Annotated in this window: 51 protein-coding genes and 1 pseudogene; 22 read left to right on the top strand and 30 right to left on the bottom strand. The window is 62.7% G+C overall.

The features are described from left to right. Positions 1 to 81: 81 nt before the first annotated feature. On the bottom strand, positions 82 to 528 hold the full coding sequence (locus HY836_RS02465; RefSeq protein ID WP_290673230.1) for a hypothetical protein: 447 nt from the start codon (positions 526 to 528) through the stop codon (positions 82 to 84). Positions 529 to 748: 220 nt separating this feature from the next. Between HY836_RS02465 and HY836_RS02460 the strand changes: the two are divergent. From HY836_RS02460 to HY836_RS02450, 3 genes and pseudogenes are all read left to right on the top strand, one after another. Further along, positions 749 to 1,198, top strand: a pseudogene (locus HY836_RS02460) (winged helix-turn-helix transcriptional regulator); the annotation flags it as partial. 232 nt (positions 1,199 to 1,430) lie between these two features. Further along, positions 1,431 to 3,728, top strand: coding sequence for a molybdopterin oxidoreductase family protein (locus HY836_RS02455; RefSeq protein ID WP_290673229.1), 2,298 nt, complete (start codon positions 1,431 to 1,433; stop codon positions 3,726 to 3,728). An 89-nt stretch (positions 3,729 to 3,817) separates the two neighbouring features. Continuing rightward, a complete protein-coding gene (locus HY836_RS02450; protein ID WP_290673228.1) occupies positions 3,818 to 4,627 on the top strand; it encodes an N-acetylmuramidase domain-containing protein in 810 nt (269 codons plus the stop codon). A 3-nt stretch (positions 4,628 to 4,630) separates the two neighbouring features. On the opposite strand, the gene HY836_RS02445 is transcribed toward HY836_RS02450, so the two are convergent. Continuing rightward, on the bottom strand, positions 4,631 to 5,311 hold the full coding sequence (locus HY836_RS02445) for a PEP-CTERM sorting domain-containing protein (RefSeq protein WP_290673226.1): 681 nt from the start codon (positions 5,309 to 5,311) through the stop codon (positions 4,631 to 4,633). Positions 5,312 to 5,560: 249 nt separating this feature from the next. Here HY836_RS02445 and cysT point away from each other — a divergent pair, with 249 nt between their 5' ends. Genes cysT through HY836_RS02430 form a run of 3 tightly spaced genes read left to right on the top strand, consistent with a single transcriptional unit; the run spans position 5,561 to position 8,406 of the window. Continuing rightward, the gene (cysT, locus tag HY836_RS02440) at positions 5,561 to 6,403 is read left to right on the top strand and encodes a sulfate ABC transporter permease subunit CysT (RefSeq protein ID WP_290673224.1); all 843 of its coding nucleotides are present in this window, start codon (positions 5,561 to 5,563) and stop codon (positions 6,401 to 6,403) included. 21 nt (positions 6,404 to 6,424) lie between these two features. Then, the gene (cysW, locus tag HY836_RS02435) at positions 6,425 to 7,324 is read left to right on the top strand and encodes a sulfate ABC transporter permease subunit CysW (protein ID WP_290673222.1); all 900 of its coding nucleotides are present in this window, start codon (positions 6,425 to 6,427) and stop codon (positions 7,322 to 7,324) included. Continuing rightward, positions 7,321 to 8,406, top strand: a complete 1,086-nt coding sequence (locus HY836_RS02430; protein WP_290673221.1) for a sulfate/molybdate ABC transporter ATP-binding protein — start codon at positions 7,321 to 7,323, stop codon at positions 8,404 to 8,406. Before cysW ends, HY836_RS02430 begins: the two co-directional genes overlap by 4 nt. A 44-nt stretch (positions 8,407 to 8,450) precedes the next feature. Here HY836_RS02430 and HY836_RS02425 read toward each other — a convergent pair whose 3' ends face one another. Further along, complete coding sequence (locus tag HY836_RS02425) at positions 8,451 to 9,038, bottom strand: superoxide dismutase family protein (RefSeq protein WP_290673220.1); 588 nt, start codon at positions 9,036 to 9,038, stop codon at positions 8,451 to 8,453. A 298-nt stretch (positions 9,039 to 9,336) separates the two neighbouring features. On the opposite strand from HY836_RS02425, the gene HY836_RS02420 reads away from it, so the two are divergent. After that, on the top strand, positions 9,337 to 11,346 hold the full coding sequence (locus HY836_RS02420; protein ID WP_290673219.1) for a S8 family serine peptidase: 2,010 nt from the start codon (positions 9,337 to 9,339) through the stop codon (positions 11,344 to 11,346). Here the strand turns inward: HY836_RS02420 and fliL are convergent. From fliL to flgB, 15 genes are all read right to left on the bottom strand, one after another. After that, positions 11,336 to 11,791, bottom strand: coding sequence for a flagellar basal body-associated protein FliL (gene fliL, locus HY836_RS02415; protein WP_290673218.1), 456 nt, complete (start codon positions 11,789 to 11,791; stop codon positions 11,336 to 11,338). The two genes, HY836_RS02420 and fliL, sit on opposite strands and share 11 nt — an antisense overlap. Positions 11,792 to 11,935: 144 nt before the next feature. After that, positions 11,936 to 12,967 (bottom strand): serine/threonine protein kinase, encoded by a 1,032-nt coding sequence (locus HY836_RS02410; RefSeq protein ID WP_290673216.1) that lies wholly within the window; start codon positions 12,965 to 12,967, stop codon positions 11,936 to 11,938. 15 nt (positions 12,968 to 12,982) lie between these two features. Beyond that, on the bottom strand, positions 12,983 to 13,312 hold the full coding sequence (locus HY836_RS02405) for a hypothetical protein (protein WP_290673214.1): 330 nt from the start codon (positions 13,310 to 13,312) through the stop codon (positions 12,983 to 12,985). A gap of 129 nt (positions 13,313 to 13,441) precedes the next feature. Next, entirely contained in the window at positions 13,442 to 14,647 is a 1,206-nt protein-coding gene (locus HY836_RS02400; protein ID WP_290673213.1) for an EAL and HDOD domain-containing protein, read from the bottom strand. Positions 14,648 to 14,674: 27 nt separating this feature from the next. Next, positions 14,675 to 15,916, bottom strand: a complete 1,242-nt coding sequence (gene flgL / locus HY836_RS02395) for a flagellar hook-associated protein FlgL (RefSeq protein ID WP_290673210.1) — start codon at positions 15,914 to 15,916, stop codon at positions 14,675 to 14,677. Positions 15,917 to 15,927: 11 nt separating this feature from the next. Beyond that, positions 15,928 to 17,703 carry a flagellar hook-associated protein FlgK gene (flgK, locus tag HY836_RS02390; RefSeq protein ID WP_290673208.1) on the bottom strand — a complete coding sequence of 592 codons (1,776 nt, stop codon included), beginning with the start codon at positions 17,701 to 17,703 and terminating at the stop codon, positions 15,928 to 15,930. 20 nt (positions 17,704 to 17,723) lie between these two features. Continuing rightward, complete coding sequence (gene flgJ / locus HY836_RS02385) at positions 17,724 to 18,659, bottom strand: flagellar assembly peptidoglycan hydrolase FlgJ (protein ID WP_290673206.1); 936 nt, start codon at positions 18,657 to 18,659, stop codon at positions 17,724 to 17,726. Beyond that, the gene (locus HY836_RS02380; RefSeq protein ID WP_290673204.1) at positions 18,659 to 19,789 is read right to left on the bottom strand and encodes a flagellar basal body P-ring protein FlgI; all 1,131 of its coding nucleotides are present in this window, start codon (positions 19,787 to 19,789) and stop codon (positions 18,659 to 18,661) included. Before HY836_RS02380 ends, flgJ begins: the two co-directional genes overlap by 1 nt. A 43-nt stretch (positions 19,790 to 19,832) precedes the next feature. Next, complete coding sequence (locus HY836_RS02375) at positions 19,833 to 20,501, bottom strand: flagellar basal body L-ring protein FlgH (RefSeq protein ID WP_290673202.1); 669 nt, start codon at positions 20,499 to 20,501, stop codon at positions 19,833 to 19,835. 17 nt (positions 20,502 to 20,518) lie between these two features. After that, entirely contained in the window at positions 20,519 to 21,301 is a 783-nt protein-coding gene (gene flgG, locus HY836_RS02370; protein WP_290673200.1) for a flagellar basal-body rod protein FlgG, read from the bottom strand. 46 nt (positions 21,302 to 21,347) lie between these two features. Next, entirely contained in the window at positions 21,348 to 22,076 is a 729-nt protein-coding gene (flgF, locus tag HY836_RS02365; protein ID WP_290673197.1) for a flagellar basal-body rod protein FlgF, read from the bottom strand. 35 nt (positions 22,077 to 22,111) lie between these two features. Then, on the bottom strand, positions 22,112 to 23,440 hold the full coding sequence (flgE, locus tag HY836_RS02360; protein ID WP_290673195.1) for a flagellar hook protein FlgE: 1,329 nt from the start codon (positions 23,438 to 23,440) through the stop codon (positions 22,112 to 22,114). A 65-nt stretch (positions 23,441 to 23,505) separates the two neighbouring features. Then, positions 23,506 to 24,165, bottom strand: a complete 660-nt coding sequence (locus HY836_RS02355; RefSeq protein ID WP_290673193.1) for a flagellar hook capping FlgD N-terminal domain-containing protein — start codon at positions 24,163 to 24,165, stop codon at positions 23,506 to 23,508. 39 nt (positions 24,166 to 24,204) lie between these two features. Continuing rightward, entirely contained in the window at positions 24,205 to 24,615 is a 411-nt protein-coding gene (gene flgC, locus HY836_RS02350; RefSeq protein ID WP_290673191.1) for a flagellar basal body rod protein FlgC, read from the bottom strand. Positions 24,616 to 24,659: 44 nt separating this feature from the next. Continuing rightward, positions 24,660 to 25,097 carry a flagellar basal body rod protein FlgB gene (gene flgB / locus HY836_RS02345; protein ID WP_290673189.1) on the bottom strand — a complete coding sequence of 146 codons (438 nt, stop codon included), beginning with the start codon at positions 25,095 to 25,097 and terminating at the stop codon, positions 24,660 to 24,662. A 192-nt stretch (positions 25,098 to 25,289) separates the two neighbouring features. On the opposite strand from flgB, the gene flgA reads away from it, so the two are divergent. The 3 genes from flgA (at position 25,290) to HY836_RS02330 (ending at position 26,921) form a co-directional block, all read left to right on the top strand. Continuing rightward, positions 25,290 to 26,096, top strand: coding sequence for a flagellar basal body P-ring formation chaperone FlgA (gene flgA / locus HY836_RS02340; protein WP_290673187.1), 807 nt, complete (start codon positions 25,290 to 25,292; stop codon positions 26,094 to 26,096). 127 nt (positions 26,097 to 26,223) lie between these two features. Further along, entirely contained in the window at positions 26,224 to 26,517 is a 294-nt protein-coding gene (gene flgM / locus HY836_RS02335; protein ID WP_290673185.1) for a flagellar biosynthesis anti-sigma factor FlgM, read from the top strand. 8 nt (positions 26,518 to 26,525) lie between these two features. Further along, positions 26,526 to 26,921 (top strand): hypothetical protein, encoded by a 396-nt coding sequence (locus tag HY836_RS02330; RefSeq protein ID WP_290673183.1) that lies wholly within the window; start codon positions 26,526 to 26,528, stop codon positions 26,919 to 26,921. A 36-nt stretch (positions 26,922 to 26,957) separates the two neighbouring features. Here HY836_RS02330 and recJ read toward each other — a convergent pair whose 3' ends face one another. After that, positions 26,958 to 28,682 (bottom strand): single-stranded-DNA-specific exonuclease RecJ, encoded by a 1,725-nt coding sequence (gene recJ / locus HY836_RS02325; RefSeq protein ID WP_290673182.1) that lies wholly within the window; start codon positions 28,680 to 28,682, stop codon positions 26,958 to 26,960. 6 nt (positions 28,683 to 28,688) lie between these two features. Further along, the gene (locus HY836_RS02320; RefSeq protein ID WP_290673180.1) at positions 28,689 to 29,651 is read right to left on the bottom strand and encodes a hypothetical protein; all 963 of its coding nucleotides are present in this window, start codon (positions 29,649 to 29,651) and stop codon (positions 28,689 to 28,691) included. Positions 29,652 to 29,740: 89 nt separating this feature from the next. On the opposite strand from HY836_RS02320, the gene HY836_RS02315 reads away from it, so the two are divergent. The 6 genes from HY836_RS02315 to HY836_RS02290 all read left to right on the top strand — a co-directional run bounded on the left by HY836_RS02315 (position 29,741) and on the right by HY836_RS02290 (position 36,129). Further along, on the top strand, positions 29,741 to 30,994 hold the full coding sequence (locus HY836_RS02315) for a lipoprotein-releasing ABC transporter permease subunit (protein ID WP_290673178.1): 1,254 nt from the start codon (positions 29,741 to 29,743) through the stop codon (positions 30,992 to 30,994). Further along, on the top strand, positions 30,987 to 31,772 hold the full coding sequence (locus HY836_RS02310) for a DUF2189 domain-containing protein (protein ID WP_290673176.1): 786 nt from the start codon (positions 30,987 to 30,989) through the stop codon (positions 31,770 to 31,772). Before HY836_RS02315 ends, HY836_RS02310 begins: the two co-directional genes overlap by 8 nt. A gap of 1 nt (position 31,773) precedes the next feature. Continuing rightward, positions 31,774 to 31,983 carry a DUF2788 domain-containing protein gene (locus tag HY836_RS02305; RefSeq protein ID WP_290673174.1) on the top strand — a complete coding sequence of 70 codons (210 nt, stop codon included), beginning with the start codon at positions 31,774 to 31,776 and terminating at the stop codon, positions 31,981 to 31,983. Between the two features lie 5 nt (positions 31,984 to 31,988). Continuing rightward, positions 31,989 to 32,669: a lipoprotein-releasing ABC transporter ATP-binding protein LolD gene (lolD, locus tag HY836_RS02300; RefSeq protein ID WP_290673172.1), complete on the top strand. Its 681-nt coding sequence runs from the start codon at positions 31,989 to 31,991 to the stop codon at positions 32,667 to 32,669. A 21-nt stretch (positions 32,670 to 32,690) separates the two neighbouring features. Further along, on the top strand, positions 32,691 to 33,536 hold the full coding sequence (locus HY836_RS02295; RefSeq protein WP_290673170.1) for a TatD family hydrolase: 846 nt from the start codon (positions 32,691 to 32,693) through the stop codon (positions 33,534 to 33,536). Between the two features lie 193 nt (positions 33,537 to 33,729). After that, the gene (locus HY836_RS02290; RefSeq protein ID WP_290673168.1) at positions 33,730 to 36,129 is read left to right on the top strand and encodes an MASE3 domain-containing protein; all 2,400 of its coding nucleotides are present in this window, start codon (positions 33,730 to 33,732) and stop codon (positions 36,127 to 36,129) included. On the opposite strand, the gene HY836_RS02285 is transcribed toward HY836_RS02290, so the two are convergent. From HY836_RS02285 to HY836_RS02255, 7 genes are all read right to left on the bottom strand, one after another. After that, positions 36,107 to 36,499 carry a diacylglycerol kinase gene (locus HY836_RS02285; protein WP_290673167.1) on the bottom strand — a complete coding sequence of 131 codons (393 nt, stop codon included), beginning with the start codon at positions 36,497 to 36,499 and terminating at the stop codon, positions 36,107 to 36,109. The genes HY836_RS02290 and HY836_RS02285 overlap by 23 nt on opposite strands. Continuing rightward, on the bottom strand, positions 36,496 to 37,179 hold the full coding sequence (locus tag HY836_RS02280) for a phosphatase PAP2 family protein (protein ID WP_290673166.1): 684 nt from the start codon (positions 37,177 to 37,179) through the stop codon (positions 36,496 to 36,498). The genes HY836_RS02285 and HY836_RS02280 overlap by 4 nt, the downstream gene beginning before the upstream one ends. Before the next feature lie 28 nt (positions 37,180 to 37,207). Further along, on the bottom strand, positions 37,208 to 38,773 hold the full coding sequence (locus HY836_RS02275; RefSeq protein ID WP_290673165.1) for an FGGY-family carbohydrate kinase: 1,566 nt from the start codon (positions 38,771 to 38,773) through the stop codon (positions 37,208 to 37,210). Positions 38,774 to 38,776: 3 nt separating this feature from the next. Next, positions 38,777 to 40,270, bottom strand: coding sequence for a glycerol-3-phosphate dehydrogenase/oxidase (locus HY836_RS02270; RefSeq protein WP_290673164.1), 1,494 nt, complete (start codon positions 40,268 to 40,270; stop codon positions 38,777 to 38,779). Next, positions 40,263 to 41,861 carry an FAD-binding oxidoreductase gene (locus tag HY836_RS02265; RefSeq protein WP_290673163.1) on the bottom strand — a complete coding sequence of 533 codons (1,599 nt, stop codon included), beginning with the start codon at positions 41,859 to 41,861 and terminating at the stop codon, positions 40,263 to 40,265. The genes HY836_RS02270 and HY836_RS02265 overlap by 8 nt, the downstream gene beginning before the upstream one ends. Positions 41,862 to 42,129: 268 nt before the next feature. Beyond that, complete coding sequence (locus HY836_RS02260; RefSeq protein ID WP_290673162.1) at positions 42,130 to 42,651, bottom strand: DNA-deoxyinosine glycosylase; 522 nt, start codon at positions 42,649 to 42,651, stop codon at positions 42,130 to 42,132. Between the two features lie 51 nt (positions 42,652 to 42,702). Next, on the bottom strand, positions 42,703 to 44,298 hold the full coding sequence (locus HY836_RS02255; RefSeq protein ID WP_290673161.1) for a carboxylesterase family protein: 1,596 nt from the start codon (positions 44,296 to 44,298) through the stop codon (positions 42,703 to 42,705). 145 nt (positions 44,299 to 44,443) lie between these two features. Between HY836_RS02255 and HY836_RS02250 the strand changes: the two genes are divergently transcribed. Together HY836_RS02250 and HY836_RS02245 are read left to right on the top strand one after the other, a co-directional pair. Further along, a complete protein-coding gene (locus HY836_RS02250; RefSeq protein WP_290673160.1) occupies positions 44,444 to 45,223 on the top strand; it encodes a spermidine synthase in 780 nt (259 codons plus the stop codon). Positions 45,224 to 45,330: 107 nt separating this feature from the next. Then, positions 45,331 to 47,058, top strand: a complete 1,728-nt coding sequence (locus HY836_RS02245; protein WP_290673335.1) for a GspE/PulE family protein — start codon at positions 45,331 to 45,333, stop codon at positions 47,056 to 47,058. On the opposite strand, the gene HY836_RS02240 is transcribed toward HY836_RS02245, so the two are convergent. Both HY836_RS02240 and HY836_RS02235 read right to left on the bottom strand, forming a co-directional pair. Continuing rightward, positions 47,043 to 49,394 carry an ATP-binding protein gene (locus HY836_RS02240; RefSeq protein WP_290673158.1) on the bottom strand — a complete coding sequence of 784 codons (2,352 nt, stop codon included), beginning with the start codon at positions 49,392 to 49,394 and terminating at the stop codon, positions 47,043 to 47,045. The genes HY836_RS02245 and HY836_RS02240 overlap by 16 nt on opposite strands. A gap of 44 nt (positions 49,395 to 49,438) precedes the next feature. After that, a complete protein-coding gene (locus HY836_RS02235; protein ID WP_290673155.1) occupies positions 49,439 to 50,164 on the bottom strand; it encodes a response regulator transcription factor in 726 nt (241 codons plus the stop codon). Positions 50,165 to 50,360: 196 nt separating this feature from the next. Here HY836_RS02235 and surE point away from each other — a divergent pair, with 196 nt between their 5' ends. Genes surE through rlmD form a run of 4 tightly spaced genes read left to right on the top strand, consistent with a single transcriptional unit; the run spans position 50,361 to position 54,484 of the window. Next, positions 50,361 to 51,110, top strand: coding sequence for a 5'/3'-nucleotidase SurE (gene surE / locus HY836_RS02230; RefSeq protein WP_290673153.1), 750 nt, complete (start codon positions 50,361 to 50,363; stop codon positions 51,108 to 51,110). Then, positions 51,107 to 51,997, top strand: coding sequence for a protein-L-isoaspartate O-methyltransferase (gene pcm, locus HY836_RS02225; RefSeq protein ID WP_290673151.1), 891 nt, complete (start codon positions 51,107 to 51,109; stop codon positions 51,995 to 51,997). The genes surE and pcm overlap by 4 nt, the downstream gene beginning before the upstream one ends. A gap of 51 nt (positions 51,998 to 52,048) precedes the next feature. Beyond that, a complete protein-coding gene (locus tag HY836_RS02220; RefSeq protein ID WP_290673149.1) occupies positions 52,049 to 52,999 on the top strand; it encodes a peptidoglycan DD-metalloendopeptidase family protein in 951 nt (316 codons plus the stop codon). A gap of 27 nt (positions 53,000 to 53,026) precedes the next feature. Next, positions 53,027 to 54,484, top strand: a complete 1,458-nt coding sequence (rlmD, locus tag HY836_RS02215) for a 23S rRNA (uracil(1939)-C(5))-methyltransferase RlmD (RefSeq protein ID WP_290673147.1) — start codon at positions 53,027 to 53,029, stop codon at positions 54,482 to 54,484. On the opposite strand, the gene HY836_RS02210 is transcribed toward rlmD, so the two are convergent. Then, entirely contained in the window at positions 54,413 to 55,798 is a 1,386-nt protein-coding gene (locus HY836_RS02210; protein ID WP_290673145.1) for a diguanylate cyclase, read from the bottom strand. The two genes, rlmD and HY836_RS02210, sit on opposite strands and share 72 nt — an antisense overlap. Positions 55,799 to 56,107: the final 309 nt, after the last annotated feature.

Raw genomic sequence — 56,107 nt, 5'->3', positions numbered from 1 at the left:
GCCACAGCTCAGCTCATGCCTCGGGTGGATTGGCAAAGCTGGGAGGAGCTCGGCGAACACCTGCCTGTGCGCAACAGGGCCTCAACGCCCGCCACCGCCCATGATGAGGTTGAACACTTCGCGGACCAGACCCAACTCTACCGGCGCGCTGCCTCGGAGCTCGCTGATGGGTTTGAACACAGCTTCATGAGCGGCCAGGGCCGATGCGGGCGCTTCGAAGGTAGTGAAGCGCAGCAGATGAACCCGCACGGGACCATCCTCGGTCTGCACCCACTGGTTGAAGTCGTCCACGTAGACCAGTTCATCCGGATTCAAGCCGTATTGGGCGATAGCAGCCTGTTTGACCAGATCGGCGCCATACGCTGGGTCAGCCTGCTCCAACGCTGCCATGCTGTGTGCGTCGGCAGGAAGCGGCCCAGGCAACAGCAAACTTCTGTCTGGCCAGCGCGCAAACACCAGGGCCGTGCTGTAGCTGTCGAAGTGGCAAAGAATGACTTTGTTCTTGGCGAAGGGAGTCTCTGAGGTCATCGGCGGCCCGATCAAGGTGTGGATGAGTTGGCGAAGGGCGCCGACACTGATACACGCCATCAGTCCAGCCTGTCCATGCTACGGCGCCATGCCTGTGCCGTCCTGCGCCCCACAAGTGCCCGACTGAATCGCATGAGTTACCTCCACCGCTTGACTGGCGCAGCGGACAGTGCGACCGGTACACTTGTTTCATGCCCAACTGGAATCTGATCAACTAGCCATGAAATGGAATGACGTCAGCGATATGCCGTGCTCGGTGGCGCGCACCTTGTCCGTCATCGGTGACCGCTGGACGATGCTCATCCTGCGCAATGCCTTCATGCGCATGCGCCGCTTTGATGATTTCCAGTCCAGCCTGGGCATGACAAGGCACCTGCTGGCCAGCCGGCTCAAGCGCCTGGTGGAAGAGGGCATCTTTGAGCGCATGCCTTATCAGCAGGCCCCTGTGCGGCATGAATACGTGCTCACGGACAAGGGCAAGGCCCTGCATCCGGTGCTGATGGCGCTGGCCAACTGGGGTGATGACTGGATGGACAAGGGCATGGGCCCACCTCTGCTGTACCAACACCGTACATGCGGCCATGTCATGCGCCCGGTGATGGTGTGTTCCGAATGTCACGAGCCCTTGACGGCCAACCAGGTCACGCCGCTGCCGGGCCCCGGGCTGACGGCCACGATCGGCGACTTGGCCAGCGACAACACCCGAACGCCTGCCAAGCCCCTGCGCAAGAAGACGAGCGCTGCAGCCGAGTCGCCCAAGGCGGCCAAACCTCGACAGCGCACGCGCACGGTCTGAGCCCCAGGTGAGCCGGGCTGCCTTGTCCTGCCTTGATACACATTAGTTCCTTTTTGGAACCTATAATGCCGCCGAGTAACGCTGGGCATCACCGAAGGGGCGCGCCATGACAGACACGAACACCGAGTGGAAGAAAACCGCCTGCATCCTGTGCAGCATCAACTGCGGGCTGGAAGTGCAAGCCGGCGGCGAGGGCGGCCGGCACATCATCAAGATCCGGGGCGATGATGATCACCCGGTCTCGCGGGGTTATATCTGCGAGAAGTCGCAGCGCATGGACTTCTATCAGAACGGCGCGGACCGCCTGACCTCGCCCATGCGCCGCAAGCCTGATGGCAGCTATGAGGCCATCAACTGGGACACAGCCATCAGCGAGATCGCCCGCAAGTTCAAGGACATCAAGACCAGGCACGGCGGCGAGAGCATCCTCTACTACGGTGGTGGCGGCCAGGGCAATCACCTCGGCGGTGCCTATGCCGACAGCTTCCTGAAGGCCGTGGGCAACCAGTACCGTTCCAACGCGCTGGCGCAGGAAAAGACGGGCGAGTTCTGGGTGCAGGGCAAGATGCTGGGCACGGGCGTGCATGGTGACTTCGAGCACTGCGAGGTGGCGGTCTTCATCGGCAAAAACCCCTGGCATTCGCACGGCTTCGCGCGGGCCCGCGTGGTGCTCAAGGAGATCCAGAAGGATCCGAACCGCAAGATGATCGTGATCGACCCACGGCGCAGCGAAACCGCTGCGATGGCCGATTACCACGTGGCCATCAAGCCTGGCACCGATGCCTGGTGCCTGGCGGCCTTGCTGGGCATCATCGCGCAGGAGGGCCTGTGGGCGAAGGACTGGGTCGCGCAGCACACGGGTGGGCTGGATGCCGTCTTGCCTGGTTTGATGGCCATCGACGTGGCGCAGCACGCCAAGGTCTGTGGGGTGGACGAGGTGCTTCTGCGAGACGTGGCGCGCTGCATCGCCAAGGCAAAGAGCGTGTCGATCCTGGAAGACCTCGGCCTGCAGATGAACGTGCACTCCACCCTGGGGAGCTACTTGCAACGCCTGATCTGGGTGCTCACGGGCCACTATGGCCGCGCAGGTACCAGCAATGCCCCGGTGCCTTTGCTGTCCTTGTCGAAGGCGAGCAAGGGTGAGTCATCGGTGGGGGCGAATTCGGCCAAGCGCGTGGAGCGGCGCAGCCCAGTGGCCAATGCCAAGATCATCATCGGCCTGATCCCCTGCAATGTGATCCCCGAAGAGATACTGACCGATCACCCCAAGCGTTACCGCGCCATGCTGATTCAGAGCGGCAACCCGGTGCACTCGCTGGCAGACAGCCAACGCATGCGTGAAGCCTTGCGTGCCTTGGAGGTGTCCGTTGTGGTAGACGTTGCCATGACGGAAACGGCGCGCCAGGCGGATTACGTGTTGCCTGCCAGCAGCCAGTTCGAAAAGGCCGAGGCCACGTTCTTCAACCTGGAGTTCCCGCGCAACGTCTTTCACCTTCGCCAGCCTTTGTTCGAGCCCCTGCCTGGCACCTTGCCCGAGGCCGAGATCTATGCGCGCCTGGTTGAGGCCATGGGTGAGCTGGGTGAGAAGGATTACGCCCCCTTGCGCCGTGCCTTGAAGCTGGGCCGCACCGCCTTTGCCTTGACCTTCCTGGCGCAAAGCCTGCGCAAGCCCAAGGTGATGAAGTACGCCGCGGTGATCTTGTACCGCTCCTTGGGCGAGCAACTGCCCAAAGGCATGGCTTCGGCTGCCGCCTTGTGGGGCGTGGCGCAGTTGTACATCCAGGGCAACCGCAAGGTGGCGGCCAAGGCGGGCTTTGGCGGTTTCCCGATCTTTGCGGCAGAGCGCTTGTTCCAGGCCTTGCTCAAGGGCCGATCAGGCGTGGTCTACGCGGAGGCCGATCATGAAGACAGCTGGCTGGCTGTGGGGCACCCCGGGCATCGCATCAACCTGCATATCCCTGAGTTGCTGCCGGAGTTGGACAAGCTCAAGCACGAGCAGCCGAAACAGGATCCGGATTACCCCTTCATCCTGGCCGCAGGCGAGCGCCGGGCCGAGACCAGCAACACCGCCGTGCGTGATACCGCCTGGCACAAGCGCGGCTCGTACGGCACCTTGCGCATCAACCCGCAGGATGCGCAAACCATTGGCTGCCACGATGGCGATGTGGTGCGCCTGAGCACACGCCGCGCGACGGTCGAGGTGCCTGTCGAGCTCACCGACATGATGCAGCCTGGCAACATCTCCTTGCCCAACGGCCTGGGCCTGGACTACCAGCAACGTGATGGCCAGGTGGTTCGCAAGGGCGTGGCCCCCAACGAGTTGACCGACTGTACGCAACGCGACTTCCTGGCGGGCACGCCGTGGCACAAGTACGTGCCAGCGAGGGTGTCACTGCTTGTTTGATTGCGCGGCGTCATCCCGCCTGTCATCAAAGGTTCTAGACTGGTCGGAGATCATTCAATGACCAGACTGGTTCGCATGGAGGATGACGTATGCAATTTGCTGCCAAGGGCATTCCACTGAGTCGCCAGGGGCTCGCCGCCGCGCTGGATGTGCTGCATCTCGGCGCTGGTGAGGCCGCCGCCTTGTGGTGTGTGTTCGAGGTTGAGACGTCCGGCGTGACGCAGGGGTTCGGCTTTCGGCCGGATCGGCGCCCGGAGATCCTGTTCGAGCGCCACAAGTTTCGCGAGTTCACGGCCGGGCGCTTCAACAAGTCTCATCCCGATCTGTCGGGCAGCCAGGGCGGCTATGGCACGCTGGCCAGTCAGTACGACAAGCTGGAGCGTGCCCTCAAGCTGAGCCAGGATGCGGGCCTGGGCGAAGAGCCCGCCCTCAAGTCTGCGTCTTGGGGCATTGGTCAGGTCATGGGCTTCAATCACCAGGCCGCAGGTTATGCCTCTGCCCGGCAGATGGTGGAGGCCATGGTGCAGGATGAAGATGCACAGGTCATGGCCGTTGCACGCTTCATGGTGAGCAGAGGGCTCGACAAGGCTTTGCGCAACAAGGACTGGGCGCGCTTTGCCCGGCTTTACAACGGCGCGACGTTTGCGAAGAACCAATACGACATCAAGCTGCAGGTACAGTACGCGCGCTTTGCGGGTGGTTCGTTGCCCGATCTGGAAATGCGTGCAGCGCAGGCGGCCCTGCTGTTGCTGGGCCACGCGCCAGGCAAGATCGATGGCATCCTGGGCCGGAGAACCCGTGATGCCCTGCGTGCGTTCCAGTTGAGCGCAGGTTTGCCCGCCTCCGGCGAACTCAACAGCGACACTTACGCGGCGCTGTGGCGCAAAGCGTTTGGCTGATGATCAGCCTTGACGGCGGCGGCGCAGCAGCGTGGCCGTCATCAACAAGCCCCCCAGCGTCAAGGCCAGGCTCTCGGGCTCCGGCACGGCCGTGGTCTGCCCGAAGGTCACGTTGTCCAGGGCAAAGGCGAAGCCGCGGGTGTCTTTCGTGTTGCCAATCGTCACGCTGTCAATGGCCGAGCCCGAGAAGCCGAAGAAGCGCATCTCCGTGGTTGAGGTCATGAACGTCTGTGTGGTGTGATCGGTGAAGCTCAGTGTCACTTGCTGGCTGCCACCCAGGTAGTTGGTGTCAAAGCCAAATGAATTCACGGGCTGATCGAACTTCACGGTCAGTTGGCGGCCAGCATAGGTGCCGTAGAACCCGTCCAGAAAGCCACCAGAGAAGCCACCACCTGTGTCAATGTTCAGGAAATAGCTGTCACCAACAGGAGTGGAGTAGGTGGCACCGGCTTGGATGTCGCCAGCGTGAATCGGCTCGCCATAGGCGGGCACCAGTTCCGTGGTGCTGTTGAGCACGCCCGTTGAAATCGGGAAGCTGTAACCATCGCCGAAGGTTTCGACCGTGAAGGGGCCAACCAGCGCAGCCTCGAATGCGGCGCGATCATGGGTCAGCGTGGCATTGCCTGCATGAACATTGGTTGTGCCGAGTGCGACGAGCGCAGAAACAAGAGGCAAAAGTTTCATGATGAGATCCACCTTTTTTAATAATTGAGGGGCGGAGTCTCGTTCATTCAACTGGTCCGGTCATTCCCCTGATTGAGCGGAGAATGTTCCGTTTGACGGTATTCATATGCCGTAGTTGACGCACTCAGGCAACTATGCCGGAGCACGACAGCATCTGCGTTTTCCGCATAAGCAGTTGCAGAAAGCGTCGTTCGCCTTTCTGGCCCGCGTCATTAGCATCGGAGGTCTTGAAGTTGATGGCCTCCACGTATGCTCTTTTCATCCTTGTTGTTACGTCGACGCTCGGTGCTGCCGGGCTTCGATCTGGCCATGGGGCTGACGTTGACCTACCTGTGTCTGATCGTCTTGATCCCCTTGAGCGCCGCCTTTTTGCGTACCACGGAACTGACATGGGCCGAGTTCGTGGAGGTTGTGACGTCCCCGCGGGTGGTGGCTTCCTACAAGCTGACCTTTGGTGCATCGTTCCTGGCGGCCATCATCAACGGTGTTTTCGGCCTGCTGGTGGCCTGGGTGCTGGTGCGCTATGACTTCTTCGGGCGTCGCATTGTTGATGCGTTGGTTGATTTGCCGTTTGCGTTGCCCACTGCTGTGGCCGGCATCACCTTGACCGGGCTGTACGCCGGCAATGGCTGGATCGGCCAGTATCTGGAGCCTCTGGGCATCAAGGTGGCCTTCACGCCGGTGGGTGTGTTCGTGGCCATGACTTTCATCGGCTTGCCATTTGTGGTGCGCACGGTGCAGCCCATTCTGGAAGACATGGCCTCCGAGTTGGAAGAGGCCGCAGCGACCCTGGGTGCCAGCCGTCTGCAGACCTTCTACAAGGTCATCCTGCCCATTCTCACTCCGGCTTTGCTGACCGGCTTTGCGCTGGCCTTCGCCCGAGCGCTGGGTGAGTACGGCTCCATCATCTTCATCGCGGGCAACATGCCCATGATCTCCGAGATCACGCCGCTGCTGATCATCACCAAGCTGGAACAGTACGACTACGCCGGTGCCACGGCCATTGCTGTCGTGATGCTGGTGATGTCCTTTGTGCTGCTGCTGGCCATCAATGCATTGCAGGCCTGGGCGCGCAAGCGTCAGGGCAAGTGATCGGGAAAGCAGGTTTCAACCATGAGTGCCACTGTGATTTCAAATGCCCACACCATCGCGCCGCCCAATGTGGTTGGCGCCACCAAGGAGCCGGTGTGGGTACGCTGGGTGCTGATCAGCATCGCCCTGGTGTTCCTGACGATCTTCCTGTTTGTACCGCTGGTATCGGTGTTCTTTGAAGCGTTCAAAAAGGGGGCAGACGTCTATCTGGCCGCCGTGACCGAGCCGGACGCCGTGTCAGCCATCAAGCTGACCCTGATTGGGGCGGTCATCTCCGTGCCCTTGAATCTGGTGTTCGGTGTCTCGGCAGCTTGGGCCATTGCCAAGTTTGATTTCCGTGGCAAGAGTGTGCTGCTCACGCTGATTGACCTGCCGTTCTCGGTGTCGCCCGTCATTGCCGGCCTGATCTACGTGCTGGTGTTTGGTTTGCAGGGCTGGTTCGGTGAATGGTTGCGTGACCACGATCTGAAGGTGATCTTCGCCGTGCCAGGCATCGTGCTGGCCACCATCTTCGTGACCTTTCCCTTTGTGGCCCGTGAGTTGATTCCCCTGATGCAGGCCCAGGGCCAGGAGCAGGAAGAAGCCGCACGCGTGCTGGGTGCATCGGGCTTCCAGACCTTCTGGAAGGTCACGTTGCCCAACGTGAAATGGGCGCTGCTGTACGGGGTGATCCTGTGCAACGCCCGCGCCATGGGGGAGTTTGGTGCCGTGTCCGTGGTGTCTGGCCACGTGCGTGGGCAGACCAACACCTTGCCCCTGCACATTGAAATCCTTTACAACGAGTACCAGTTTGCCGCGTCCTTTGCCGTGGCATCCTTGCTGGCCAGTCTGGCACTGGTCACCCTGGTCCTGAAATACATTGTCGAACGTCAGGTGCAGCGCGAGCTGGCCCAGGCCAAGGATGTCGGAGTTGCCGCATGAGCATTGAAGTCAAGAACCTCGTCAAGCGTTTCGGTTCGGTCACCGTGTGTGACCAGCTGAACCTCAATATCCCTTCCGGTGAACTGGTGGCCTTGCTGGGCCCTTCGGGCTCGGGCAAGACCTCGCTGCTGCGCATCATCGCGGGCCTGGAAACGCCTGACAGCGGCTCCGTGTTGTTCAACGGTGAAGATGCCACCCATGTGGCCGTACGTGAGCGTCAGGTGGGCTTCGTGTTCCAGCACTACGCCTTGTTCGGCCACATGACGATTTTTGAGAACGTGGCATTCGGCCTGCGTGTGCGCCCCAAGGACACGCGCCCGTCCGATGCCCAGATCAAGGCCAAGGTGACCGAGCTGCTCAAGCTGGTTCAGCTGGACTGGATTGCCGACCGCTACCCGCATCAGCTGTCCGGTGGCCAACGTCAGCGCATCGCCTTGGCGCGTGCACTGGCCGTGGAGCCCAAGGTGCTGCTGCTGGACGAGCCTTTCGGTGCGCTGGATGCCAAGGTTCGCAAGGAGCTGCGCCGTTGGTTGCGCCGCTTGCACGACGAGATGCACATCACCAGCGTGTTCGTGACCCACGATCAGGAAGAAGCCATGGAAGTGGCCGACCGCATCGTGGTGATGAACCAGGGGCGCATCGAGCAGGAAGGCACGCCTGACGAGGTCTACGACCATCCGGCCACGCCTTTTGTGTTGCAGTTCCTGGGTGACGTGAACCTGTTCCACGGCCGTGACCATGCGCCTGGCGCTGTGGTGTCTTCGGCCGGTGCGGCAGCCGATGCCGTGAGCTATGTGCGTCCGCATGAGATCCAGGTGCTGGCCCGTGCGGAAGAGGGCAGCTTGCCTGTGAGCCTCGTGCACACCTTGACGGTGGGCCCCAATACGCGCCTGGAGTTCAAGCGCGCCGATGGTGTGGGTGAGATCGATGTCGAGCTGCCCCGTTCCGAGTACGCCGCCTTGCGCGACTCCGGCATCTTGCAGCCCGGCGCCGTGGCGTACCTCAAGCCGCGTCGTATTCGGCGCTTCAGTGCCGAAGGTTGGGGCACAGCACCGCCTGCGGATCCGGCTTCATCCATATGAGCCGTGCTGGTAGTGGGTGCGATGCTGCGCGAGATGCGTGTTGATCAGGGGTGAACGGCAATCACGCCACAGGCAATGCGAGGGCCGGAGTTGCCCGTTGGCTGCGTCTTGTAGTCGTCGGCATTGGCATGCAGGATCACGCTGTGGCCATCGATGGCATTGGCACCTTGCTTGATCGTCACGCCATGCAGCATGAACTTCTGATCGATGACGCCGTTGGCATCGGCTTTCAGTGAGGGCATGTCGCCTGCATGGTGTTCGGCATCCTGAGGGCCGTGCGCGGTCTTACCTGGGTTGAAGTGTCCGCCTGCACTGGTGCCGTCGGCACTGGCGCAGTTGCCCACATCATGCAGGTGGAAGCCATGTTCCGTGTTGGGGGACAGGCCCGTGAAGTGGGCGTGCACCATCACGTGCTCATTCATTTCATGGAAGACCACCATGCCTCGAACGGTGTTGCCCTGCGTGGGCGTGACAGTGGCCACCGCCATGTTGCGCATCATGTGCCCCATCTTCATGCCTTGCCCGTCGCCCTGAGTTCCCCCGGCGCTGTGGTGGCCGTGACCAGTTGGTGCGGCGCACCCGCCCAGCAGCGCGGCCAGCAAGCTCAATGTCGTCAGCGAAATACGTTTCATGGGTTCTCCTGCGTTTTCAATGATGAAGTTTGGTAACCGCAGGACTGTAGCGCCGTGTCCGGAAGTTTTCCGCATTACCCTTGCAAGGAGCCGAGGCAAGGGCTGATTCGAGGGGCAGGTGCACGCACTTATCCCCGTATCCTGTGGATAACCTTGTTGGCAAACTTGGGGGAACCCGGGTTCCCCCTGGGGTCGAGGCTGGTATGCCTCGAAATGAGGCAGTTTTGTGACGCTGATCTCGGTTTGTCCGAAAAATGCCGCTGCAGCGGTTGAAAACAATGGGTGAAGGATGAGGTCGATGGGGCTGTTCATTACAAGGCTTGGCTGGCGCCAATGGTTTGCTGGTTCGCTGGCATGCGTGACAGTCCTGGCCCATGCCGGTGATGCCGAGTTCGCGCGCGTGATCGTCAAGCTCAAGCCCGATGCCAGTGTGCTGAGAGGCTCTCTGGTATTGGCCCAATCAACAACGAGTTCGGGGCAGGTCATGAATCCCATGGGGCGCCTGGGGGCGCGTCGGGGGCTGACTGTGCAGGACGGGCGGGGCATTGGCAACCACATGCATGTGGCCACCGCCAGAGGTGTCAGTTCGGAGGCGCTGGCTGCATCGCTGTCCAAAGACAGTGATGTGCTGTTTGCCGTTCCAGATCGCATGAGAAAGCCGATGGCGTTTAATCAGGCGCCAACGGATCCGCTGTTTGGCAATGTTGGCAATGCGGTAGTCGCTCAAGGGCAGTGGTACCTGCGTGCTTACGCCAGCGCTTCTGATTCGGCCATCAACGCCCAGCCTGCCTGGAGCAGCGCGACGGGTGATGGCGTGACGGTGGCCGTGCTGGATACGGGTGTGCGATTTGATCATCCCGACCTGCAAGCCAAGCTGCTGCAGTCGGGCTACAACATGATTCAGTTGGCCCCGATCTCTGGCGTCAGTGGAGGCCGCAACAATGATGCGTCCGATCTGGGTGATTGGGTCACCCAAACCGATGCTGATCTGATCAATGCCGCTAACCCCAGCGACTCCCCATGCACGGTTGACGTTGGGGAAAATGACTTCAGCAGTTGGCACGGCACACAGGTCTCCGGGATCATCGCCGCTCAAACGAACAATGGCATCGGTATGGCGTCTGTGGCGCCCGATGCCATGCTGTTGCCCGTGCGTGTGCTGGGCAAATGCGGCGGATGGGACTCCGACATCCTGGCAGGTATGCGATGGGCAGCTGGTTTGCACGTTGACGGCATCCCCGACAACACGGCCCATCGTGCCAAGGTGTTGAACATGAGCCTGGGTGCCCCGGGCGCCTGTCCGGCGAGCTACAAGGCTGTATTGGCTGAGTTGTCTGGCGAGGGCGTGGTCGTGGTGGCAGCGGCGGGCAATAACGAAGGGCTGGCCGCGATGTCGCCCGCCAATTGCGCCGGGGTCATTGGCGTGACCGGGGTGCGTCACATCGGTACGAAGGTCAAATACGCGGATGTTGGCCCAGAAGTCAGCGTGGCTGCACCAGGGGGCAATTGTGTCAACTTGAATGGCGCTTGCCTCTATCCCATCCTGACAACGAGCAATACAGGCGAAACCAGTCCAGATGTACCGGGGGCGACCTATTCCGGCTCCACATATGTACCGGGCAGTGTTCAGCGGCACTCGGTTGGCACCAGCTTTGCCGCACCACAGGTCAGCGGCGCCGTCGCGTTGCTGCTGGAGACACGGCCAAGTCTGACGCCAGCTGCCGTCAGGTCCTTGTTGATGAGCACAGCGAGAAGTTTTCCTGCCCCGAGTGGCACGGCAAGATGCCACGTGAGCAATGGTGTGAGACAGGATGAGTGTTATTGCACCACGCTGACTTGTGGCGCTGGCATGCTGGATGTGCAAGCCGCCGTACAAGCGGCTGCTTCGTCAGCCGTCGCGGTGATCACGGTGATGACTGACACGCCCCAGGCGGGCCATGCGATTCAACTCAGCGCGGCGCAGTCGTTGGCGGCAAGCGATGGGGGCCAGATCAACAGCTACCAGTGGACCTTGCTGGATGGCGGCGGCATCGTCAGCAGCACGGGATGGAATGCGACCAGCCCTGAGCTTGTTGTGACACCTTCTGCGGCTGGGTATTTCCACATTCGCCTGACGGTGGATGATGGCCAGGGGCCTTCGCACGTAGATCAATGGATCGTGGTGGCGCAGCCCGGGGCAACCGCGGTGTCGACATCTTCATCAGGCGGTGGTGGGGGGGGCAGCGTGACTTCAACCGAACTGCTGGCCCTTGGGCTGCTTCTGTTGGGCCTGAACCTGTCTCGCACTCGACGCACCATCAAGGCATGAGCATCATTTCTTCGAATGCGACGGTCTTGATGCGCTCCGGCATGTCTTGCTCTTCCAGATACTCGTTGAGCGAGCCGCGTATTGACTGGCCAAAGCGCGCCACGCCACCTTGTTGCTGCAGGTCCTCGTGGGTGGTTGAAACGCCGGCGGCCTGGATCAGCGCCGTGAAGGCCGGCATATGGGGTTCCAGCGCGGCGGCATCGCCTTGTTTGCTCAACTGAAGGTTGAGCTTGATGTCGACCATGCGACCGTCGGACATCTGGGCCATGACTTTGGGTACGGCAAGCCAGGCGGGCTTGGGTCTGTCCTGCAGGGGGCTTTTGTTGCTGAGGTGGCTATAGGCCCAGACACTGCCGCCCAGCACGATGACGACCACGCCAATTGCCAGTTCGAGCAGCCAGTCGCTCAGGCCAGATGATGGGGATTCGGTCTTTGCCACAGCCATCCAAAGTGCTCCGTGTGTACGACCGCTGAACCTTACTATGGGGCCTTGCTTCTCTGCTGGCAGGCCTGCTGCAAGCCGAGACAAACTCACGGTGTTGTCGCTCTCAAACCCGAGGCGCAGTCCGGGATTGATCAATGGCGCCAGTCAATCCAGCATCCAGGCGGGTTGATCGTCCGGGGTTTGCATCACGTCAATTTGCTGGCGCAGCAAGTCAATCTGCTGTTGCCAGTAGGTGCCTGATTCAAACCAGGGGAAGGCGGCAGGAAAGGCCGGGTCATGCCAGCGGCGCGCCAGCCAGGCGCTGTGGTGGATGATGCGCAAGGTGCGCAATGGTTCGATCAACTTGAGCTCGCGCCAGTCAAACTCGGCAAACGATTCATAGCCTTCGAGCAAGGCATGGAGCTGAGTCTGGCGATCTCTTGGATCCCCGCTGAGCAGCATCCAGAGGTCCTGTACGGCCGGGCCCATGCAGGCATCGTCCAGGTCCACGAAATGGGGGCCGTCCGGTGTCCACAGAATGTTGCCAGGATGGCAGTCGCCATGCAGGCGGTGCAGGCGCAAGCCATCGACGCGATCGAACGCCTGCTGGCACAGGTCCAGCGCCTGGTCGGTTACCGCCAGCCAGTTGCTGCGCTGTTCAATGGGCAGACTGTGCTCGCTGTCGGCCAGCCATTGACGAGCTTGCCGACCGGTTTGCGCCACCCCCATGGTCGGGCGATGTGCGAAGGGCTTCTGGCCACCCACCACGTGCAGCCGCGCCAGAAAGCGCCCGAGCCAGGTCAGCACCTCGGGATCTTCCAGTTCAGGGGAGCGTCCGCCTCGCCGAGGGCTGACTGCTACGCGATGACCTTTGAAATGCCCCAATGTAGGCGGGGTGCCGACCACGGTGGCATCTGGCCCATTTGCCTGCAGCGTCATCGGCGGGACGGCTGGCACTTCAGCCTCAACGAGTTCCTGGCTGAAAGTGTGTTCTTCCAGGATCTGGGCATCGCTCCAGCGACCTGGCCGGTAGAACTTGGCGACCACGAACTGACCGCTGTCCAGGCCAATCTGGAAGACGCGGTTTTCGTAGGAGTTCAGCTGCAGCAGCCGGCCATCCACCTGTTGGCCAAGTGCCTCCAGGGCATCCAGAACAAGATCGGGCGTGAGGTCAGCGTAAGGGGTGTCGGCGTGCATGCGCCATCTTACAGATCAGCGCTGCGTTTGCTGGCGGCCCCACAGCACAAGCTGATCGTTGATGAGGTGCATGATCAAGCCGCTGCCAGCCAGTTGAATGGCCAGTTGTCCTGCAGACAGCGAAATGTTCACGCCATTGTCGGAAGGGACGAGCGTCAAGGCCAGGATCGCGCCCGCAAAAGGCAGGCAAGCGGCCAATGAGCCCGCTGTCAGTGCACGCCAGCTCAGGTTGTGTCGACGACCGAATGCGCGCAAGACCCCCAGGCGCCATGCAGCCACGAAGAAGTTCGTGACCAGCACAAAGGACAGGACCATGACACCGATGAGGGGGGCAAATGCATTCATAGTGGAGCCAGAGGATACTGACTTCACTTGCTGTCGCCAAGGGTTAACCCGCAAGCAGGGGGGAGGCGCGTGTGAACAAGTTCACGCTATGCAACCCCCTTGCTGAATGCGCGATGTAGGGCGCTGACCTCAGTCCAGTTGCGAGGCGTTGGCCATGGCCTTGATGACAGCGGAATTGATGTCGCCAAAGCTCATCATCAGGGCCTCTGCGGCGTCCTTGATGTCGTAGACGCTGCTGCCTTCGATGGCTTGCACCAGGCGGAAATACGGCTCGTAGGGGCCGGTGTTGTCGGCCAGGGCCTGATAAACCCGCTCGGGTACCGGGATGGTCTTGAGCAGTTCGTTGAAGGGCAGCTGGAACATGCGATCCAGCAGTGAGAACACGCCGCAGATGAACAACTCGTTGCGCATCTCGTCGTCGCCGCTGATGCGAGCGAGCTCTTCCATCAGCAGGCCACGGCGCACGGCGGCGTACATGACCGGCTTCATGTTGGGATCCTTGCTGGCGGTGGCCAAAAGGAGGGCGAGCCAGCGCTTGAGACGCTGGTACCCCAGGATCATGATCGCGTGCCGGAACGAGCTGATCTCAACCGACAGGCCAAATGCAGGCGAGTTGATGTAGCGCATCAGCTTGTAGGCCAGTGGCGGATCGCGCTTGAGCGTGGCTTCCAGGTCCTCGATGTCGTCCTGCTTGTGGACTTGATCGATGAGCATCACGATGACCTGCAAGGCAGGCTGATCGGCAGGCTTGTTGCCAGCCTTGATGACGTCGTCGATGGGCCAGCCCAGGACGGCCGAGGCACCCCGGCGGAAACTGGTTTCCATGTCGGGCACGTTGCTGACGCCCGCTTGTACGTGACCGATGTGGCGCGGGATGCCCTCAGGTGCCACGCCAGCACCCCCGGTGGCCTGGTCAATGCGACGGTCTTCTTCGAAGTCCACGATCGCATACTTGAAGCAAGCCAGGACTTCACGCGGCAACTCCTGCAAGGGGCGGCCCTTGAGCAGCATCATGCTGCCATTGGCATGCAGCGTGCACAGCGGCTCCGCGTTGGTGGTGTCGCAGGCCATGAAGGCAGGCACTTCCACCACGATGTGGGTGCCGGGCTGGGCCACGATCAGGTCGCGCAGCAAGGACTCATTGGCCACATTGAGCCACAACTGCGGTCCGCCCGTTGGCCAGGCTTCGGCTAGCGCATCCAGCAGCGATCGTGGATCGAGCTGCGCGTTGGGATTGAGCGGAAAAACCGACAGGCGGGTGGCGATGACGCTGCGATTGCGATCGATGACCGGGCAGTAGGCCAACGCGGTCTGACTGAGAATGGGGTGATCCATGAGATGGGCCTGCCTTTACCCTTGGCGTTATCCGTTGATGTACTGGAACAATGACAGTTTCTGCACCGAGGCATAGCTCTGAAGTGCAGCCTGATAGCCTGTTTGTTGGTTCTGGAAGCCGGAGATGGCCGCGACCATGTCCAGATCTTCCGCGTTCGACTTCTCGGTTTGTGCGGCCAGCTTCAGATCTGCGATGCGCGTTTCGATGCCATCCATCCGGTTGAGCTGTTCGCCAACGGCGCTTTGTGCGCCCTGAATGCTGCGCATGGCCGCATCGATTTGCGTCATGCCGGAGTTGACCGCCTGCATCACCGCACCGGCTGGCTGATTGGTCGATTTCAGCGCGGCAATCGTGCTGTCCAGGCTGTTGAAGATGTTCAGGTTGTTCTGCGCTTCGGTGATGGCAAACGAATCGCCGTCAGCCGGCGCACCGGTGATCGCCACGGACATGCCCTTGCCCGGGATGCCGATTTCCTTGCCGGTGTTGTAGGTTTGGCCGGAGGAGATGGGGTTGCCATCTTCCAGGATGTCGTAGGTGGTGGTGGCGCCTGTCACGTGGAAGGCCACCGTGTAGGTGGGGCCGGGCTGCGTGGCGGCCGGGTAAGGTACCTGGGTGGGCGAGGCCACCGAACCGGATGTGATCCAGGCGGTACCTGTGTTGGGGGTACTGGTGATGGTGTTGCCGGCGGGCGCGGTATTGAACACACCATTGCCGGTTTTGCCTTTCAGCCAGATCTGGTCGCCATCGACGCTGAGGTTGAGGTGTTCATCGGTAGAGGCCAGCGTTTCACCGCCTTGACCTTGGTAGACCACACCACCGGCGCCATCGACGAAGGGCGGGGACGACGACCCTTGCCCGCCAAAGACATAGCCGCCACCGCCATCCGACCTATTGGCCACGGACAGCAGTTGATTGCGGATATCGCTGAGCTTCATCGCCAGCGCCTTGCGTTCACCATCGGAATAGCTGCCGTTGCCCGCAGCCACCAGGGTTTCACGGGCTGTCTGCAAAAGATCGGTGGCATTGCCCAGGGCGCCGCTGGCGATGTTCATCACATTGCGGCTGGCGTCCAGGGTGCGCTGGTTGGCTTCGTGGCGGGCCATGGATGCCAGGGCGCGCTCGGCTCGTGCAGCGGCCGTGGGGTCGTCGCTGGCAACGTTGACGCGTTTGCCGGAAGTCAGTTGTTGCTGAGAGATGCTCAGCTTCTGCTGGCGTTCCTGCAGATTGGCGATGGCCGTGTCATAGGTGTGGGCGGTAGCAATGCGCATGATCAAAATCCTCAGCCGGCAACTTGCAGCAATGTGGTGAACAGCGACTGGGCGACTTGCAGCACCTTGGCTGAAGCCTGATAACTTTGCTGGAACTGAATGAGACGGGCGGCTTCTTCGTCCAGGTTGACGCCGCTTGTACTGGTCAAGGTCTGCTGAGAGTTGTCCTGCAGGGTCTTGGAGATGCTGGCCGATGTCTCGCCGCTTTGCACGATCACTCCCAGGTTGCCGATCATCTGGGAGTAGGCATCCGTCACCGTGGCGTGCGAAACGCCATCCAGCGACACCAAGGTCTTGTCACGCAGGCCCAGCATCGTCATCGCATTGCCATTGTTGCTGGCAGGGTAGGCGGTGGTGCTGATCTGTATGGTGTCACCAGCCTTGGGGACCCCGGTGATGTTCAGGTTGAACAACTGCTGGCTGGGCGTGCTGTTGGCGTCTTGATCGTTGATGGGCGTGCCTGCCGTCCAGCTGCGTGGCGGCGAGGTGTCCTTGTAGGGGGTGCCCGTGTTGTCCACGAAGCGGTAGGTCAGTTTGGTCGGATCGCTCGCGTCGGTTTCAAAGACAACCGTCAGAGGCGAACCTGCCGTGGGTTTGGAGGTGGCGGCATCCAGTGCGTTGGTCGTGGGCAGGGCTCGCACCATGTCGATGGTGTCGACCTTGACCGTGCCCTTGTTGGCGGTGCCGGGAATGGCAACCAACGGGGCCGCCGCCGCGAGGCCTTTTGGTGCCGTCATGGCCAGTTTGAGATCGACGGCACTGCCCGTGTTAATGAACAGCGGGGCGCTGGCGACGGGGTTGCCAGCGGCATCAAACGTGGTCAGCAGATTGCCGTCCAGGTCCATGCCCAGGGCTTGCTGTGCGTTGACCGCATCGGCGAAGTTGGCACCAAAGGTGTCGAGCTGCTGCTTGGTCGACGTCAGGTCGCTGTCTTGAAACTGGATGAGCCCTTGCAGCACGCCGCCGGTCATCTGGCCACTGTCCAGAATGCGGTTGGTGCCATTGGTGGCCAGGGCGACACGGCCCTGTTTCACATCGACAGGGTCACGCACGACGGCCAAGGTCTGAGCCTGGTTGCCCAGAACCAGCAACTGGCCGCCACCCATGAACACGCTGGTGGTGCCATCATCGGCTTCAACCGTGCTGACCTGCACTTGTTCGTTGAGGTCTTTGATCAATCTGTCGCGTTGATCAAGCAGGTCATTGGGCGCATGGCCAGAGCCCGTGAACTTGGCGATGTTCTGGTTGACCGTGGCGATCTGGCGGGTGAGGTCGTTGATCTGGCTCACCGAAGTGCCCATGTCGGACACCACGCCAGCCTGCAAGTCTTCGATCTGCTGCCCTGCCGTGTTCATGCGGCTGACCCACTCCTGAGCACGAGACAAGGCAACCTGGCGAGCGGAGATATCTTGCGGCTGGTTGGCCACATCGACCATGGCGTTGAGCACCTGAGAGGCGGCGTAGCCCAGCCCGGTTTGACCGGTAGGCAGTACGGTTTCCAGCTGTTTGAGCTTGTCCACCCGCGTCTGGTCAGCAGACGCTCGTGCCGTGTTGGTGTTGAGTTCCTTGACCAGGAAGTCATTGGTCTGCCGGTTGACCGAGACCACTTTCACGCCGCGGCCATAGAAGCCGGCGCCTGTGTACAGGCCACCTTCCGTGGCCAGTTCAACTTGTTGGCGTGAATAGCCCGGCGTGTTGACGTTGCTGATGTTGTGGGCGATGGTGTCCAGCGTGGCCTGGCTCGCCGTCATCGCCGTGGTGCCCAGTGAGAAGATGCCTGACCCCATGGTGTACTCCTGTCAGGCCGTCAGGTGACGGTCTTTTGCAGACGCAAGGTGGTGTTGATCACCTTGGTGAGCTTGTCGGCATAGGCCGGGTCGGTCGCATAGCCAGCCTTTTGCAAACCGTGGGCAAAGCCTCTGGCCGTGTCAGCCTGAGCAACAGTCTGACTGTAGCGCGGGCTCTTGCTGAGGAGTTTGGCGTGGTCTTTGAAAGCCTCTTCATAGGAGTCATAAGCACGGAATTTGGCGGTGACCTTGCGTGCCACACCCCCGATGTACTCCGTGGTGGTGACCTCGGCCACCTTGCCGCTCCAGTTGGAGTTGGCCTTGATGCCAAACAGGTTGTGGCTGGGTGTGCCATCCTTCATGCGGATCTCGTGCTTGCCCCAGCCTGACTCCAGTGCGGCTTGCCCCAGGATGTTGGACGCGGGGATGCCCGTGGCCTGTTCAGCAGCTTGTGCGGCGGACTTGTGTTTGCGGACGAACCTCTCGGACGCGCTGAGATGCTTGTCGTCTTGCACGGCGTTGGTGGTTCGTGCTGTTGAAGGGGCGTTGGTGCTGTCCGCCTGGTAGGTACCCAAACGGTTCAATGACATATCGCCCAAGCCTTTGAGCGGGCTGGCCGGGGCGTCTTTGCTGGTGATTCCCAATTGGCGTTCCAGCTGCTTGGTGATCAGGTCGCTCAGGCCGCCGGGCAGGCCCGTCATCTGGTTGGCCAGTTGGCTGTCGAGCATGTTGGTGCCCATCTCGGTGGCCGAGTTGTCCATCATGCCGCTGTTCATGGTGGTCGAGCGCATGCTCTTGACCAGCTCCTGCATGAACAGGCCTTCGAGTTGTTTGGCCGTGTCCTTGATGCCGGCCTGGGCATCCTTGCCGGACGTGGCCTTGAGGCGGTCCAGGGAACGCAGGTCCAGCGTCAGCCCGTTGGTGGGGCGATTGTTGGAAGAAGGATTCAGGCTCATCAGATCACCTCCAGCTCGGCTTGGAGTGCGCCGGCCGCCTTCATCGCCTGCAGGATGGCCAGCAGGTCCTGCGGGTTGGCGCCAAGGGCATTCAAGGCCTTGACGACGTCAGTGAGTTTGGTGCCGTTAGGCAACTGGATCAGCAAACCAGGTTCCTGGTTGATGCGGATGTCGGTTTTCTCGGCTGCGACCGTCTGGCCTTGCGACATGGGGCTGGGCTGACTGATCACCGGCGTGGAACTGATGGTGACCGACAGGTTGCCGTGCGCCACCGCACAGGGGCCAATCGTCACCGACTGGTTGAGCACCACAGAGCCCGTGCGGGAGTTGATCACCACACGTGCGGCCGGTGTGGCCTTGTCGATGTTCAGATTTTCCAGATCGGCCATGAAGGCCACGCGTTCGCCAGGCTGCGTGGGCAGGTTGACGTTGACGGTGCGACCATTGATGGCTTCAGCCGTGCCGTTGCCCTTGGTCTTGTTGATCGCATTGGCGACTTCGCGCGCCGTGTTGAAGTCATCGGCTTGCAGGTCGTACTGGATGGTGCTGCCCTGCATCCAGGGTGTGGGCACGCTGCGTTCGACCGTTGCACCCGAGGGGATGCGGCCTGCGTTGAGCTGGTTGATCTGAACCTTGGCGCCACCGGCCGTGGCACCCGCGCCGACGATGACCACATTGCCTTGCGCCATACCGTAGATCTGACCATCGGCGCCTTTGAGCGGGGTGGCGATCAGGGTGCCGCCGCGCAGCGATTTGGCATTGCCCAGCGACGACACTGTGACGTCTATCGCCTGGCCGGGTTGTGCGAACGGGGGCAGGGTGGCGGTCACCATCACGGCAGCCACGTTCTTGACCTGCATGGCCACGCCAGCGGGCACCGTGATGCCCATCTGTTGCAGCATGGCGTTGAGGCTTTGCGCGGTGAAGGGTGATTGCGTGGTCTGGTCGCCGGTGCCGTCCAGGCCCACGACCAGGCCGTAGCCCATCAACTGGTTGCTGCGTACGCCTTGAATGGCGGCGATTTCCTTGAGGCGCACGGCCTTGGCATCCACCGGCCACCACAGTGCCGCGGAGGCTGCCAGAAAGGCCAGGCCGATCAGCAGTTTGAGGAGGCGATCCGAGATGTCCATGAGGCCGAAATCCTTGAGGGGTTCGGCTTCATTTTCGGGATCTTTAGAAGGGCGTAATGCTTAAAAAGAAGCGGGCAAGCCAGCCTATTCCCTGCGCATCCTGTTGCGCCCCGCGCCCCATGTGCTCGATGCGCACATTGGCAATCTGGCTGGACAACACGGTGTTGCCCGGCTGGATGCTGGCGGGGTCGATCTGGCCAGAGAAACGCAGGACGTCCACGTTTTTGGCCACGCCGATCTGCTTTTCACCGGCGACGATCAGGTGCCCGTTGGGCAGAACTTCGATCACGGTGGCGGTGATGGTGCCTGTGAAGTTGCCGGTGGCTGCGGTGCTGCCGGTGCCGTCGAACTTGTTGGTCGACGACCCTTCCGCGCCCAGCTTGGCTACTTGATCCAGTCGAATCAGCGGAACGGCACTGATCGTGCTGGCGACGCTGCCCTTTTTCTCGAGCGAGCTGGTGGTTTCCTGCTTGGCCGAGGTGGCTTCGCTGATGTTGATGGTGATGATGTCACCCACCATGCGGGCGCGGTGCGTCTCGTACAGGGGGCGGTAGCCACCGGCCTGGAAGATCGCGCCGTTGTTGATGGGGGCATAGGCCGCGGCAGAAGGGCGAGCCTGGGTGGGTTCGGCCACATCGACCTTGGGGGCCGTGGTGACGCAGCCAGCCAGCAGGGCTGGCAGGCAAAAGGCAGGCAGGATCTTACGCAACATCTGGTGCAGCCTTTGCATCACATCTGACCCAGTTTCTGCAGCATCTGATCCGAGGTCTGGATGGCCTTGGAGTTGAGTTCGTAGGCGCGTTGGGTCTGGATCATGGTCACCAGTTCCTGCACCACGTTCACGTTGGAGGATTCGACGAAGCCTTGCGACAGCGTGCCCATGCCTTGCACGGTAGGCGCGCCGGTTTGCGGGGCGCCGGAGGCCGTGGTTTCGGCAAACAGGTTCTGGCCCTTGGGTTCCAGACCGGCCGGGTTCACAAAGGACGCCAACTGGATCTGGCCCAGGTTCTGGGGTGCCACTTGTCCGGGGATGGAGGCCGTGACCGTGCCGTCCTGACCGATGGTCAGGTTGGTTGCGTTGGCGGGCACGGTGATGCCCGGTTGAACCAGGTAGCCGTTGTTGGTCACCAGTTGGCCTTGTGCGTCCATCTGGAAGGCGCCATCGCGTGTGTAGCCGGTGGTGCCGTCAGGCATGGTGATCTGGAAGAAGCCCTTGCCCTGGATCGCGATGTCCAGGTTGTTGGACGTCTGGGTGAGGGTACCTTGCGTGAACTGGCGCGACGTGGCCACGGCGCGCACGCCCAGGCCCACCTGCAAGCCGGTTGGCAACTGCGTCTGTTCGGAACTGTTGGCGCCGCTTTGACGCAAGCTCTGGTACATCAGATCCTCGAAGACCGCGTGCGACTGCTTGTAGCCATTGGTGCCGCTGTTGGCCAGGTTCTGGGAGATGTGATCCAGCTGGGTTTGCTGGGCTTCCATGCCGGACTTCGATACCCACAGTGAACGCATCATGGCGGTACTCCTTGGCGCAGTGCGCCATCTCGAATCAATTCAGTGATCAACTGGCGGACAGCAACTGCGCTGCGGCCTTTTCATCAGACTCGGCGGTCTGCATCATCTTCATCTGCGTCTCGAACTGGCGCGCTGCCGCGATCATCGACACCATGGTCTCGATGGGGTTCACGTTGGAGCCTTCCAACGAGCCGTCCTGCACGCGGGCCGTGGCATCGACGGGCAGTTCACCGCCGTCAGGGGCGCGGAACAGGCCATCGTCGCCACGGATCAGCTTGTCTTGCGGTGTGACCAGCTTGAGCTTGCCCACGCCGGTTGTCTTGCCATTGAGAGCCTTGGCGCTCACGGTGCCATCAGGTGCGATGCTGGGCTCGGCGCCTGCGGGGATGGTGATGGGGCCGCCATCGCCCATGACCGGCAGGCCGCTGTGCGTGACCAGGGTGCCTTCCGCGTTGACGGCAAAGGAGCCCGAGCGTGTGTAGGCCTCGGTGCCATCCAGTGCCTGTACGGCCATCCAGGTTTTGCCTTGCGCTGCCACGTCCAGTGAGCGGCCGGTGAAGGTGATGGGGCCGGCGCTGTCGTTGTAGCCCACTGTGGTTTCCAGCGAGTACACACGTGTGCTGGCACCATCCCCGCGAACGGGTACGGCGCGCACTGCTTCCAGCTCGGCCCGAAAGCCGGTGGTGCTGACATTGGCCAGGTTGTTGGACAGTACATCCTGGCGCTGCATGTTCATCTTGGCGCCAGCCATGCTCACGTAGATCATGCGGTCCATGTCTTACTCCTGATGTCTGCCTGAGGCGTCGATCATCAACGCAGGTTCACCAGGGTCTGTTGAACCTGGTCTTCTGCCTTGATGGTCTGGGCGTTGGCCTGATAGGCGCGCTGGGCCACGATCATGTTGACGAGCTCACCGGTAAGGTCCACGTTGGATTCCTCCAGTGCACCGGATTGCAGCAAGCCATATACGCCCGAGCCAGGGGTGCCCAGAGGCAGCGGGTCGCCCGATGAGTTGGTGGGCTTCCATTCATTGGCGCCGACGGGCTGCAGACCGTTGAGGTTCTTGAAGTCAGCCAGCTGCACGCGGGCAATCGCCTTGGACTGGCCGTTGGTGTAGCGTGCTTTCACCGTGCCATCGGTTTCGATCAGGAAGTCCGACAAGTTGCCTTGTGCGTAGCCACCACCACTGAGGTCGGTGACGGCATAGGAACCCGAGTACTCGGTTGCGCCACTGATGTCCAGTGTCACGCCCGTGAGGGGTTGGCCGTTGTTCCCGCCCGGGATCGATGGAATGGTGAAGGTGGTGCCTGATGGCAGGGAGCCGTCTGCCTGGAAGGTGAGAGTGGCCACGGGAACCGGTGCGCCATTGCTGTCCAGCGATACCGAGGCGGCATTGGTGTTGCCATCGGCGCTCATGTAGACCTCCCAGGTGCCGCCGGTACCTGGGTCGGGCGGTGTCTGGGTGGCATCGCCAGGCGTGGCCGCAGCGGTCTTCTTGAAGTAGTAGTTGATGGCAATCGGCGCGCCGTTGTCACCATAGACGGTTTGCGAGGTCACGAAGTTGTAGGACTTCGCATTGCTGAAGTCGGTTGGCGTGAGCACGAAAGTGCCGGTGGAGTCGTTGGCGCCCAGCAGGGCCGCGCGGGCGTCCATGTTGGCCGTCATGCTGATCGCGGTAGCCTTTTGCGGTGGGGAGCCATCATTGGTCAACTGGATGGCGGTACCGGCCGGGCCTGCCGGTGCGCCGTTGGCATCCAGGGCCTGCCCCAGCAACTGGTGCTTTTCGTTGTTGACGATGTAGCCATCCTTGTCACGCTTGAACTGGCCATTGCGCGAGTAGACGGTTTCACCTTGAGAGGTGCTCAACGCGAAGAAGCCACGGCCGTTGATGGCCAGATCAAGCGCGTTGGCTGTGGTGCTGATGTTGCCTTGCGTGAATTGCTGGGCCACCGATGCCACGCGGGCGCCGATACCAATGCCGTTGCTGCCACCACCACCCAGTGAGGCGGCATACATGTCGGCGAATTCAGCCCGTGAGGCCTTGGCGCCATAGGTGTTGGAGTTGGCCACGTTGTTGCCGATCACCTCCAGATTCTTGGCGGAGATGTTCAGACCAGATAGTCCTTGCTGGAAACCCATGGTGATGTCCTTTCGGCGTTACTGCTGTGGCGTGGTGAAAATGAATTCGGGGTGAGGGCTGTCCATCAGGACACGGCCTTGATCTTGTTGTAGGCGGTGCTGCCTGCGTTGCGCAGTTCGAGGGTGAGGGCGCCATTCGTGTTGCTGACAGCGTCAACCAGATCGCTCATCAATGGCGTGCTGGCGATGGTCTTGCTGCCACTGGTGGCGGCGACCTTGAAGGTCAGGCCTTCGGCGCTGGTGCCACTGGGGGGTGTCCACTCGAAGCTTTGCTGGCCGGCGGCCACACCGCTTTTGGTGACCGTGTCGAGCTTGACCCCGGCGGCGTTGTAGATGTCTATTTGAACCGTGGAGGCAGCAGCTGCCAAGTCGTAGCCACCCACACCGTGGCCCGCCGTGTTGGTGGCCAGTTGGTTGCCTTCCATGATGACCTGATGTCCCACCAGACTGGCGCCTTGCAGCATCTGCAACTGCGTCATGTTGGCGCTCATGGAGGTCATCGTCGTGTTCAGCTTGTCGATGCCGGTCACGGTGTTGATCTGGGCCATCTGGCTGGTGATCTGCGAGTTGTCGGCCGGGTTGAGCGGGTCCTGATTCTGCATCTGCGTGACCAGGAGCTTGAGGAAACGGTCCGATGCCTCGGACATGCTGTTCTTGCTCGTGGTTGATGTGGTGCTTGACGTAGTGGCCGCTGTGGCTGCTGTGTTGTTGGTGACGGTGGTCATGCGGTGTCCTGTTCTTCAGATGCCGTGATCGGTTGCGGATCAACCGCCTTGGCCCATTTGCAGGGTCTTCATGAGCAGGGTCTTCGCCGTGTTCATGACCTCGATGTTGTTCTGGTAGGACCGGGAAGCCGAGATCATGTTGACCATCTCTTCCACGGTGTTGACGTTGCTGTAGGTCACATAGCCTTCTGTATCGGCCTGAGGGTGCTTGGGGTCGTGCACGCGCCGGCCTGGGCTGGCGTCTTCGGTGACCTGACTGACCGTGACACCGGCGGTGCCCACTTCGCCCATCGGCGTGGTGGTGAAGACAACCTGGCGAGCCTTGTAGGCAGAACCATCGGGGCCGGCCACCGTGTCTGCATTGGCCAGGTTGGAGGCCACCACATTGAGGCGTTGCGACTGCGCACTGACCGCGCTGCCTGCCACGTTGAAGATCTTGAACATCGACATGATGGTCTCCTGTAGTCGCCGGACTGGCCTGCTTATGGTCCGGCCTATTGACCAGTGATGGCCGTGTTGAGCGTCCTCACCTGTGAGTTGATGAAACGCAGCGTGGCTTCGTAGCGCACGGTGTTGTCGGCGAAGTTGGCGCGTTCGCGGTCCATGTCGACGGTGTTGCTGTCGAGGTTGGTCTGCGAGGCGAGGGCGTAGTTCATGTCGGGTTGTTCGCGGCTTCCAGCGGGCTGCCCGTTGCGGTTCAGGTGGCCGGCGGTGGATGCCGCCATGCTCAGTTTCGGCGCTTGCACGCCAGCGTTGCCAGCTGAGGACTGACCGGTCGCCTGGCGCAGGGCCGTGGCGAAATCGAAATCGCGGGCAACGTACCCGGGGGTGTCCGCATTGGCGATGTTGCTGGCGATCAGGCGCTGGCGTTCCGACCGCAGCGCGAGCGCTTCGGACTGGAAGTTCAATGAATCGGTCAATCGGTTCAACATGGTCTGGGCCCTCCGGGGCTGTTCACTTCTGGCTGCCGGGTTCGCCGGGTGGTCTCCTGGGGAGGTGCACGACGAGGCAGCTTGTCTGGCATGTTGATCGGGTGGCGTCAAAACATGAGTCGAATAAGAGGCCGAATCGCCCCGCATTTCCCGTCCTTGGTGGAGGGGCGGGCTTCGTACAGTCAACTCACCATGAAAACGTCCTTTGAATCCACCGCGCGCCTGCACACAGACATCGGTCTGGCACCCGTCCAGTTTCTGGTGGCTGCGCTCAGCTCCTTGCTGTGGGTAGGGCTGTGCGCCCTGGCTGCGCTGGGTGCCTCCTCGGCCCGCGCCCAGACGGCGGACATGGTGGGCTTGCAAACCCAGGTGACGTCGCTGCTCAAGCAGCAGGCGCTTCCCCAGGGCAGCAGCAGCGATGCCGCCATGCAAAAAAAGGCCTGGCGTGTTGAAGTGGCCCTGGGGCAACTGGATCCTCGCCTGAAGCTGGCGCCTTGCGACAAGGTCAAGGCTTACATGCCCGAGGGCGTGCAGATGTGGGGCAAGACCCGCGTCGGCCTGCGCTGTGAACAAGGCCCCGTGCGCTGGAACGTGTTTTGGCCGGTGACCGTCAAGGTCTGGGGTCAGGCGTTGGTGGCCACCGTGCCGCTGCGCCCAGGCAACCCGATCGAGCACAGCGACCTGCGTGTGGCGGAAGTTGATCTGGCCGAAAAAACGTCGCCTGCCGTGATCCGTCCTGCCGAACTGGTGGGCCGCTCGGTGATTCGTGGCGTGGAGGTCGGGCAGGCCATCCATCAGGATGACGTGAAGGCCCGCCGCTGGTTCTCCGCCGGTGACCCCGTGCGGCTGACGGTGCGCGGCGACGGTTTTCAGATCGCGGCAGCGGGCATGGCGCTGTCCCCCGGGGATGAGGGTCAATGTGCCCGGATTCGCACCGATAACGGTCGGGTGGTTTGTGGTCACCCGGTCGGGGATCGGCAAGTGGAGTTGTCTCTGTGAAACAGTTTCTTGCCAATTCGTCCCCCCTGCCTAGGGGGTTTGGGGTGTTTGGCATTAAAGTCGGTCAGCCCCGCGTCGATATCGCGGATGTGACCACTCGGTATCAACCGGGATCAAGGAGTACATCATGAAGATCGGCAACCCTTTAGACAAAGCGGTCGGTGGCGTCAGCCCTCGTACCGAGGGAGCCAGTACCGGGAAGACGTCCTCGTCTTCGGGTAGCGTCAGCGAGAGTTCGAAAGTCACCCTGTCGACGGTCGCCTCCGGGCTGATTTCGGCTGCGGATGGCACTTTTGATGCGGACAAAGTGTCCAGCGTCAAGGAGTCCATCGACAACGGCACCTACAAGATCAGTCCTGAAGTGATTGCCGACAAGCTGATCGGCAACGCCAAGGAATTGCTGCAAGGCAAGCAGGGCTGAGGTTGAGCATGGCGCAGGTCAACCCTTTCGGAGAAGACGTGTCTGCAGAGATGGGCGCCCATGTGGCGGGCATCGAGGCACGTCTGTCCGAACTGGACAAGGCCTTCGCCACGGGTGATGGCGATGCCATTGCCCAGCAATCGCAGCAATTGCAGCGTACGCTGGCCGAGTCGTTGGTGGCGTTTCGCAAGGCCGAGCAGGCCGGCTTGCAGCCGCTGGATGGCGAGTTGCGTTCGCGCCTGAAACTGGCGCAGGCACGCTTGCTGGCACAGCAAGCGGCTGTGCACCGTGCCAATGCCTCCATCGACCGTACGCTCAAAGTGCTGTTTCCCACCGAGGAAAGCAGCACCTACGGCAACCTGGGGCAGTCGCCCATCGCCAAGGCGCTCAACGCCTACCGTTGAGCCGAGCTGCATGCCGTCATCTGGCCCTCAAGCGGGTCAGGCAGGATTGACGGCGCCTTCCACCACGATCTGAACACGCTGACGTCCCTGGAATTCATCCAGGCTGACGCGGTAGGCCAACTGGGTTCTGGCTGGCAGCGGCTCCGTGCGCCCGAACCAGATGCCATCTCGCACCTGCCCTTGCACACGCAGGCTCAGCTTGAGATGGCGCTCGCCCACCAGGCGCTGGCCTAGTACCTCGGCCAGATCGCTGAAGACCGGGGCGTCAAAGCCAGGGCCCCACACGGCGCCGTCGAGTTCTGCCACGGTTTCCGGTGTGAACCACTGGGCGTCCAGTGGGCCATCGGTGCTGATCTGGCGCAGCAGCAGGCTGGGATCCAGGCCTTCCTGGGCGATGCGGATCAGTTCGGCATCAAAGGTGTCGAAGTCTTCTTCGGTTATGGTGCAGCCGGCCGCCATGGCATGGCCCCCAAAGCGCTTGAGCAGACCGGGGTGGCGCTTGCTGATCACGTCCAGCGCATCACGCAGGTGAAAGCCGGGGATGGATCGGCCCGAGCCTTTGAGCAGGCCATCCTGGCCCAGGGCGAACACGAAGGTGGGACGATGCAGCCGGTCTTTCAGGCGCGAAGCCACGATGCCCACCACGCCCTCATGGAAGTCCGGGTCGTAGATGGCCACGGCGGCAGGTGGCTCGTCTTCCGGCATCAGGCCTTCCAGCAACTGCTCGGCCTGCTCGCGCATGCCGGATTCCAGTTCACGGCGTTCGCGGTTGATGGTGTCGAGTTGGCGGGCCAGGGCGTCGGCACGATCGGCGTCATCGGTGCTCAGGCACTCGATGCCCAGGCCCATTTCGGCCAGGCGGCCGGCAGCGTTCACGCGTGGGCCAAGGGCAAAGCCGAAATCCTGGCTGGTGGCTTTCTTCGGGTCGCGGCCCGCAGCGGTAAACAGCGCAGCGATGCCCGGTTGCATGCGCCCGGCGCGGATGCGCTTGAGGCCTTGGGCGACCAGGCGGCGGTTGTTGTCATCGAGCTTGCCGACGTCGGCGATGGTGCCCAGGGCGACCAAATCCAGCAGGTTGTCGATGCGGGGCTGGTTGGTGGCATCGAAGGCCCCACGCTGCCGCAACTCGGCACGCAGGGCCAGCAGCACGTAGAACATCACGCCCACGCCGACCAGTGCCTTGCTGGCAAAGGCACAGCCGGGCTGATTGGGATTCACGATCACATCGGCATCGGGCAGGCTGACCTGCCCGTCGTCCAGCACCACAGGCAAGTGGTGGTCGGTGATGATCACCTTGAGACCGTGCTCGCGGGCGAGGAGCACGGCCTCGTGGCTGGCCATGCCGTTGTCCACGGTGACCAGCACATTGGCTTGCTTGGCGCGCACCATGTCCACGATGGGGGGCGTCAGGCCGTAGCCGTGCACGGCGCGGTCGGGCACCACGAAACTGACCTGCTCAGGGCGGGCTCCGAGCATTTTCAGGCCACGCAGGCCCACGGCACAGGCGGTGGCGCCGTCGCAGTCGTAGTCGGCCACGATGCAGATGCGCTGGCCTTGCTGGATGGCGTCGGCCAGGAGCGTGGCAGCCTGCGTGGCACCTTTCAGGTCAGCAGGGGGGAGCAGGCGGGCCGGGCTGTCGTCGAGTTCTTCGGCCGTGCGCACGCCGCGGGAGGCAAACAAACGGGCAAGCAGGGGGTGGACGCCGGCTTGTTCCAGGGTCCAGGCAGCGCGGGGCGGGACCTCTCGGGCGGTGATTTTCATGGGGGCTTACAGGCTGTTGAGCAGGGGCACAGGGTCGCTGCCGCTGCCGGATGAGGTCAGGCGCTTCAGAGATTGCCACAGTCTGGCGCTCAGGCCTGTGGCGGGTGCCGGCGCCAAGGTCATGGCATGGCGTTCACCGCACAGGGTCAGCTCGATAGCCTGCCCGGCATCCAGGGCTTGGCAGGCGGCTTTCAGTATGGTGGCGTCCACCTGCGCCCAGGCGACCAGCCATGAGGGCATGTCGTCAGCCAGCATGGGGGCACGCAGATCGTTGACCAGTGCAATGTGGGGCGGCAGGTCGGTGCATGCAGGCACTGCGCCACAGCCGCTCAGCCAGAAGGAGTTGACCGTGGCCAGCCCCTGCGCTTCGCGCGCATCGTTGACCGGGTGCTGATAAAGCAGCATCTGCACCTCGCTTTGCAGGCGGCGCACCATGCGGGCCTGGCTGTGGTCGGTCAGCCAGAGATCCGGGTTGCGGCCGATGACGCGGTCCAACGAGGCCGTCGGCAGGCCGCTCAGCGACGGATGGGCGGCATACCAGCGTTGGGCTGATCCCCACCGCAGGGTCCAGCCATCTTCCTCGAACAATGGCCGGATGGCGTCAAACACGGTTCGCGACTCAGCTTCGCTGAGACCGAGCGTGGCAGGATCCAGCAAGGTGAGGTGGTCGCGGCCCATCAGCCAGTGACCAGGGCTGAGCATGCCCCATGTCTTGCCCGCCTCCAGCACCAGGCCATCCTGGGCTGCCCACCAACTGGCCCAGGGCATCAGGCCGTCCGAATCAGGCCAGCCCATGGCACGAGCCAGCACGCGCTCGTGGGGCGTGGACAGGGCGTACTCATCCCCCTCGATGCGCTGCACTTCCTGCAACTGGCTCAGCACGCGGCGCAGGTTAGGCAGGGCGTTGCCCGCCGCCAGCCGGGGCAGCGCGTGCTGACAGGGCTCGGACAGGCTGGCTGCGAAAGGCACGATCCAGTGTTTGATTGGCTTGGATGACACAGTGGGCAGACGTATTCAGGTTCAGGGCGTGATTATCAAGTGGGTACACTCCTCACATCATGAATCTGCCTTTTGAGTGGCGAATCGGGTGGCGTTACACCCGCGCCAGCCGCACGACACGTCGCAACGGCTTCATTTCTTTCATTTCCGGGGTGTCCGTGCTTGGCATTACGCTGGGTGTGGCCGCCTTGATCATCGTGCTGTCGGTGATGAACGGCTTCCAGAAGGAAGTGCGCGACCGCATGCTGTCCGTGGTCGCCCACATCGAGTTGTACGACGCCCGAGGTGGCGCCCTGGCCGACTGGCACGTGCTGGCCGAGCAGGCCCGCCGCAACCCCGCCGTGATCGGCGCGGCGCCTTTCATTCCCGCGCAAGCCCTGATCGCGCGGGGTGACGACATGCGGGGCGCCCTGGTTCGCGGCATCGTGCCCTCCGAAGAAGTGGCCGTGACCCCCTTGGCCGCAGCCATGAAGGACACCTTTGCTCGCCTGACTCCGGGTGGCTGGGGGGTGGTGGTTGGCGTCGAAATGGCGCGCAGTCTGGGCATCCGCGAAGGTGATCCACTCACGGTGGTAGCGCCCAGCGGCCAGATGACGCCAGCCGGTGTCGTACCCCGGCTCAAGCAAGTCACGGTGGTGGGTGTGTTCAATGCCGGCCACTACGAATACGACAGCAGCCTGGTGCTGATGCATGCGGATGACGCCGCCAAGCTGTTTCGCACAGGTGGCGTGACGGGGGTGCAGCTCAAGCTCAAGGATGCGCAACTGGCGCGGCGCGTGGGCAACGAACTGGCGGAATCGCTGGGATCCGATGTGATCGTGCGTGACTGGACGCACACCAACCGGGCCTGGTTCGATGCGGTGCAGGTGGAAAAGCGCATGATGTTCATCATCCTGACGCTGATCGTGGCTGTGGCGGCTTTCAACCTCGTGTCCACCCTGGTGATGACCGTGACCGACAAGCGCGCTGACATCGCCATCCTGCGCACCCTGGGTGCGAGCCCGCGTTCGATCATGGGGATCTTCATGGTGCAAGGCGCCATGTCGGGCGTGCTGGGTACGCTGGGCGGCCTGGGCCTGGGCCTGCTGGTGGCCTTCAACCTGGATGTCATCGTGCCGGCCATCGAGCATCTGCTGGGCGTGAGCTTCCTGCCTGGCAGCATCTACCTGATCTCCAAGATGCCCTCCGACCCGCAATGGGGCGACATCATCCCCATTGGTTTGATCTCACTGGTTCTGTCCCTGGCTGCCACGCTGTACCCCAGCTGGCGCGCCAGCCGTGTTCAACCTGCCGAGGCCTTGCGATATGAGTGACATCCTGCCTGCTCAAGACCGTCCGCTGCGTGTTCGCAAGGTGCATTCCTTGCGCACCTTCATCTGGCTGGCTAGAGGCTGGAGTGACTTCATGGACGCCCCACTGGTGGGCCTGACCCACGGTGTGCTCATGGGGGCCTTTGGCGGCCTGATGCTGATGCTGGCCTGGGACCGTTTCTGGATTCTGGCCGGCGCCATGTCGGGCTTCCTGATGGTGGCGCCGATTCTGTCCACCGGCTTGTATGCGGTCAGCCGTGCCTTGTTGCGGGGCGAGTCTGCCGGCTTTGAGGCCGTGTGGGCCGTGTGGTCGTCCATGGATCGGCGCCTGGTCAAGTTCGGCATCTTGTTGACGGCGCTGGGCACCGGCTGGGTCATGACTTCAGCTGCGCTGATCACCCTGGGTGTCAAGCCGGCCGTCACGACGCCGACCGACTTCCTGCTGCGCGTGGTGATGGCGCCCAATCCTGGATTTTTCGAGATCTGGTTGCTGGTCGGTGGCGTGATGGCCGCGCCGGTTTTCGCCTCCAGCGTCGTGGCCATCCCTTTGTTGGTCGACCGCAAGGTGAGCGTGCCGCGCGCCGTGCTGACCAGTTGGCGTGCCGTGATGGCCAACCCGATCTGCATGAGCACCTGGGCCGCGATCGTGATGTCGTTGAGCCTGCTGGGGCTGTGCACCATGATGTTTGGTTTGATTCTGGTGATACCTGTTCTGGGCCATGCCACCTGGCATGCGTACCGCGATCTGGTGGTCCGCGAGACAGGCGGGGAAGCGGTTTGATATGTTTGGCATGAATGAGGAGCAGATTGCTCAACTGGGGCTGACCTTCGGCGTGGGTGGCTTCATCCTTTACATGTTCTTCATCATCTTGCAGCTGGCACGTGAGTCCAAGGCTGGCAGGTTTGGCACCTTCATGTTGTTCATCGTGCTGGGTTTTGGCATGTTGGGTTTCATTGCCAAGAATGTCCTTGTGTGGTTGCTCAACATCTGATTGGCATGACTGACGCATTGATTCTGGAAGCCCAAGGGCTGGTGAAGCGGTTCCATGAAGGCCCGCTGGATGTGAGCATCCTGCAAGGCGTGGACCTGCGCGTGACGCGCGGCGAAACGGTGGCCATCGTGGGGGCTTCGGGCTCCGGCAAGAGCACCATGCTGCACTTGCTGGGCGGGCTGGATTCCCCCACCAGTGGCCGTGTGCGCTTGATGGGACAGGACCTCAGTGCCATGAACCCGGCTCAGCAAGGTGCCTGGCGCAATCAGCATCTGGGCTTCATCTACCAGTTTCACCACCTTCTGCCCGAGTTCACCGCGCTGGACAACGTGGCCATGCCCTTGCTGATTCGCCGCATGCCGCAGGAGCAGGCGCGCGAGCAGGCCCGTGGCTGGCTGGACCGTGTTGGTTTGCTCAACCGTGTCGAGCACCGCCCGTCCGAGTTGTCTGGCGGTGAGCGCCAGCGCGTTGCGGTGGCGCGAGCGCTGGTCACGCAGCCGGCCTGCATCCTGGCCGACGAACCCACCGGCAACCTGGACCGCAACACCGCCAACATCGTGTTTGACTTGATGCTGCAACTGGCCGCCGATCAAGGGACGGCCGTGATCATGGTGACCCATGATTCGGTCCTGGCCGAGCGCTGTGCGCAGCGTCATCGCCTCGTCAACGGGCGTTTCGCTGACTGATTCACTTCTGGGAGGCAGGGCATGTGGCTGGACACGCACTGTCATCTGGATGCGCCGGAGTTCGATGCCGATCGGGCAGATGTGATCTCGCGTGCCCTGGCTTCCGGTGTGGGGCTCATGGTGGTGCCGGCCGTGTCTTCGGCCACCTTCCACACCAGCCGTGACGCAGCGCTGCAATGCCATGGTGCCTATGCCCTGGGCATCCACCCGTTGTATGTACGCCAGGAGCCTGAAGAAGCGGCCCTTCAAGCTCTGGCCTCGGCCTTGAAAGCCTGGCGGGACGACCCGCGTCTGGTGGCCGTGGGGGAAATCGGCCTGGACCATTTCGTACCTGAGTTGCAGGACGAGGCCGGCAAGGCCTTGCAAGAGCGCATGTACGCGGCTCAACTGGAGCTGGCTGTGGCGGCAGGGCTCCCCGTGATCCTGCATGTGCGTCGCAGTGCCGACGGCCTGCTCAAGCACCTCAGGCGACTGCGGGATGCCGGACGCCCGGTAGCCGGGGGCATTGCCCATGCATTCAACGGCAGCGAGCAACAGGCGCTGGCCTTTCTGGCATTGGGCTTCAAACTGGGCTTTGGCGGTGCCATGACCTTCGATCGCGCTTTGCAGATCCGGCGGCTGGCAGCCAGCCTGCCAGACGACGCCATCGTGCTTGAAACAGATGCGCCGGACATCCCGCCACATTGGCTTTATCAGACAGCACAGGCCAGGGCTGAGGGCGCGCGCAGCCGCAACGAGCCGGCCGAGCTGCCTCGCATTGCGCAGTCGCTGGCCGACTTGCGCGGCTGGAGCCTGGCTCAGGTTCAAGCACAAACCACTGCCAACGCGTTGCGGGCCCTACCAAGGCTTGCTGCCTTGATCGCTTGACGGGACGCAGGTCCATTGTGGTTTTCACGAGGATTCGGCGTGCGTGCACAAATCTGGTGCTGCGCATGCGCTCATGACACAATGATCTGAATCCGTCTCGGCACACCGTTGTTGCGGTTGTTCTTCCTGTTGTTGTAGTGGTGTGTGGTCCAGGTGCCCTGACGTCAAGACACAAACACGAAGGAGCGGTGTGATGTTGCATCACAGCCATCGGCTTGCCATGCGTCGAGCCTTGATCCTGGTCGCTGTCATGACCATGGGCCTGGCGTTGATCTGGACCGTGCCGTTCTGGGCGGGCTTTCAGAAGTTCGAGGATTACGTGCCGATCCACACCATGCTGGAGATGGTGTCGGTGGTGATTGCCGTGCTGGTATTTGCCTCGGGCTGGAATGCCTACAGTCGCAACCTGCCGAGGCATGCCTTGATCCTCGCTTGTGCGTTCCTGGGTGTGGCCATGCTCGATTTTGCGCATGCACTGTCATACGCAGGTATGCCGCATTTTGTCACCGCCAGCAGCCCTCAGAAAGCGATCAATTTCTGGCTGGTGGCGCGCCTGCTGGCGGCGTCTGCCTTGCTTACGGTGGCGCTCCTGCCGCCAGAGAAGGCTGCATCCAGTGGCAGTCGCTACGGCTGGCTGGCGGCCGTCCTGGTACTGGTGGGCGCTACCTATTGGGTTTGCTTGTTCCATGCGGATTGGGTGCCTCAGACTTACATACCAGGCTCAGGTTTGACGCCGTTCAAGATCGGGGCCGAATACCTCATCATCGCCATGAATGTGGCGGCGGCCTGCAGTTTCTGGCTGCAAATGCGCCGCCCCGTGAGCTTCAATGCCGCCGCATTGTTCGGCGCAGTGTGCGTCATGGCGTTGAGCGAGTGCCTGTTCACCTTGTATGCGACCACGTCGGATTTCTTCAACGTGGCCGGGCATATCTACAAGGTGGTTTCCTATCTGTTCCTGTATCGCGCCGTGTTCGTCGTGGTGATCGAAGAGCCTTATCGCGAAATGGCACGAATGGGCGATCAGTTGCGGGCTACGCTGGACGCGGTTCCTGACGTGATGCTGGAGCTGGACCTGCACGGTCGCTACCATGCTGTGCACTCATCCCGGCTCGACACGCTGATTCGCCCGGCGCAATACCTGATCGGCCAGACCGTGCACGATGTGCTGCCGGCAGCGGAGGCCGGTGTGGTCATCGCCGCGCTGGAGGATGCGCTTGAAAATGGCACGTCCTCAGGGGCCCAGCTCCAGTTGAGCTTGCCACATGGCGTGAGGTGGTTCGAGTTGTCGGTATCTCGCAAGGGTAGCGTGCATGGGCTGGATACCCGCTTCATCATGCTCTCGCGTGACATCACCGAGCGCAAGATGGCCGAAGCCGCCTTGCTGGAGCAACAGGCCATCGTGCATGCAAGTCAGGTCAAGAGCCAGTTCCTCTCCAGGGTGAGTCATGAGCTGCGCACGCCCCTGAACGCCGTCATCGGCTTTGCACAATTGCTGCTGCACGATGCCAATGCACGCATGGCAGCCGGGCAGCGCCTGCATGTCGAGTACATCCTGAGGGCGGGGCAGCATCTGCTGGAAATGATCAATGACATCCTTGATCTGACCCGCATCGAATCAGGTGATGCGGGTCTGAAGATCGAGCCGGTGCGCATCTGCGAGCTAATCACGCAGAGCCTGCCCATGATCATGCCGCAAGCCGAAGCCATGGGGGTGACCGTCAGTGTCGACACGCTCAAGGTGGATCGGCGCCAGGTACTGGGAGATGAGCGTCGCATCAAGCAGGTGTTGATCAACGTCCTGTCCAATGCGGTGAAGTACAACCGTGTGGGGGGGCAGGTCACGGTGCATGCCTCATTGGTAGACACGCAGCCTGGGCGTCTGATCGTGCGCGTTGCCGATACCGGGCGGGGGCTGCGTGCAGATCAGATGAAGGACCTGTTCGAGCCCTTCAATCGCCTGGGCGCAGACCGAGAGGGCATTGAAGGCACAGGGCTGGGCCTGGTGATCTCAAGGCGATTGATGGAGGCCATGGGTGGCGAGATCTCGCTGGACAGCACGGAGGGCGTCGGCACCACGGTCACGATGTGTCTGCCCTTGATGGGGCAGGCTGCCAGCACGGTCGCGGTGCTGGCGCCTTCCGTCGATCAGACGCCAGCCCGTCACAATCCGGACTTGAACCAGACCACGGTGCTGTGCGTGGAGGACAACCCCCTGAACGCCGCTTTGCTTCGCGCCATTTTTGATTTGCGCCCGTCCATCAAGCTGTTGATCGCGGAAGACGGCGAGTCCGCACTGGCTCGCATGCAGCACATCTGGCCTGATCTGGTGCTGGTGGACATCAACCTGCCGGACATGAGTGGCGTCGATGTTTTGCATCACATTCGCACCATGCCTCACGGGCAGGAGCTGTTGTGCATTGCCATGTCGGCAGACGTCTCCGGGGAACCGCACGCACGTGCCATGGCCCAGGGCTTTGCAGACTTCTGGCCCAAACCATTGAATGTAGACGGGGTGTTGTTGAGGCTGGATGCAGCCCTGTGCAGGGTCGATGCCGAGCGTCGAGCAACTGTCAGGCAGGGGGTCGTAGCGTGAGGAAGCCTGACAGCTGTGGCCAGATCTGGTCCGCGAAGAAGGCGCCTGCGACGACGAGTGCCAGCAAGCTGGCTATCAACACCGCACCGGCGGCCACATCCTTGGTCAGTTTGATGGCTTCATGTCGCTGTGGATGCAGGTGATCTGCCAGGGCCTCGATCGCGGAGTTAAGCAACTCTGTTGCAATCACTAACGCAATGGCCAAGGCCATGATCGCCCACCAGATGGCGGGAGCCCGGACGATCAGCAGCAACGCCAGTACGCAGATGGTGGCCAGGGCATGGGTGCGCACGCTTTTCTCCATGCGCCACGCCGCGCGCAAACCGGCCCAGGCGAAGCCCAGCCTGTCGATGAAGCCATGGCCCTTCATGCTTTGCTCTCCTGGCCCAGTTTGAGACGTTGTGCCAGCAGCCAGCACAGCAAGGCCCAGGCGGCACCCGCGGCCCAACCGGCTGCCACGTCAGACGCCCAGTGCACGCCCAGATAGACGCGTGACAGGCCGACCAGACCCGTGAGGGCGGCGGCCGTGCCCATCACGTACCAACGCAGCCGCGCACGCGGCACGAGCCGGGCCAGCAAGGCGGCCAGCGTCAGGTACACGATGGCGGACATCATGGCGTGCCCGCTGGGAAAGCTGTAGCCCGATGCCACGGTGGCATGAAAGACGGCATCTGGTCGCGCGCGTGAAAACACCGATTTGAGTGCGAAGGCCATCAGCAAACCGCCACAGGAGGATCCCAGGGCCAGCCATGACATGGCACGCTGCCCGGCCATGACCATGTAACCCCAGACGGCACCTACCGTGAGCACCAGCACGACGGGGCTGCCCAGTGCGGTCAGATCCCGAATGGCTTCCTGCAGCCACAGCGGGCCGATGGGCCTCAGCCCCTGATCACCCGTTCGCAACAGGTGCAGGATCCACACATCCACCGTGCGCGCATCGCCTTCCAGTACCTCGCCTGCGATTTCCATGAAGCCCCATGCCGCCAGGCCCATCAACAGGATGGGCCACAGCATGCGTGGTTCAAGGTAGTGTCGGATCGGGCTCATGCCTCAAGCTTAGCGCGTCTGCGCCGGCTCAGTACTTGGGGTAGTGCGTGATGTGGCGGATGGAGCGGTACAGCGGCGAGAGCCGGTCATACATGCGGTTGTAGACCTCGCGGTACAGTCGATCATAGGTGTGCGCATGTTCCGCCTGAGGCTGGAACACTTGCCCTTGATGCGACATGGCCTTGACTGCTGCTGCGTGATCCTTGAAATAGCCGGCCCCGACCGCCGCGTTGATGGCCGCCCCCAAGCCTGAAGCCTCATAGGTGTGGATGCGCTCGGTGCGGATGCCGAACACATTGGCCGTGATCTGCATGATGCGGTCGCTTTGCGAGCCACCGCCAGCTACACGCAGGCTGTGGATCGGTACGCGGTTGCGATGCGCCAGTTGCTCCTTGCCGTGGCGCAGCGCGTAGGCCAGGCCTTCGATGATGGCGCGGTACAGGTGGGCGCGCGTGTGCACATCGCCAAAGCCGATCACCGCCCCCTTGGCCTCGGGGCCAGGAAACTTCACGCCCGGGTTCCAGAAGGGCTGCAGCACCAGGCCCATGGCGCCAGGCGGTGATTCATCCAGCAGGTCGTCAAACAGGATTTCTGGCGCTACGCCGCGCTCCTCGGCCTGTTGCACCTCCTTGGCTGCGAACTCGCGCTTGAACCAGTTCACCATCCAGTAGCCACGCTGCACGATGATCTCGGAGTTGTAGGCCCGCGGCATGGCGGCCGGGTAGGCCGGCAGGAAGGGCATGGGCGGCACACAGCGCGCATTGCCCGTGTTGATCGTGGCCGTGGTGCCATAGCTGATGCAGCCTACATCCGGGCTGATGCCGCCGCAGGCCAGTACCTCACAGGCCTTGTCTGCGCCGGCGGCATACAGGGTCAGGCCTTCGGGGATGCCGGTCTCGTGCGAGGCGCGGCGAGAGATCACGCCCAAGGGCTCGGAGGCCTGAACCAGCGGGGGCAGTTGATCGCGCCTGACGCGCAGGGCCTTCCATTTGATGTCGCCGTCGTCGGCCCAGCGCTGGTGTTCGTGGTCGAAGGGCACGTAGCCGACCTGAGAAGGCACGGCGTCGCGCAACTGATCCGTGAGCTTGTAGCTCAGGTAGGCCGACACCTGTACGAAGTGCCGGGTCCTCGCCCAGACTTCGGGGAAGTCCGCGGCCAGCCAGTTGCACTCCGCTTTTGACTGCAACTGGTACATCATGTGCTGCTGACCGACCGCACGCACACCGGCGCGCAGCCACCAGGGCAGGCGAGGGTAGTTGTCCGTGCGACGTGAATCCAGCCAGATGGTGGCGGGCCGCAGGGGCTTCATCTCCTCGTCCAGGCAGATCATCGAGGCGCGCTGGCAGGTGAGGGCGACCGCTGCAACCCGTGCACGCAACTGCGGATACTGTTCCCACAACTTCAGGCAGGCCAGGCTCAGGTGGTGCCAGAAGTAGTCACCGTTCTGTTCAGCCCAGTTGGGGTGTTTCGAGAAATACGGCGTGATGTGCTGCTGTGACTTGGCCACAACCTGGCCGTCCAGATCGAACAGCATCGCGCGCACGCTCTGTGTGCCCTGGTCCAGCGCCAGGAAGAGGTCTTGAGACGAGGCCATCCATCACCCCAGTCGGTAGCTGCTGTTGATCACGTGTTGATAACGCTGGCATTCGGCCTGCCAACGCGCTTCATCCCATCCCAGATGGCTCTCGCACAACGTCTTGATCAGCGGCAACTGAGACGCGCCGGCATCCGCCAGCAGCACGCCCGCGCGCAGCCTGCGCAGCATCAGGTCGTCCAGGTGCTGAACCATCTCGTGGCGCAGGATCCAGGCGACCTGCTCGGTGAGTGCGGCCCCCCGAGCCATGCCACCCAGCGGGTTGTTCAGGCCATGGGGTGCAGCGACCTGGTGTGTGAAACAGCGTCGCTGGCGGTCCTGGTGGGCGCGCTTGTGCGAGGCAGCATCGATCACGCCTGCTGCCTTGAGGGCATCCAGTGCAATCTGCCTGAAAGTGGTCAGCTTGCCGCCTGAGACGGAGATCACACCGCCTGATTGCCACACCAGGTGATCACGCCGCTCCTTGGATGGATCGCGGCCCTTGCCCGAGGCGATGATGGGGCGCACCCCGGCCATGGTCGACAGGATGTCGCGGCGGCTCAGTTGCAGTTGCGGCATCTCGCTGTTGGCGACCTTGAGCAGGTAGTCGATCTCGGCGCTGCTGCAATGCGGCTCGGTGTTGAAGTCGTCGCGGTGATCCAGATCGGTGGTGCCGATGCAGGTCTGGTCCTTCCACGGGAAGACGAAAACCGGGCGCCCATCATCGGGGTGCATGATCGTCAGGCAATCCTGAACGGGCAGGCGCTCGGTGGCGACGAACAGGTGTGTGCCGCGCTGAGGACGCACGACCGGCGGCGTGCCGGACAGACGATCGGCCCACAGACCGGTGGCATTGAACACACGGCGCGCGCGGATCTCGTGCGCCTCGCCCGTGTCGGCATCGCGCAAGCGCAGGGTAGATCCCGACGCATGTGGCTGCACGCTCAGCACTTCCGTGTAGTTGCGGGCCACGGCACCTTCCAGCGTGGCCTCTTGCAGCACGCGGATCACCAGCCGGCTGTCGTCGGTCAGGGCATCGGTGTAGCGCATGGCGCCTTGGAGCCCGTCGGCCTTCAAGGCGGGATAGGCCTTGAGCACGGCATCGCGGTTCATCCAGCGGTGGTCGCGTATGCCGGCCAGTGCGTCGTACAGCTTGAGCACGGCTGTCATGGCCCAGCGCCCCGGGAACTTGCCTTGGCGAATCGGGAAGATATAGGGCATGCGCACGACCAGGTCGGGCAGCTCGACCAGCATCCGCTCGCGTTCCTGCAAGGCATGGCGCGTCAGCTTCACGTCGCCTTGGGCGATGTAGCGCAGGCCGCCGTGCACCATCTTCGAAGAGCGGCTGGACGTGCCCCACGAGAAGTCGCGCTGTTCGAGCACCAGGACCTTGAGCTTGCGGCGAGCCGCCTCCAGGGCGATGCCCGCACCCGTGATGCCACCACCGATGATCACCGCATCCCATGGCTCGACGGCGGACAGTTCAGCCAGCGATGGGCGTTGAAGCAGATCAGCCATGGAAGTCACCCAGACAGCCTTGGTTGAGCACCTGGGCTTCGTCGAAATAGCGGATCACCTGGCCGATGGCCGCCATGCCCAGTGGGCCCTTTTCCACATGCAACCAGGGCGCGTGGTCACGGCCTACACCGTGCTGGTGGCTGATCGTGCCGCCCAGTTCGGTGATGGCGGTGGAGGCCGCGCGCTTCATGGCCTGCCAGCGCTGCAGCGTGGTGTCGTAGTCGGCCGAGTTGCGGAAAAAATAGGTCGTGTAGATGCTGGAGCCCTGCGTGTACATGTGCGACAGGTGGCTGAACACATGGGCTTTCTCGCCATCGCCAGCATGTTCGCGGATGACCGATTCGATGCGCTGCATGGCCTGGCTCACTTGCGACCAGTTCACGCTGGTTTCCAGCGTGTCCACCGAGTAGCCGTGCTCCCAGAAGCCGTGGCGCAGATAGGGCGAGCGAAAGCGTGAGTGCGCCCACTTCTTGCCCATGAAGGTGCCGCCATAAAAGCCTCGGCCTTGTCGCACGAAGCGCTTGACTTCACCGAGTACGAACCGCGCCTGGCGCTGGCTGCCTGTGGTGCCGAAGGTGATCATGCATTTGCCGTCCGGGCAGCCGCGTAAGGCCGCATAGCGGTTGAGCAAGCTGGCCTGCCAGGCATCGGCGCCCAGCAGCAGGTGCGTGCGCGTCTCCTCCGGGTTGGACAGTCGCAGCATGGACACAGGCACCTTGGCTTGCACCACCTCGCGCACGATGCCCATGGCGGCGTTCCAGGTGGGCGCAAAGGCAACGTGGAAGGACTCGTGCTCCGGCAGGCGCTGCACACGCACATCCACCTCGGTGATGATGCCCATGCGGCCTTCCGTGCCCATGAAGATCTCGCGCAGATCGGGGCCTGCCGACGAAGCCGGGATGGTGGGGATGGCCAGCGTGCCTTTGAGTGTTTCGATGCGGCCGCCCGCAAACAGTTGCTCGATGCGCCCATATCGGATCGACTGCTGGCCCGACGATCGACTGGCCACCCAGCCACCCACGGTGGACAGCTCGAAGGATTGAGGGAAGTGGCCCAGCACATAACCGCGCTGGGCCAGCTGGCGCTCCAGTTCGGGGCCAGGTGTGCCCGCGCCGAAGCGGGCGATCTGGCTGGTCTCGTCCAGCGAGATCAGCTTGTCCATGCGTCCCATCGAGATCGTCAGAATGGGTTGGACGCTGGCAGGGGGCGTGATGTGGCCGGCAACGGACGTGCCACCGCCATAAGGAATCACCTGAACACCATGGGCCTGCGCCCATTTCAGCAGGGTGGCGACCTGCTCGGAGTCGGTGGGTTCAGCCACGCCATCCGGGAAGTGGCCGAATTGACCGGAGCGCATGGCATACCAGTCTGGCAAGCTTTGGCCGCGTGCGTGGCGAACGCGTTTCTCGGGGTCTTTGGATACCAGCGGGTGATCGGGCAGGCGGCTGGGCGGCACGCTGGCCAGTACGGCCTGCAGTGTGGCGTCCTGCAGCAAACGGCCCTCTCCAATCAGGCTGCGGATATAGCCCAGGCCGGCCTCTCTGAGGGGGAAGTGGTTGTTCTCGTCGCCCCAGCCGTTCCAGCGTCGCATGTGTTTCTCGCTCTTCAAATGCCAAATCAAAATGGGTGAGAAACAGTCGCGCAGGCTGGCGCCATCGGGGGATTTATTGCCCGATTCACATGGCCAGTTCTTGGACGGATCAAACCGATCAAACGCCTGAGAAATCCCTTTCAGACAGGGCTTCAGCGTGACTGCATCACGGCGCTTATTCTTCCGTTTTCAAGCCAGAACAGCTTGACCTTCGGTGTCATGAATTGACTGATCGCGCCAATCGGCAAATGGGTGTGGACGGCCTGTGTCAGGCCAGTCCGACTCGCTCGAAAACCTCACGCCAGGCAGCCAGCTTGCGCTCGAAAGACCACGAGGCATTGGCCGGGCTGGTTGAGGGCAGCTTGAACACGGGCAGCCCCAAGGCGGTCGTGATCTTCATGTGCCGGGCCGATTCGCCGCCGTTGTGGGCAATGGCCTGCAGGGTGGGCACGCGCTGGATCAGCCCCGCCAGGTCATTGAGTTCGGCGTTCTGGATGGCGCTGTCCAGGCTGCCCTGGCGCTCACAACCGGCGTACACGTCCCAGATGGCCAGGCCATGGGCGCGGGCGATCGGCAATCGCGCGGCATAGGGCAGGGCCTGTAGCGCTTGAGGGCCCTTCAGGCCCCACAAGGCCGAGAGGATGGGCCAGAAGTGGTTGCGCGGGTGGGCGTAGTACTGCTGGGACTGCAGGGATGCCACGCTGGGGAAACTGCCCAGCACCAGCAACCGGGCACCTTCGCCCACAACAGGAGCCAGGCCATGGAGTCTGGGCGAGGGCGACGATGTCATGCGCAGGACTGTGCCACAGCCTCCGGTGCCAGCTTTCGCGCCTGTATCAACTCAGCGCTGTGCCCACAAGGCGCATTGGTGATCGGCCCTGAAGCTGTTGGCATCAAAGGCCGTGATGCCCAGGCTGGTGAGTGCCAGCGAAGAGGCCTTGCCCGCCGTGAAGCTGGGCCACAGCGGCGACGCGGCGGCATTGGGGTTGCCGTTGGCCGCAAACTGGCCCCAGTAGCGCACCATCTGATCGGCCAGTTGCTGCTGCGCCGTGTTCAGCGACAGGTTCAGCGTGGGGCCGGGCAGTTTGGCCTGGAAGATGTATCGCAGCTCGGCACCGTGGAAAGCGCCCATGGCCATGTAGGGGTCGATGATGCCGGGCGTCTTGGCCTCGGTGAACTCGTACTGGTAGGTCGGCACATAGCGTGACAGGGCTTCCACATCTCGCATCACATTGCAGGCGAACAGTTGGTCGGTGATCAGTGCACCATAGGCCTTGTCGCGCGTGCCATAGGCCTGGCTGGTGTAGGTGCTGGCCAGTTGCTGCGCAAAGGCCGCGTCACCATTGGCAGTCCTGTTGATGGCTTCGGTGTACTGGCTGCTGCTGAGCGGCAGCAGGTTGCTCAAGTGGTATTCGGTGGCCACGAAGAATCGGCCTTCATCGTGGTTGGAGCCAAAGATGACGGGCACGCGGGCGAACTGGCCATCCTGCACCTGCTGAGCCGGATTGCCCGTCAGGGTGATGCCGTCCTGCACGGGGGCCCAGCGCACACCGGCCTTGAGCATGCTGCCTGTCACGCCAGAAGCGCTCAGCACATCCGCCGCCGATTTCTGGCGCAGGCAAGCCAGCTGACCAGGGCCGGTCGGGCAGCCCGCGGTGGCCCCCAGTGCATTGCCTTGTGCTTCCAGCGAGGCTGTTGTCGTGTCGCTCAGCAGCTTGCAAGGGCCGCTTTGTGAGATCGCCCCGGTGAACAAGCCAAGTGATGTGGGCGAGACCAGATGCATGCACACGCTGGCACCACCGGCCGATTCACCAAAGATGGTCACGCGCGAAGGGTCGCCGCCGAAGCGGTTGATCTGCGAGCGCACCCAGCGCAGGGCGGCTTGTTGGTCCTGCAAGCCAAAGTTGCTTGGCGCACCTTGCGCGCCCAGTTCGATCTGACGGAAGAAGCCAAAGGCGCCCAGGCGGTAGTTGATGGACACCACGATGGCACGGCCCTTCCTGGCCAGTGTGCTCATGTCGTAGTCGGAGGCTGCACCCAGCATGAAGGCGCCGCCGTGGATCCACACCATCACGGGCAGCCTGGCCGCGCCGATGTCATCGGGCACATGCACATTGAGGAAGAGGCAATCCTCGTTGGTGGACTCGGCCGAAATGGCGCTCTTGGGTTGCGGGCAGCGGCTGCCAAACGCGGTGCCATCGCGCGTGCCCGTCCAGGAAGGCGCGGGCTGCGGCGATTGCCAGCGCAAGTCGCCCACGGGCGCTGCGGCATAGGGCACGCCCAGGTAGGCACGCACGCCGTTGACGAACTTGCCACTGACTGCACCTTGGCTGGTCTGCACCACCGGCGGGGCCGATGCCGACTGTGACGGTGTGGAGAAGCCCAGCATGGCCAGCAAGCTGAAGAGTGGGCCGAAGGTCGATGCGGTCAGTTGCATGCGCGTCTCGCTGGATGGTGGTCGGTGTTTCGGGAATATTGTTGTGTAGTAGAACATTGTTGAGCCATCAACGACATCAGGGCGACCCCTCCCCCAAAACACGGGATCGCCGGAACAGGGAAGGGCTTGTGACACACTGGCGCCCGTGAAAAGAAGCAAAGCCCCGACCCTGCCCGACGCCACCATTTCAGAAGAAGGTGGCCTGAGATACCTGCACCTGGAAACGCCGTGGATCCAGGGTGCCATGCGCATCCGCCAGCCGCAGAAGCTGGAGCTGGACTACATCCAGCGCATGATGGCCTGGATGCTCCTGCGTGAGCCGGCCGATCTGGCCGACACCCGTTGCCTGCAACTGGGCCTGGGTGCGGCTGCCATCACCAAGTACTGCCACAGCGTGCTGCGCCTGCCCACCAAGGTCGTCGAGATCAACCCGCAGGTCATCGCTGCGTGCCGCAATTGGTTCCACCTGCCCGAAGACGACGAGCGTCTGGAAGTGATCCTGGGAGACGCCGAAAAGTACGTGAACCAGGACAGCCACATCGCCAGCGCCGATGCCCTGTGCGTGGACCTGTACGACCACGACGCCGCCAGCCCCGTGCTGGACGACGAAGATTTCTACCGTGCTTGCTGGCGTGTGCTGGACGACGGCGGCGTGATGAGCGTCAACCTGTTTGGCCGCGATGCCAGCTTCGAGCGCAGTGCCGCGCGCATCAGCGCCGCCTTTGGCGAAGGCCGCGTGGCCATGCTCAAACCCACCACGGAAGGCAACACCATCGTGCTGGCCTGGAAGGGTTTTGACATGCCTGAGCGTGAAGTGCTGGCACAACGTGCCGAAACTTTACAGACCAGATGGTCGCTTCCGGCGCGAAAATGGGTCAAGCTTTTGTCGACCTTCACGCCCGCCGCCCTACGCAAGAAGACATGACCGCTGCACACGCCTCGTCACCGGGCGCCCATTCCGGGGCCTATTCCGGTGCCAATAAGCCGCACCCCAAGCGCCCCGTGACCCACAAGGGCCCGCTCGAATGGCGCATGCTGCTGACCTGGCTGACCGAGGACAAGGTGCTGACGCTGAAAGACGCCGAATCCGTGGCGCAGCGCTTCGGCGCGGGTGACAGCGCCCAGCACCCCCTGGTGCGCCTGGCAGGTCTGGGTCTCAAGCGCGCCGACACCGGCATCGCGCTGGAGCTGGAGGCGCTCACCGAATGGCTGGCGGGGCACATTGGCATGCCCTATCTGCGCATCGACCCGCTCAAGGTGGACGTGGCCCGTGTGGCCGAGGTGATGTCGATCAACTATGCCGAGCGCCGCAAGGCCTTGCCCGTGCAGTTCGGCCTCAACGACATCACCATCGCCACCTGCGAGCCACTGGACGTGGGCTGGATCGACGAGATCCTGGCGCACACCAAGAAGACCATCAAGCTGGTTGTTTCCAGCCCGCTGGACCTGCAGCGCTACCGCACCGAGTTCTACACGCTGGCCAAGTCCGTTCGCGACGCCAACAAAAAGACGGGCGACAGCGTGGCCCACAACTTCGAGCAACTGGTGGAGCTGGGCAAGACCAACCGCCAGCTCGATGCCAATGACCAGGGCATCATCCAGGTGGTCGACTGGTTGTGGCAATACGCCTTTGACCAACGTTCATCGGACATCCACCTGGAGCCGCGCCGTGAGATGGGCGCCATCCGTTTTCGCATCGACGGCGTGCTGCACACGGTCTACCAGGTACCGCTGTCGGTGATGCAGGCCATGACGGCGCGCATCAAGCTGCTTGGCCGCATGGATGTGGTCGAGCGCCGGCGTCCGCTGGACGGCCGCATCAAGACGCGCAACCCAGGCGGCGATGAGGTTGAAATGCGCCTGTCCACCATGCCCACCGCCTTTGGTGAAAAGCTGGTGATGCGCATCTTCGATCCGGACAACACGGTCAAGTCATTCGAGGCCCTGGGCTTTGCGCCCTCCGAGACGCAGATCTGGGAGCAACTCGTGTCCCGCCCGCACGGCATCATCCTGGTCACGGGCCCCACGGGTTCCGGCAAGACCACGACGCTGTACTCCACGCTCAAGCGCGTGGCCACCGACGAGGTCAACGTCTGCACCATCGAGGATCCGATCGAAATGATCGAAGCCTCGTTCAACCAGACGCAGGTGCAGTCAGCCATCGACCTGGGCTTTGCAGAGGGCCTGCGCGCCCTGATGCGCCAGGACCCCGACATCATCATGGTGGGCGAAATCCGTGACCTGGAAACCGCCGAGATGGCCATCCAGGCCTCGCTGACCGGCCACCTCGTGTTCTCGACCCTGCACACGAATGACGCCGCATCGGCCATCACCCGCCTGACCGACCTGGGTGTGCCCTCCTACCTGATCAGCTCGACCGTGATCGGCGTGCTGGCCCAACGTCTGGTGCGCACCTTGTGTCCCGCCTGCAAGCAGCCGGATGATCAACTGGACCCTGCCACCCTGGCCGAGGCCATCAAGCCCTGGCGCATGAACGGCAAGGTCAATGCCTACAAGCCGGTGGGCTGCTTGGATTGCCGCATGACGGGCTTCAAGGGGCGCGTGGGCCTGTATGAGTTGTTGTCGGTGTCAGAGGCTATTCGTGGCGGCATGCACCCGGACGTGGACATGGCCCGCATCCGCAAGACGGCCGCCCGCGATGGCCTGCGCCCGCTGCGCTTGTCGGGCGTCATGAAGGTGGCCGAAGGGGTGACGACGCTGGACGAGGTCCTGCGCAACACGCCTCAGTGGGAAAACTGACTGTCCGGGCCGGGGTGCGTGGCGCTTTGATGTGTGCTGGCGCCCGTGCCAGTCGAGCCGGCGGAGCCTGAGAAGTAGTCGATCACCACCTCACAGCGGATGCCCTTGGGATCCACTTCCAGCCAGCGCACGCTGCCGCCCAATTGCTTGACGCGCTTGCGCACGCCACCCAGGCCCAGACCATGTGACCAGGTGGCGGGCTCGCGGCCCATCCCATCATCTTCAACGGACAAGGTCAAGCGGTCGTTTTCCAGACGCAACTTGACCTGCACTTTTTTGGCCTTGGCGTGGCTGATCGCATTGCTGACCAGTTCGCGCATGATGCGGGTGAGAGCCGACCACTGCACCATGGTCAGGGTGATGTCCGCATCCTGAAACATGTGCCAGTCCAGCTCGCAGCGAGCGGCGGCGAGGCGCTGGCTCAGGTCGCGCTTCCATTCGCCGGCGGCCTCGCTCAACAGGTGAGACTGCGCAGCCAGCCCGCGCGTCAGCGTCTTCAGATCCTGGATCGTGTGGCGGATGTATTCCTCGATCTCGGGATTCGGTGCCTGGTACATCAGCGTCAGCAGGCGGGCACCGATGTCATCGTGCAGGTCCTGGGCAATGCGCAGGCGCTCTTCGCTGCGCCCTTGCTCCACCGCCTGGTCAAAGCTCAATGCGCGGTACAGCTGTTCCATTACGCGTTCGGCCAGACGGGCGTCTTCCGACGTGAACAGGCGTTGCCCCTTGTGCGAATGCTTGAGCACCAGCACATGCCGAACCGCAGACAGCCTGCCACCCACCAGGGGGATCGGCACGATCAGCACTGAGCCATTGCCGCGCAAGGCCGTGTAAGCTATCTCACCGGGTACCAGGGTCACTTCGAGCGGGTCGAACAGTTCGCGCATCAGTCGCATCAGCGATGCATCGAGTGTGTCGGGCTGGCGCTCCACCTCACGGGCGATACGGTAGAGCCGCTGGAACAGGCGCTCCATGGTGAGCGAATCCCGGCCGGGCAGTCGGGTCATGACCCAACGGCGGATGATCAGGTACAGGCCGAACGAGAAGAACAGCGACAGGGTCATTGACGTGAATTGACCCAGCGAGAACACGGCCACGAAGAGCAGATCCAGCGATGCTGCGATCGTGCTGGAGGCCGCCAGCAGCGAGAACTCCTGCAGGATGGGCCGCGAACGCGACAGGTACGGCGACAGCAGCACCGCCATGGCCGCAAACACCTGCCAGGTCATCACCCCGAAGTTCGTGATGTTGAGTTGCATGTCGGCACGTACGCCGCCGCGCCAGATGGCCAATGACAACAGGCCCCAGGTCAACAAGGCCACAATGACCAGCCGACGCATCACCAGGGTGAACGGATGCGGTGCGATGTGGAAAGACGCCGTCATCAAGCTGGCCGTGGCGATCGACAGGCCAATGCAGCCCGTCTGTACCACCCACCAGTTGAAGGTGGAATCCAGCTGATTGGTGCCCAGCCAGAGGCCCAGGGCAGACAGCCAGCCCATCGCGGCATACCAGCCCCAGCCGGCCATCCGCTGCGGATGCAGCACGGCAATCTGGACCAGTGCAGCGGTGCCGACCAGGTCAAACACCAGGCGCAACTGGGCGTCCAGATGCACAAACCACATTGGCGCAAACACATCGAGGTTGTTCTCGATGGCGATGAAGAGCAACTGACCGGCCTGACTCATGGCCAACGCCGCAAATGCCATGTTGCGCCAATGCGGCCCCGCCAGCAGGACCACTGCGCCGACACCGAATACCGCGAGCGCCAACAGGCCCAGCAGCCAGAACAAGGGGCTCAGGCCGGACCAGCCTGTTGGCGAGATCAGCACGGGCTCATCGGGCGCGTGCAGCAAATCAACGTTGACGGTGATGCTGCCCGTGCCGGCCTGTGCCATCAGGTCGTTCATGCCTTGATGCAGCAGGACGTAGCGGTTGCGCAGTTCGGGGTCGATGATCCACCGTGCCGAGCGCTGCAGCATCAACAGATCGAGGGGGGCATACAGCGTCTGCACACCCGTGTCGACGGGGTGGTCCAGCCTCAGCCCATCCAGGATGCGGCCTTCCAGGTGCACCAGCGGCGGGTAATCCGCGCCCTGGATCTTGATCAGTCCCTCAGGGGTGGCGCGCAGGTTGAAAGGCAGGCGAGGCTGGGTGGAGAGCCAGTGCGCCACCAGGAAGAGCAGGGCGCAGCCCATCAGGATGGTGGTCACCAGCGCGCGCAGGCGCCAGCCTATCCAGCGAGGCAGTTCGTGCGAGCCTTGCAGGATTTCATCCAGGCTGGGCCAGCCTGTGCGTCGTTCTGCCTGCAGTTTGCCGGGGGCGGGGGTGCTCATGGTCGGTGTGCTGCGGGGCCGAGCAGGTCAGGCCTCGCTGGTGATCACACCAGCCCTTGCTTGCTCGCCAGCACGGCGGCTTCAGCGCGGCTGGACACATTGAGCTTCTTGTAGATGGACTTGATGTGGTCGTTGACGGTGAACCACTTGATGCCCATCAGGGAGGCGATTTCCTTGATCGTGAAGCCCTTGCTCAGATAAGTGAGCACTTCGCTTTCTCTGGGCGTGAGGCGTTCGTGATCCAGTGCGGCAGGCGCAGCCGCTGCAACCGCTGGCGCTGCGGCCTGCGGCGCCTGGGCCTGGCCCGGGCCATGGCCGTCGCCAGAGCGGAAGTGCGTCAGCAGGCGCCGCGCAATGGCTGGAGACAGCGGCGGCTGGCCGCGCACGATCTTTTGCAACTCTTCCACCAGCACCTCGAAGCGGTCTTCCTTGAGGAGGTAGCCGTCTGCGCCGCATTGCAGCGCCGGGAACAGGTGGTCATCGTCAGAGTACAGCGTCGTGACGATGCGCGTGGCGGGGTAGCTGGCCAGTTCGGTCAGCAACTCCAGGCCACTGCCGTCGGGCAACTCCAGGTCAACCAGAATCAGTTGGTAGGGATCGTCCGTTGGCGCGGCTCTGCCACCAGCCGAATGCCCCAGCAAACGACGTGCTGCGTCCAGATCACCGGCTTCAGTGATGCTGCTCACGTCGCTGAAGCTTTCTCGCACCACGCGGCACAGAAAGCCCCGGGCGACCGGGTTGTCTTCGAGAATCAATACCTTGACGGCCATGGTGCTCCTCCCGAAGCCGTCGTCCTGGCCTGGCGGGGTGTTGCAATTGTCTACCCAGCCAGGCAAAGACCGGGTGGGCCCATCCTTTCGGACGGTCAGGCGGAGATTATCAGGTTCAGAACGCCTGCCGTCACGTCAAGGCCCCCCGGTTAAACGGTTTGACCATTCCGGCCGTTGCGCTTCTACAATCCGGTTCATGCGAATTCTGATTGCCAACGACGATGGCTACCTCGCGCCGGGCATTGCCGCCCTGGTCGCAGCCTGTGAGGGCTTGGGTCACATTGATGTTTTTGCGCCGGAGCGCAATGCCAGCGGCACTTCCAACGCGCTGAGCCTGCATCAGCCCTTGAGTCTGCACACCGCCAGCAATGGCTTCCGCTATGTCAGCGGGACGCCTTCTGATTGCGTGCACCTGGCGCTGACCTCCGGTCTGATCCCCAAGCCAGACCTCGTACTGTCGGGTATCAACAACGGCGCCAACATGGGTGACGACACCTTGTACTCCGGCACCGTGGCGGCAGCGACCGAGGGTTACCTGTTCGGCATTCCCGCGATCGCCTTTTCCCTGACCGACAAGGGGTGGCAGCACCTGGACGTGGCCGCCCGCATCGCCCGCAAGGTGGTCGAGCACGTGCTGGCTCAGGCGCCGGCGGCACGGCCCTGGCTGCTCAACGTCAATATCCCGGCGTCGGCCGATGCCGAGCAAGCCCCCTGGACGATCACGCGTCTGGGCCGGCGCCACGCCAGTTTCCCCGCCGTGGCGCAGGCCAACCCGCGCGGCGACATGTTTTACTGGATCGGCCCGGCCGGTGAGGCCAAGGAAGACGGTGAAGGCACCGATTTCCACGCCCTGCGCCATGGGCAGGTCTCCATCACGCCCCTGCAGGTCGATATGACGGATCACCAGCGTCTGCCAGCCTGGCAGGGATGGGTGAACCAACGATGAGCGCCGGTCAACCTGATCGCAAGCCCCGCCGCTTTCCGCTGCAGCTGGATCAGGTGGCCACGGTCAAATCGTCCGGCCCCAAGCCTGCACCCGTGGCGCAAACCGGGGCCAGGGAATTACTGCGCCCGCAGGCGCATCTCCAGCAAATCGAGCAGGACCGCCGTCGCCACACGACACCACAAGGTGTGGGCATGGACTCCATTCACGTGCGTCGTCGCATGGTAGAGCGCCTGATGCTGGATGGCATCAGCCACCAACATGTGCTGGATGCCTTCGTGCGGGTGCCTCGCCATCTATTTGTCGACACGGCGCTGGTCAACCAGGCTTACGAAGACACCAGCCTGCCGATTGGATTGGGGCAGACCATCTCCAAACCGTCCGTGGTGGCGGCCATGATGCAACTGTTGTGCGTGCGGCCTGGTCTGCAAGTGCAAGCCGAGGTCACCGTCACGCACAAACCGCTGGGTCAATGCCTGGAAATCGGCAGCGGCTGTGGCTATCAGGCTGCCTTGCTGGGCCACCTTTCGCGTCGTGTGGTGTCCATCGAGCGCTTGCGCGACCTGCACCTGAAGGCGCGCGCCAACCTGGATACCTTGCGCCAGCACTTGCCAGAATGGCCCGATGTGCGTCTGGTCTATGGTGATGGCATGATCGGGCACGCACCTTTGGCGCCTTATGACACCATCATCGCAGCCGCAGGCGGGGCCGCCCTGCCTCAGGCCTGGATCGACCAGCTCGCGCCCGGTGGCCGTCTGGTGGCCCCGCTGGAAGAGGCACGCGGTGGCACGCAGGTGCTGACCATCCTGGATCGCCTGCCCGATGGCAGTTTGCAGCACAGCCGCGCCGGCGCGGTGTTGTTCGTCCCCCTAAAATCAGGCACCACATGACGCAATCGGGTTGGCGTCGCCTGTCGCGAGCCACCCTGACCGAATGTCCCCATGCACATGAATTTCACTTACAGGTTCGCTGCCTCAGCCGCGTTGACGATCTTTCTGGCGGGTTGCGCTTCCACCAGCCATCACGCCCCGGTCGAAGATCGCTCCCGCGCGGGCACACCCGGCAGTGCGGCCTCTGGCACGCCTGTGGCGCCGCGCGTGCTGCCCGGCGCGGAAAACGCAGGCAAACCCGGTTACTACACTGTCAAGAAGGGCGACACGCTGATCCGCATTTCGCTGGATGCCGGCCAGCGCTGGCGTGATCTGGCTGTCTGGAACAACCTGGAGAACCCCAACCTGATTGAAGAAGGTCAGGTGTTGCGGGTGGTGCCACCAGGCGCCGATGCCAGTGCCGGGGCGACTGCTGGCGTGAGCACCAAGCCCATTGGCAGTCCGAAGATCGAGGGTCGCAATGTGGATGCCAAGGGCAACGTGACAGGCAAGCCCGCGTCAGGTGTTGTGGTGGCTGCGGTCAGTGGTGCGTCAGGTGCCGCGTCATCGGCCTCGGCGGCAGCCAGTGCGGCGGCCGAGAGCAAGGATGCCGCCAAAGACAAGGATAAGGATGCCTCTGTCGCCAGGGATGCCGACGAGCCAGCCTGGAACTGGCCGGCCAATGGCCCGACACTCAGCGGTTTCGAAGAAGGCAAGCGCAAGGGCCTGGCCATTGGCGGCAAGGCCGGTGATCCTGTCTACGCGGCGGCGGATGGCAGTGTGGTGTACGCCGGCTCCGGCCTGCGCGGCTACGGCAACCTCATCATCGTCAAGCACAACGGCGAGTACCTGACGGCTTACGCCCACAACCAGACCTTGCTGGTCAAGGAAGACCAGAGCGTGCGCAAGGGCCAGAAGATCGCCGAGATGGGCTCCACCGATGCCGATCGCGTCCAGTTGCATTTCGAGATCCGCAAACGTGGCAAGCCGATCGACCCGGGCAAACAGTTGCCCAGCCGTTGAGGCGCTCGGGTCTGAGACAATCGGGGGATGAGTGATTCATCCCCCGTTTCTGTTTCTGCTGCCCCCATCGGCCATGTCGCCCATGTCGCCGATGCAGTGGCCCCCGAAACCCCGCCCGTGCCGCCGCACCTGCAGTGGCTGAAGATCGAGTCCCTGGACCTTGAAGCCCAGGGTGTGGCCCACCGTGCCGATGGCAAGGTCGTGTTCGTTGAAGATGCGCTGCCCGGCGAGGAAGTGCGCGTCAACATCTCTCGCAAGAAGAACAACTGGGAGCAGGGCACGATGACCGATCTGCGTTGCGAAAGCTCGCAGCGCGTCAAGCCCAAGTGCACTTACTTCGGCCTGTGTGGCGGCTGCAAGATGCAGCATTTCCATGCCGCGGCCCAGGTGGCTGTCAAACAGCGCGTGCTCGAAGACAACCTCTGGCACCTGGGCAAGGTCAAGCCAGACATGCTGTTGCGCCCCATTGAGGGCCCGGCCTGGGGCTACCGTTACCGTGCTCGTCTGTCTGTGCGTTATGTGGCCAAGAAGAGCACCGTGCTGGTGGGCTTCCATGAGCGCAAGTCGCGCTACGTGGCCGACATGCAGACCTGCGAGATCCTGCCACCTCACATGAGCCGTTTGCTGATGCCGCTGCGTGCGCTCATCATGGGCATGGACCAGCGCGAGAGCCTGCCGCAGATCGAAGTGGCCGTGGGTACCAAGGTCACCGTGCTGGTGCTGCGCCATCTCAATGCGCTCAGCCCGGCCGATGCCCAGCGCCTGCGTGATTTCGCCACCGAGCACAGTGCACATGATGGCGGCCGGCACACCATCTCCTGGTGGCTGCAGCCCAAGGGGCCGGACACCGTCCATCCGCTGGATGAGAGCCTGCCTTCTCTGGACTACACCTTGCCCGAGTTCGGCATCACCATGCCGTTCAAGCCCACCGACTTCACGCAGGTCAACCATGCCATCAACCAGGTGCTGGTGGGGCGTGCGCTGCGCCTGCTGGATGTGCAGCCCGACGAGCGTGTGATCGACTGGTTCTGCGGGCTGGGCAACTTCACCTTGCCCCTGGCCACCCAGGCCCGTGAGGTGCTCGGCATCGAAGGCAGTGAAACCCTGGTGGCGCGTTCACGCGAGAACGCCAAGGTCAATGGCGTGGATGCCAATACCAGCTTCGTGGCCCGCAACCTGTTCGAGATCACGCCGCAGGAGCTGGCCAGCTATGGCCATGCCGACAAGTGGTTGATCGATCCGCCGCGTGAAGGTGCGTTTGCCCTGGCCAAGGCCATGGCCGACCTGCATCAGGATCCGACACTGGTGCCCGACTGGGTGCCACCCAAGCGCATCGTCTACGTGAGCTGCAGCCCGTCCACGCTGGCGCGTGACGCCGGCTTGCTGGTGCACCAGGCGGGCTACCGCTGCGTATCAGGCGGGGCGGTGAACATGTTCCCCCATACCGCCCACGTTGAAAGCATGGCGGTTTTCGAGCGCGACTGATTGCAGCGGTGCTGGCTTGCCTGGTGTGGACGGCGCGACAACGCTTTCTTCAGGCTGGCCGGGCTCCAGTCGCACCACGCGGTCGCGCCCACCGGCCTTGGCCATATAGAGGCCACGGTCTGCGCGATCGATGGTGCGGGTCAGCATTTCTTCCGGTTCGTAGTGTGTGAGCCCGGCCGAGAAGGTCACGTGCAGGCTGGGAGCCGATTCGCTCACCATGCTGGCTGACAGCATCATCTGGATGCGCGACAGCACCAGCTCGGCTGTGGGGCAGTCGGTGTCGGTGAACATGATGAGGAACTCCTCGCCGCCCCAGCGTGCCACCACATCGGTTTCGCGCAGGCCGCTGCTGATCACCCTTGCAACCGATGCCAGTACCTCGTCGCCCACCATGTGGCCGTGTGTGTCGTTGACGGCCTTGAAGCGGTCGACGTCGATCATGGCCATGCAGAAGCGGCGGTCACTGCGAATACAGCGGTGCTTTTCCGTGTTGAGCAACTCCAGCATGTGACGGCGGTTGAACAGGCCCGTGAGCTCGTCGCGCGTGGCCAGATCCTGAATGCGAGCCAGCGCTTCTGACAACTCCTTCTTGCGTCGGCTTGAGCTGGCACGTATCCGGTTGAGTTGCGACACCAGCAGGCACACGCTCACGAGCATGAACAGCATCACCCCGAAATACACCATCTGCAATTTGCCCATGTAGGGCACTTGCGGGTTGCTGTGCGCCACGTTCAGCATGGCAACGCCGAATGCGATGGCGGCCACCACGCTGGCCTTGATCAGCGTCCGGGTGCTGGCCGTGAACATGCTGAACATCAGGAAGACGAACAGCAGCAGCAAGGCGATGGAGCTGCCGGGGCCGCCCAACTGGTATCCCCAGGCCAGGAACAGTTCGGCGCAAATGATCTGCGGCCCCGCCATCGCCGGGTCGGCAAAGCGTTTGTTCAGGCCGCTGCGCATGATCACGTAAAACCCGGCATTGCAAGTCAGGGCGCTGACCGTCAGCAAGCCACTGCCGTCTGCGGCGATCACACCTTCAGACACGCCGAAATTCAAGGCCGCCACGCCGGCCACCGCATTGGCCGATCCGACCAGATAGCGCAACAGCAAGACGTTCTGCTTGGGATCGGTGGACAGGACCAGATCCGACAGGTAGCCCAGCACGGGCCATCCGCTGCCCACACGCGTGGCACGGCGATGTACCAGCGCAGCCAGGCCCGCGACCATCACGATCATCGTGAACGCGAGCACCACCAGGAACTGGGTGGTACTGATGCCGGCTTGCGGCGTGAGTAGGGGGATGGCCTGATTCAAGGTGTGGACATACGACAGGGCTATTTCATCATTCTGGCCAATTGCAAGCACTTGTGTCGATGTTGCATCAAAAGGCGTCGCGCTTTCTGCCAAGTAATACGCGGATTTCTACGCTTTGAAATTTGTCCGCTTGCTTGTTTGCCCTTACCAGGAAAAAAGGGCCCCGAAGGGCAATGCCAGTCAGTTAAGCCTGACTGGCGTTTTTTTTGATGGGTACTTACCGCGGGCGGAGCGTTTGACCTCGCGGGGGAAGCTGCGATCGGTGCGACGAGGAGGGAGCACGAAGTAACGAGCCTGCTCAAGTAAGCG

Source organism: Aquabacterium sp. (genome assembly GCF_016234775.1).
Classification (GTDB): domain Bacteria; phylum Pseudomonadota; class Gammaproteobacteria; order Burkholderiales; family Burkholderiaceae_C; genus Aquabacterium.
The sequence above is the reverse complement of the archived record's forward strand: the minus strand, read 5'-3'. Positions and strand labels throughout refer to the sequence as shown.

What these genes read in the sequence shown, in the direction of transcription:
- HY836_RS02465 (WP_290673230.1), bottom strand. Translation starts at nt 528, where the DNA reads ATGACCTCAGAGACTCCCTTCGCCAAGAACAAAGTCATTCTTTGCCAC.
- HY836_RS02455 (WP_290673229.1), top strand. Translation starts at nt 1,431, where the DNA reads ATGACAGACACGAACACCGAGTGGAAGAAAACCGCCTGCATCCTGTGC.
- HY836_RS02450 (WP_290673228.1), top strand. Translation starts at nt 3,818, where the DNA reads ATGCAATTTGCTGCCAAGGGCATTCCACTGAGTCGCCAGGGGCTCGCC.
- HY836_RS02445 (WP_290673226.1), bottom strand. Translation starts at nt 5,311, where the DNA reads ATGAAACTTTTGCCTCTTGTTTCTGCGCTCGTCGCACTCGGCACAACC.
- cysT (WP_290673224.1), top strand. Translation starts at nt 5,561, where the DNA reads ATGCTCTTTTCATCCTTGTTGTTACGTCGACGCTCGGTGCTGCCGGGC.
- cysW (WP_290673222.1), top strand. Translation starts at nt 6,425, where the DNA reads ATGAGTGCCACTGTGATTTCAAATGCCCACACCATCGCGCCGCCCAAT.
- HY836_RS02430 (WP_290673221.1), top strand. Translation starts at nt 7,321, where the DNA reads ATGAGCATTGAAGTCAAGAACCTCGTCAAGCGTTTCGGTTCGGTCACC.
- HY836_RS02425 (WP_290673220.1), bottom strand. Translation starts at nt 9,038, where the DNA reads ATGAAACGTATTTCGCTGACGACATTGAGCTTGCTGGCCGCGCTGCTG.
- HY836_RS02420 (WP_290673219.1), top strand. Translation starts at nt 9,337, where the DNA reads ATGGGGCTGTTCATTACAAGGCTTGGCTGGCGCCAATGGTTTGCTGGT.
- fliL (WP_290673218.1), bottom strand. Translation starts at nt 11,791, where the DNA reads ATGGCTGTGGCAAAGACCGAATCCCCATCATCTGGCCTGAGCGACTGG.
- HY836_RS02410 (WP_290673216.1), bottom strand. Translation starts at nt 12,967, where the DNA reads ATGCACGCCGACACCCCTTACGCTGACCTCACGCCCGATCTTGTTCTG.
- HY836_RS02405 (WP_290673214.1), bottom strand. Translation starts at nt 13,312, where the DNA reads ATGAATGCATTTGCCCCCCTCATCGGTGTCATGGTCCTGTCCTTTGTG.
- HY836_RS02400 (WP_290673213.1), bottom strand. Translation starts at nt 14,647, where the DNA reads ATGGATCACCCCATTCTCAGTCAGACCGCGTTGGCCTACTGCCCGGTC.
- flgL (WP_290673210.1), bottom strand. Translation starts at nt 15,916, where the DNA reads ATGCGCATTGCTACCGCCCACACCTATGACACGGCCATCGCCAATCTG.
- flgK (WP_290673208.1), bottom strand. Translation starts at nt 17,703, where the DNA reads ATGGGGTCAGGCATCTTCTCACTGGGCACCACGGCGATGACGGCGAGC.
- flgJ (WP_290673206.1), bottom strand. Translation starts at nt 18,659, where the DNA reads ATGAGCCTGAATCCTTCTTCCAACAATCGCCCCACCAACGGGCTGACG.
- HY836_RS02380 (WP_290673204.1), bottom strand. Translation starts at nt 19,789, where the DNA reads ATGGACATCTCGGATCGCCTCCTCAAACTGCTGATCGGCCTGGCCTTT.
- HY836_RS02375 (WP_290673202.1), bottom strand. Translation starts at nt 20,501, where the DNA reads ATGTTGCGTAAGATCCTGCCTGCCTTTTGCCTGCCAGCCCTGCTGGCT.
- flgG (WP_290673200.1), bottom strand. Translation starts at nt 21,301, where the DNA reads ATGATGCGTTCACTGTGGGTATCGAAGTCCGGCATGGAAGCCCAGCAA.
- flgF (WP_290673197.1), bottom strand. Translation starts at nt 22,076, where the DNA reads ATGGACCGCATGATCTACGTGAGCATGGCTGGCGCCAAGATGAACATG.
- flgE (WP_290673195.1), bottom strand. Translation starts at nt 23,440, where the DNA reads ATGGGTTTCCAGCAAGGACTATCTGGTCTGAACATCTCCGCCAAGAAT.
- HY836_RS02355 (WP_290673193.1), bottom strand. Translation starts at nt 24,165, where the DNA reads ATGACCACCGTCACCAACAACACAGCAGCCACAGCGGCCACTACGTCA.
- flgC (WP_290673191.1), bottom strand. Translation starts at nt 24,615, where the DNA reads ATGTCGATGTTCAAGATCTTCAACGTGGCAGGCAGCGCGGTCAGTGCG.
- flgB (WP_290673189.1), bottom strand. Translation starts at nt 25,097, where the DNA reads ATGTTGAACCGATTGACCGATTCATTGAACTTCCAGTCCGAAGCGCTC.
- flgA (WP_290673187.1), top strand. Translation starts at nt 25,290, where the DNA reads ATGAAAACGTCCTTTGAATCCACCGCGCGCCTGCACACAGACATCGGT.
- flgM (WP_290673185.1), top strand. Translation starts at nt 26,224, where the DNA reads ATGAAGATCGGCAACCCTTTAGACAAAGCGGTCGGTGGCGTCAGCCCT.
- HY836_RS02330 (WP_290673183.1), top strand. Translation starts at nt 26,526, where the DNA reads ATGGCGCAGGTCAACCCTTTCGGAGAAGACGTGTCTGCAGAGATGGGC.
- recJ (WP_290673182.1), bottom strand. Translation starts at nt 28,682, where the DNA reads ATGAAAATCACCGCCCGAGAGGTCCCGCCCCGCGCTGCCTGGACCCTG.
- HY836_RS02315 (WP_290673178.1), top strand. Translation starts at nt 29,741, where the DNA reads ATGAATCTGCCTTTTGAGTGGCGAATCGGGTGGCGTTACACCCGCGCC.
- HY836_RS02310 (WP_290673176.1), top strand. Translation starts at nt 30,987, where the DNA reads ATGAGTGACATCCTGCCTGCTCAAGACCGTCCGCTGCGTGTTCGCAAG.
- HY836_RS02305 (WP_290673174.1), top strand. Translation starts at nt 31,774, where the DNA reads ATGTTTGGCATGAATGAGGAGCAGATTGCTCAACTGGGGCTGACCTTC.
- lolD (WP_290673172.1), top strand. Translation starts at nt 31,989, where the DNA reads ATGACTGACGCATTGATTCTGGAAGCCCAAGGGCTGGTGAAGCGGTTC.
- HY836_RS02295 (WP_290673170.1), top strand. Translation starts at nt 32,691, where the DNA reads ATGTGGCTGGACACGCACTGTCATCTGGATGCGCCGGAGTTCGATGCC.
- HY836_RS02290 (WP_290673168.1), top strand. Translation starts at nt 33,730, where the DNA reads ATGTTGCATCACAGCCATCGGCTTGCCATGCGTCGAGCCTTGATCCTG.
- HY836_RS02285 (WP_290673167.1), bottom strand. Translation starts at nt 36,499, where the DNA reads ATGAAGGGCCATGGCTTCATCGACAGGCTGGGCTTCGCCTGGGCCGGT.
- HY836_RS02280 (WP_290673166.1), bottom strand. Translation starts at nt 37,179, where the DNA reads ATGAGCCCGATCCGACACTACCTTGAACCACGCATGCTGTGGCCCATC.
- HY836_RS02275 (WP_290673165.1), bottom strand. Translation starts at nt 38,773, where the DNA reads ATGGCCTCGTCTCAAGACCTCTTCCTGGCGCTGGACCAGGGCACACAG.
- HY836_RS02270 (WP_290673164.1), bottom strand. Translation starts at nt 40,270, where the DNA reads ATGGCTGATCTGCTTCAACGCCCATCGCTGGCTGAACTGTCCGCCGTC.
- HY836_RS02265 (WP_290673163.1), bottom strand. Translation starts at nt 41,861, where the DNA reads ATGCGACGCTGGAACGGCTGGGGCGACGAGAACAACCACTTCCCCCTC.
- HY836_RS02260 (WP_290673162.1), bottom strand. Translation starts at nt 42,651, where the DNA reads ATGACATCGTCGCCCTCGCCCAGACTCCATGGCCTGGCTCCTGTTGTG.
- HY836_RS02255 (WP_290673161.1), bottom strand. Translation starts at nt 44,298, where the DNA reads ATGCAACTGACCGCATCGACCTTCGGCCCACTCTTCAGCTTGCTGGCC.
- HY836_RS02245 (WP_290673335.1), top strand. Translation starts at nt 45,331, where the DNA reads ATGCTGCTGACCTGGCTGACCGAGGACAAGGTGCTGACGCTGAAAGAC.
- HY836_RS02240 (WP_290673158.1), bottom strand. Translation starts at nt 49,394, where the DNA reads ATGAGCACCCCCGCCCCCGGCAAACTGCAGGCAGAACGACGCACAGGC.
- HY836_RS02235 (WP_290673155.1), bottom strand. Translation starts at nt 50,164, where the DNA reads ATGGCCGTCAAGGTATTGATTCTCGAAGACAACCCGGTCGCCCGGGGC.
- surE (WP_290673153.1), top strand. Translation starts at nt 50,361, where the DNA reads ATGCGAATTCTGATTGCCAACGACGATGGCTACCTCGCGCCGGGCATT.
- pcm (WP_290673151.1), top strand. Translation starts at nt 51,107, where the DNA reads ATGAGCGCCGGTCAACCTGATCGCAAGCCCCGCCGCTTTCCGCTGCAG.
- HY836_RS02220 (WP_290673149.1), top strand. Translation starts at nt 52,049, where the DNA reads ATGCACATGAATTTCACTTACAGGTTCGCTGCCTCAGCCGCGTTGACG.
- rlmD (WP_290673147.1), top strand. Translation starts at nt 53,027, where the DNA reads ATGAGTGATTCATCCCCCGTTTCTGTTTCTGCTGCCCCCATCGGCCAT.